The organism is Pseudoflavitalea sp. G-6-1-2 (assembly GCF_012927185.1).
GTDB lineage: Bacteria > Bacteroidota > Bacteroidia > Chitinophagales > Chitinophagaceae > Pseudobacter.
In genome coordinates, this window is sequence record NZ_JABBGB010000001.1 from 1 (window position 1) to 57,671 (window position 57,671).

The window sequence follows — 57,671 nt, forward strand, 5'->3', positions numbered from 1 at the left end:
ACCGCCGCGTGTGTTGGCATTATTGTAGATATCCATGATGCCTTGCCCGCTTTTTTTCCCAAAGATCTCCAGATCTCCGATGGTCTGTTCGTCTGTTCTCAATAAGTTCATAGCATGTATGTTTACCAGATTTTTATTTTCTTTTTCTTCTGATCAGTAAGATGATTGCTGTCAGCAGCAGTACGCCGGGCAGGATCCATATGAACAACAACTTTTGTACATAAGCTCCTCTTTCGGAAACTGTCAGCAAAATATCCACCGGAGCTGTCATTGATAGTTCTACAGGAAAATGATTGTATGTAAGCCAGCTGTCTGCACCGCCGGCAAGAGTAAAGGGCGGCTCCGATCTCAGATTGCTGATACAGTCTGCACTTCCGAAAAGAATGATCCGCTGTTCTTTTTTATTGATATTTCTGGTTAGCTGTACCGACGTGGCAAATGTATCCCTCAACATATCACCAGCCAGAACATTGAAAGCGGGCAAGGTTGAATCAACGATCAGTTCACCTCCTTTCAGCCAGGTTCCGGGAGGGGTTGCGTAGAACAGGGGTTTTACAGTGAATTTTGTTTCATGCATTGTCTCAATGGCAGCAACCGTGGGCATTCCGACAAATCCTGCGCCATTGAATAAGTAAGAAAGTTTTTCAACAAATGGCGTAGTGCGGCATATCACTTTCTCCGGAGTTTCATCATATGTGGGTTGTACCAGTTGCCCCGGCATCAGCTGAACGCCCAGTTGATGCAGCAGCGGATTGAGTACAGATTGCTTGCCTGGCTTGCCGAGGATCATCATGTTACCGCCATTGTCTATGTAGCTTTTTATTTTCGCCTGTACGCCGGTGCTGAAATCTATTATCGGATCTGCCAGCACCAATGTTGCCATATCGCCGGGAATTTCCTGCGTGTTCAGGTTCAGGGTGTCTATATCGAAACCCATATTCTGTATGGAGAATCTGTTGCTTTTATCTGTATGTTTCGAATATCCCCGGTCGCCAATCTTTCGGATATCACGTTCGAGTTCTCCTGTGAGGAAGTAAATTTTCGAGATCTTATCAGGCTCCAGCAACCGCTTGAATACAGAAGCCATATTGTCTTCGCTAGGCCAGCAATGCGGATCATTCATGGTACGGGCTACTTCTGTTCGTCCATTATATTTAAGTAACATCACCATCCGGTAATTTTCTTTTTTCAGGTCGGCTATCTTCCGCATTTCCTCCGGAGTTTTGAATTGGCTGATGTCCCAATCTTTTCGTTCTGCAGCTTTAAGAGCAATCTGTTGTATGGTTTTACCAGGATAGATCTTCAACCAGGCACTGTCTGATGTTTGCGGATCAATATCATAGAAATATTCATACCTGAATTTTATGTCTGGTTTGAAGCGCAGGTACCTGTCCCAGAACTGGGTCAGATAGCTTGGGTTGCGCATCTCCGGCAGGCCCAGCGTGGTGGTGGAAGATGAACTCAGCAGGTTTACATACAGAGTTACTTCTAAACTACTGTCTCCGATTGCAGATAGCATCTTCTGCAATTCCGGAGGAATTGTATTGCCTTTGGTATAGGTTGTATCCCAGTACTTCATCAGCACAGGTCTGGATGTCAGATATCCGGTCAGCAATGCTGCTGTCATAACAAGTACGTAACGGCCGGTTCTGATATACCAGGGCCGGGATTCCCTGCCCGACTGCAGTTTGATGATGGTAAAGCTCACGAAGATGAATGCTATCACCAGGAAGTAAAAAATATCACGGCTAACGATCAGGCCGGAGATCATTTTCTGTGTGCGGTTTTGCAGCGACAAAAACCAGGTAATGTCTCTGATGAAATCGTACTGCTGCCAGAGCATCCCGATTCTGTCCAGCAGAAAAATGATCATGAAAGTGCTGATGGCCGAGATCACCGGATGTATTGAAATGCTCGACATAAACAGCCCGATGGCGGAGTAAGCACATGCCAGCAAATAAAATCCAATCAGGCCTGATATGAACAAGCCATAGTCTTCCCTGTGAATATCCATCACCCCTACGATCATCACAATGCCAACGATAGACACCAGCATCAGCAGATACAACATGATGCCGAGGTATTTTCCCAAAACTATCTGACGGATTCCGGTAGGGGAAGAATACAGCAATTTGATAGTACCTGCATTTTTTTCACGGCTGATCAATCCCATAGAGAGCAATGGGATGAAGAGGTAGAGGTAGGATACGGCCGTTTTATATACTCCACCGAACAGCTTGCCGGTAACAGTATACGGCAACCATGTCCAGTTTGGATTGCTGTTCTTTATCATCACCTCCTGCACATTGGCCATATCATGCAGCGTATTGAAATAATCCAATGCGATCAGTACCCAAAACGCCAGCAGAACAACCCAGGCAATGGGGGAGTAAAACAGGTAACGCAATTCATTTTTAGCTATTCTGATGATTAATCGCATCTGCGCTGAATTTTATTTGATACAGTTATTTTTATCTTCTTTTCCGCCTTATCAGTATGATGATCCCGAATAAGATCAGCAATGATGGAACGATCCATACATAGATCAGTCGTTCCAGTTTTACCCAGGATGGCGTCATATTAAGCCAGTTGTCTTCAGGAAATGGGAATATGGTGTAAGTGGGATAGCGGTTGTAATTCAGCCAGCTGAATATGCCACGAACCTGCTCGTATCTGACACCTATCCGTAAGGGGCTAACAAAATCTGCATCACCTGCAATAACGATGCGTTGCTCTTTTCCATTCTTTTGCCGGGTGAGCTGCATGGCTGTGGTATATGAATTAGCGCTCTGATCTCCTTCCTGTTCATTGAATACAGGTGGTACCGAATCAAGTACGAGCTTTCCCATCTTTTGCCAGCTTTTCCAGGGCATTGTCTGAAATAACGGAGTTGCTGTAAAGCCACTGTCTGTTTTAAATGAAAGCCCTGTTACTCCATACAATTTTGAAGTAGCGGTGTCGGAAGGAAGCCTGTTGTTATTAAACATAATGAACCGCCTTGTTGAAACAAGATTGTATTCATCACCAAAGTAAGACACAGCGGGAGTTTCATAAGTGGGGACAACATCGGGGGTTTCATGGAAAGAAGGATGAACCAGCTGCCCCGGCATCATGTTCACTCCTACTTTCTGCAACAGCGGGTTCAGCACATATTGTTTACCGGGCTCACCCAGGATGAACATATTCCCTCCGGCATCGATGTAGCTGTTCAGTTTGCTCAATACTTCAGCACTCAGGTCGCGTTTGGGATCGGCCAGTACGAGCGTGGTAATATCTGGTGGTATATTCTGAGTTGCCAGGTTGAGAATATCGATATCAAAACCTAAGGGATACAGGCTGCCCAACCAGCCATATTCGCGTTCACCTGATTTGGTGATATCACGTTCCAGCTCACCGGTAATAAATCCTATGCGGGGCATTTTTTCACCTGCAAGGCGTTTGAAAGCTGCGTTAAATGCAGGTTCACTGGTTGTCTCAAGACCTTCAAAGTGGGAGCGACCGGTTTCTCCAGGAAAGAAGTTGATAAAAACAGAGCGGTCTTTCCAGGAGATTTTGATGCCTCTTTGATAACCCAGTTTTGCAGGATCGATCATTTTTCTGATCTCTTCCGGGCCTATAAAAATCGAAGAATCAATTTTCATGGTCTTTGATACAAGACCCGCAATTTGTTTCAGGGATTTTCCGGGAAAGGTTCTGTACAGCGAACTGTCGCCCGGAGGCACTGCATAATAATACACGTGTTTGATTTGAATGTCTGATTTAAACCTGCGGTAAGGTTCCCACATGCTTAAATAATTGTTGCTGTTTGCCGGGAGGCCAACAAAAGCATTGCGCTCATTTGGAGCCGGAGTAAGCAGGTTTGTATAGAGCGTTATTTCCATCGGCGCTCCATCAAATAATTTCAGGTTCTGTTGTGTTACCGGATGAAGGGAATTGATTTTACCTGCTGTTACATCCAGATAACCTATCGCATTTTGACGGGATGAAAGGTAACCGATAGCAAGACATCCAACAAAAACAGACAGAAATCTCCCTGTCTTCACATACCATGGAATCTGTTGTATTTTTCCTTTCAGTACAAATAATGTGAAGGAAACAAACATCATTATGATCAATGCGAAATAAATGATGTCTTTGGTGGTGATGAGGCCTTTCAGCATTCGGCCTGTGCGGCTTTTCAAACTGAGAAACCAGGTAAGGTCCCTTACAAAATCATACTGTTGCCAAAGCGTGTTAATGCTGTTCAGAATAATCAGGATGGTGAAACTGATCACTGCGGCCACAATCGGATACCGGGTAAGACTGGAGGCAAAAAACCCAATGGCCGCATATGCTGAAAGCAGCAGAAAAACACCTAAGCCAGCAGATAACAACAAGGGGTAATCAACGGATTTAATATCAAAAGCAGCTGTAATCATAAACGCCGCCAGAATCAGCATAAACAGCAGATTGAAAACTGTTATACCCAGAAATTTACCTGCAACCAGCTGACGCATGCGCAATGGGGATGAGTACAGCAATCTATGCGTGCCTCCATTGAATTCACGGCTGATGGTGTTCATCGTAAGCAGCGGAATGAACAGATAGAGGTATTGCAGCACCTCTGTAAGCATGCTTTTGTCGGGATTTGTGATGAACCCGGCTGTGAATGTTGCCGGACTGAATAAGGGGAAAGTAGGGTTCGCCAGTCCCGCGCGATATAATCGCGGGCCAATAACAGCCAGAGGCATTGTGTAGAAAAGCGCACACATCCACCAGAATACAATCAGTGTAAACCATGCCACCGGTGTATAGAAAAGATTCCTTAATTCATTCTTTGCTATGGTAAGTATCCGTTTCATTCTTTGATCAGTTATTAGTTTTGATGCAACTCATTAGCACTATCCTCCTGTATTCGACAATTGTTTGAATACTTCGTCAAGCATACCTTTTTCAAGATTGATCTCTTTGAGGCGCCATCCGCCCGCTACACTGGCAGCCACCAGTCTGTCTGTAATTTCTTCTTCACTTCCTTCAAAAAAGATCCTGGCCTGTTTGTCTGAAAGGAAATTCACTTCGGTAACACCGGAGACTTTCATAATGTCCGCAGTTGCAGGTGGATTATCCATTCGCATGAGTACGGCGTTTGATTGGGCGTAATTATTGAAGGCGTCCATAGAATCGGAGAAGACAATTCTGCCTCCTTCGATCATGATCACTTCTCTGCAAAGGAGGTTCACCTCAGAAAGTACATGCGATGAAAAGAGAACCGTGTGTTCTTCTGCGATTTCCCTGATGAGTTTTCTGGCTTCTATCATTTGATTGGGATCCAGTCCATTGGTGGGTTCATCCATCACCACCAGTTTAGGTTTATGGAGAATGGCTTGTGCAATGCCCACCCGCTGCCGGTATCCTCCTGAAAGATTATTGATCAAGCGGGAACTGAAATGCGTGATGCCACAACGTTCTTTTACCTCTGCTACGGCCGCTTTTATTGTTGACTTATCCATTAATCTCAGTTCTGCACAATAAAACAGGTATTCATCAATCGTAAGATCGGTGTACAGCGGAGGAGTCTGGGGTAAAAAGCCAATCTGTTTCTTTGCTTCCATCGGATGCTTTCTTACATCGATATCATTGATGAAAACATTGCCTTCCGTCTGGTTCAATGTGCCGCAGATAATATTCATGGTAGTACTCTTGCCGGCGCCATTTGAACCCAGCAATCCGATAATGCCCGCTTCTGCAATTTCAATATTGATATCGCGGATAGCCCAGTTGCTGCTGTATTTGTGAGATAGGTTTTCGGTTTTAAGTATCATGCTTCTTGTTGTAAATATTGAATAATGCAATCCCTATCCGACAGGTGATGCCCATCAGTTATGATTAAATGCAAACTGTTATTGAAATTGTATCAGGGTCAGCTTCCGGTTGCTGGCGCTACATCAGTTATGCTGATTATTGTAAAAAGCGCTGACCTGTCTGTGTTATGCTGAGTGAATTTGTTCATGCCCTGCAGCATCTTATTAATTTCGGCTGCATTATATATATCCTCCAAACCACTTTTGGTATTACCTGTGCCAAAACAAAAAATGTTAATCCCAATAAATAGTAAGAGCATACCAACGGCATTCCACTGTTCTTTAAAAAAACGCTGCGCCCTGGTGAGATGTACTTTAACGGTATTGTGGGAGATGTTCAGTTTGCTGGCAATTTCATCCCTGCTCAAACCAGCTTCACGGCTAAGCCAGAACACTTTTTGCTGCATTTTAGGGAGGCGGGTGAAAATATCTTTCAGCTGGTGCTGTTGTTCTTTTCTGAACAACGGATTCTCCGCAGTGAAGTGATCAGTGTAACCGGATGTACTGAATTTATTCAGGAGCTTTCTTTTTCTGTTTTCTCTTTTCTGGTGTTTGTATGCAGCATGTACTGCTACCCGGTAGAGCCATCCGCCGGGGTTTTCATCAGTGATCGTTTCCCGTTTAGTCCACAATTTCAGAAAGGTATCTTGCAAAATATCGGCTGCGCTATGCCTGCATCCGGTGATGGCAACAATATCGGAGAACAGGTAGGGAGCGTATGTTACAATCAGGTGATTGAACAATCGCTCATCGCCCTGGTGATTTGATTGTAATGGAAAATACGGGGAGATCATTTTCAACCTTTTAATTGTACGGTCAGGATTTTCAGGGACATTAGTCAGCAATATTGAAACCGACGTTCTTTAACATCTTCTGCACCATCCTGTATTTTTTAATAATCAGAGGATATGCAGCAAAGTCTGTTTCAAAATGAGCCGTAGGGTTATTGTTATAAAAAAACACAGCTTCTATGTATGACAGGAAATCGGCCTGTCTCAGAGGAGTCCAGCCTACGGCCAGCCCTGATGTAAAACGGATGGGCAGAAAGCTGAAGTCTTCCAGTTTACGGGTACCATCTGGAGACAGAAGTTTTAGCATGTTGAGATAAATTTGGGGATCTAAAGAAGTGCTTCGGGTAACCTTGTCAAATTCGTTTGCCAATCCCTTATCATAAGCAGGCTTCAGCATCTTATACGCCATTATTCCCAGGGCATCTGCTATGTATTCTCTTTGAGTGGAATCAGACATTTCCGCGGGGTTTACATTGATTAGCATGAGTGAATTAAATCCTGGAAAGGGTTTATTATTTCTCGCATAAGTTATCTCTCCGAAACTTCTTAGCCTTGAACTACTTACTATAAAAATGCTTGCTAAAGGATATGGATATACGTTAGTGAGCTGCGGCAACAGTTTATCTTTCAGGAAGGGCAACATGGGTAGCAACATTTCTTTATTGGGCAACAATGTCCATGATAAGCCTGCATACGCACCCGTAAGAGAATATCTTATGGCCAGGGTTTGGTAAGCGTATTGAGGAACACCATCGAGAACACTTACCTGTTCGCGGGAGATTGTATCGTTGTAAAACAGCGGTATGCCTGTATTTTCATAGAACTGGAATATAGCGTGATCAACAGGATCGGAAGGATTGTCTTTTATTGTCAGTTCATAGTCTTTGCTGCGTGGCTGAAACACCGCTTCTTTTTTACAGGCGACCATACTTGTTGCCAGCACCAGCAAAAAGTAAAATCCATGGATGGTTTTTGGAGCCTTCATATAATTCTCTCTTTCAGATTTTACAATTCAGTTTTCTTTTCTTATGGTGTGGTTCAATGCTGCAATGCCCGTTTAGGTCGGAGAGCATTTGAGATTACACCGCGACCAAGCTCGATTTCTCTGCGTGGTATGGGCATTACATAGGCAGTGGGTTCCTCTGCATAGGGTTTTAGCTCATAATAGCCTTCTACATAACGCCCTGAAAGATCCCAGGCATAAGAGAGATGTCGGGTAACCTTACCGTAGGGGTATTTGCTGTTCACCCCATAACGTCTCAGATCGAACCAGCGATGGAATTCAAAACAAAGTTCCCTGCGGCGTTCGTTTCTGATAAACTCAACCAATGGTGCGCCATTCAGATCAATAACAGTAAGATCTTCGGGTTTAAACCTGTTTTTACGCAGCTCCTGTACAGCAGCAACAGCTTCCTCATTACGACCCAGAATGGCCAGTGCTTCTGCTTTATTCAGGTAGAGTTCCGGCAGGCGAATGGTAGACAGATCAGCCAAAGTGGAGCTGCCTTTTTCGCCCGACTTTCTGGCCAGAAAATCGCCATCGTCTGTTGTAATGAAGAACGCCAGGCGGCGCAGGTCTTTATTGGAATAAATATTCAGTAGTTCCTCCGAAGCTCTGTAATTGTTGTTCAGGGCAGGATTAATGGAAATATCCTTCATCAGATCGTTCATATTGAACTCGGTGCCGGAAACCGGAATGGCTTGAATCACTTCTGAAGAGGTGAGTGAAATAAATGGAGTACCTGCAGTCCAGGTATTCATATCTGCCAGACTGTATCTCTTTTCGATTACTTTATTGGCATACGTGATGGCTTTTTCATAATCTTCCCGATACAAATACAATCTGCTCAGGAGTGTCTGTGCTGTTGCCTGATTAGCTCTTATTACAGATGATTCATTAAATCCATTCAGTTCTTTTTCGGCTTCCAGCAGGTCGGTTTCCATCTGGTTGAATACCTGTTGAACGCTGGCTCTTGCAAATGGAGCAGCTTCTATTTCGGAGGAAAGTTTCAATGGGATTCCGAAATCGGTTGCAGCTGTAGCGACACTATAGGGTTTACCGTAAATATCTGCCAATAAAAAATAGTAATAAGCTCTTAAAAAATGTGCCTCTCCGGAGATACGCAGTAGTCTGTCGGCAGCAACATTCTTCTCTTTCAAAAGAGGGATATTCAACAGCACGGTATTGAGTGCGGCAATATTTTTATACAGTGCTCCGTAATCATTTGCATAACTCGCATCCAGCATATTCTGCGAATCCATATCCGGATCCTGCTGCCAGAAATGAATGCCAAATCGCGGAAACGATTTTTCACCCCCATAAGGAACTCCGGGATGATATTCTGCATCATCATCCATAAATGCATACTTAACCCAAATGGGGCCGCCCTGGTATCCTTCGCCAACCAGCACTTCTTCGAGATCATCTGCTGTTTGAAGAAATGTTTTGTTCTGAGAATATGCTGCCAGAAATTTTTTGCAGGATGTGCCTGCAAAAAGAAACGCAGCAATGATGATGGCAACAACTGTTTTCATACCTATATGATTGTTAGAAACTCACGTTAATGGAAAATGAATACACAGGCCGGATACTCAGGTTAATATCAGGGCTTGTGCCTGATTGTGTGGGGTCCTGTCCACGCAGATCCTTATTGGCCCAGGTGAATAAGTTAGACCCGGATAAGCTGAGCGTTGCAGCTTTGAGGTGCATAAGCCGACATAGTTCAGGCGTGCAGGAGTATCTCAGATTAGCTGATTGCAATTTGATGTAATCTCCGCTTACCACTCTAACATCTGCATTATCATACATCTGATAATAATCACTGCCAATATCCCAACCTGGCACTCTGAGAAAAACAGGATTCCCATCTCCTGAAATTAGTCCGGAATATAGCCCAGGTATTTTGGTTTGCAGTTCATCACCCGGATAGCGCCAGCGATCTACAAATTCTTTACGGAGATTGGTTTGGGAAGAAGGCCGGTAACTGCCATAGTTACCCGAAGCAATCTGCAGCAGTCTTATTTTGTTACCAATACTGTACGTGATGTTTACACCTAGCGACCAGCTGCCGTATGCAACATAATTCGAAATCCCCCCTTGCAATACAGGCTCACGTTTTCCGGCTATTACCATCACATTACTCACTATTTCTTCGGGACTCAACTTGCTGTATTTTGCCGCCAGTGCATCTGCATTTTCGAGCTCAGCACCATAAAAGACCGGTTGCCCTTCCTTATTCAGTCCTTTAAATCTGTAAGCATAAAAAGTATTGATTGCCTTTCCGTTCAATATCACATTACCAGACAGGTAATCATTATAAGAGACCTGGTTTTGAATTCCGGGTAAAGCTCTGTTGTTGTTTTTGCTGATTGCATTATCGATCAACCTGTTTACAATCTGACCAAGCTGAGGATCGATTCGCCAGATGAATCTCTTATTCTTGCCTCCGATATTTTGATTGATTGGGATAAAGTTGAATTGCAGTTCGATTCCCTTGTTTTCGATATCTCCTCCGTTTATCGCATAGTTTTCGAGCCCATTTACTGAAGACACATCTTTCTGTATGAAAACGTTAGTGGTTCTTTTGTAGAAGACTCCAATAGATCCGCTGAGCTTTGATTTAAAGAGCGTGAACTCCAATGCAGCATTGTACGCGTCTGTTTTTTCCCATTGAAGATTGGGATTGGGATAATTTGAAATGGAGGAAATAAATGTTTGATGCAGGCTGCTGTATGGTCCTTTTTCAATAATAGTATAAGGAGTCTGGCCCGGCAGCATAGTTCCCTGCGTACCATATGAAACACGCAAAGCCGCCTGATCCATCCATTTTAATCCCATAATGTCCCTGTCGATGTTCCATCTTGCTGAAAGGCCCCAGGTTGGCAGAAATCGTTCGTTGCTGCGACTGCCAAATGCATTGGAGAAATCGTTGCGTGTATTTACACTGAATACATAGCGGTCGTCGTAAATATAACTGGCTGTAAGGTATGCAGAAGCGAGATTGGTCAGCCCTTCTGTAACAGCAGGCCTTATGCTGGCGACATGCAGTGCATGGGTAGGATAAACTGCCGGATCGATATAGGCAAAAGTATACCCTCTTGCAGGATAATAGCCTGTATTGTATTGCGTAAAACTGCTGTTCTTCATGGAAGACAACTCAGCTCCAAACGTTGCGTTGATCAGGTGTTTGTTAGCAGCATCAGCAAATCGGCTGTAGTTTGCCTGTCCGCGCATTGTGTAATTGCTTACGCGGTCAGTTCGCCTGTCGAGCACACCTCCAAAAGGAATGGTGAGTGTTACCGGCACCGGATCATCCACTCTGCCATTCAATCTATCGATCGCATCTGTATTTTCTTCGAACCATTTGCGTTGTTCTGTGTTCGACATTCCGTAGGAAAGCGTTGCTTCGAGTTGCAGCCCTTTTATCAATTCATAATTAAGGTTGGTGGTTGCCATATAACTGCTTCCATTGAGTTCATCGCCGGAATGGTCCATTTCGTTTATGATGTTGAAGGTGCTTCTGCGGGTAGTTTTAATATTATTGCTGACGGGGAAATAATGCAGACTTCCGTCTTCGTTGTAAATGGGAATAGCGCGGCTGGTTGAATACGCAAAGTTCAAAACACCCACACTTGATGGCGTATAACGGCGGTCGTTCTTATTAGCCAGTATGCTGAACTGTGCTTTCAGTTTTCTGGTATTCAAATCAAACTTTATCTGGGCAGTATAACGTTTATTGTATTCGCCTTTGATCACTCCCCTTTCATTGGTATATCCAACAGATGCGTAATAACGACTGAGCTGATTACCTCCGGAAACACCGATGGAATTGTTGGATGATATCACATCCTGCATTACTGCTCCCAACCAATCGGTATTCATCTGTTCTGCCCGGCTAACCCTGTTTTTATAGGTATCGTAATCAATGACTCCGCCATAATAATCAATAATTGCTCTCTCATAAGCTTCCAGAATACCTCTTACCGGGATCTGCCTGTTAAACATCTCTTTGGAAACATCAACCCGTTCCTGTGAAGTCATCATGTTCACATCCTTATCCGAGTATCGTGGACGGCGCGTATAAGAAATGCTGCTGTTGTAATTGATGGTTGGGGGGCCGGGAGTTCCTCTTTTAGTAGTAACTACAATCACTCCGTTGGCCGCTCTTACTCCGTATAATGCGGTGGCAGCTGCATCTTTCAATACGTCGATACTTTCGATATCGTTTGGATTTAAACCGGAGATAGCATTGCCCACAAGATTTACAAAATCGAGGTCATTGATCTGGTTGGCAGAAACAGGTACGGGATCAACCTGAACTATACCATCCACCACCCAAAGTGGTTCCCGCGTACCCATTATGGTGGACGTACCGCGGATGCGCAGTTTCGGAGCAGCACCTGCCTGTCCGGAATTCTGCATCATAATCAGGCCAGGCACTCGCCCTTCCAGCATTTTATCTACTGTGGTGAGACCGGGCTGCATAATGGAATCCATTTTCAAACGGGTAACAGAACCTGTGAGATATTTTTGTTGAATTCTCTGATATCCAGTAGAAATAGTTACTTCACTCATTGTATTCTGAACGAGGTCCATCGTCAGATCTATATTATTTCGTCCTTTTACTGGAACAAGCTCCTGTTTGAAACTGATATGTGTAAATGCAAGTACATCCTTCGGATCAGCTTCGATCTGATACTTACCGTTCTGGTCTGTTTGCACTGCAGTATTCTTTTTTTCTGCACGAACTGTTACACCAATAACAGGCATGCGGTTGCGATCCATTACCAGTCCGGTAACGCTGAAATCCTTGTCTGAAACTGCATTTCCGGGATTGCTGTTGTTCTTTGATTCTTTCTTCTTAATGATGATGGTTCCGTCGTAAATGGTAAATGTGAGATCAGTTCCCTTTAAGCACAATTCGAGTGCCTGCGACAGGGGCATGTTCTTTACATCAAGTGTAACATTTTTAGTGCCTGCCAGCATTTTTTCGGTGATCATGATATTCAGTCTGGTTTGCGACTGTATCGACTTGAAGATTGCATCCAATGGTTGATTCTTCACCGAGAGTGAGACCGTAGGTTCATTTTCCTGCGCCTGGCTGCGCATAAATACCCCACCTAGAAATAGCAGTAAGATTGGCATTAGTTTTCTCATACTAGCAATTAGTTAAAGCATTACTTTAAAAGGATAGGTAGCAGCATGTAAGCAATGCATGCAGCTGGTAGGATGGTTTTGGTTATCTGATTATTCTGCGGATCTGATAATCAGTTTTCTGCCTTCGAAGGCAAAATTTATGTTATTGATCTGTAAAGCGCCCAGCACCGATTGCAGGCTGCTGCTACGCTTTAAGATGATAAGGAGTTTTTCATCAGGAATGGTTCCTTCATATACCACATCAAGGTTATACCACCTCGCAAATTCGCGGAGAATGATGGGCAGTTCTACTTTATCGAAATAAAAGTAGCCGTTCTTCCATGCGATCGTTTCTTCTGTATTGATAGATCTCTTTACTACAAGTTCTTCGTTCAGCTTCATCTGAGATTGCTGATTTACTGATAGCAGTACAGCACTTTTTTTATTGCTTACCCTTACCGAACCTTCCAGCAGCGTGGTTTTCACCAGTGGCTCATTGTCGTAAGCATTCACGTTAAAGCTTGTACCCAATACATCGATCAGCATTTCACCCACTTTAACACGAAAAGGTTTCTTTGCATCTTTTGCCACTTCGAAATAAGCTTCGCCTGTTACAGATACTATGCGTTCCTTATCGGTAAAAGCCACCGGATATTTTATAGAAGAAGAAGCATTCAGCCAAACCCTGCTACCATCCGGCAATGTTAGTTTATATTGACTGCCAGTGGATGTGGCCATTTCATTCAGCAGGTTGTTTTTCATGGCTGTACCTGCTTCATATTTTATCTGACCATCTTCCAGTTTTACAATTTTGGATTCACCATCTTTTGCGATAACCCCAACACCTGCGCTATCGAGTTGAACAACTGAACCATCGGATAGTGTAAGCCTTGCCTTATCGTAGGCAGGAGCTAACTCATTTTGATCAGCAACAATGGCCGGCTTTACCCGTGATTGGTTGATCCTGTAAACATATGCTCCCACTGCAATCAGCAGTATTGCAGCAGCGGCGTATCTGATCCATTTTCTTCTGAAGACCACTATGCGTCCTTCACGTAGATCAACGTCCACAGCCACATTGATTGGAATATTGGCATTGCGCAATGCCTGATCTACTTTCTGCCTGTTTTCCAACAACGATCTTACTTCCTTCTGCCATAGCTCAGCACGATGGAACTCTTCATATATGGCGTTATTCTCAGACGCAGCATTGCGCCACTCATCCAGCCGCTTTCTTTCAGTCTCATCCAGTTCATTGGAGATGGACCTGAAAAGCAGTTGACTAATAGAATTGATATCGTCGGAACCAGACATATCCTAATTACGGGAGTATGAAGAAATTGTTACCGGATTTTTCGGACAATTTTTTAATCGAAGTAATGCGGGGAGATTGCTGCCAGCAGAAGGGCAAACTCCAGACCAGACAATTTTTTCCGTAGCATGTCAAGCGCCTGAGACTTTTTGGTACGAACTGTTGAATCTTTCAGGTTCAAACGCTCTCCGATCTGTTCATTGTTTAGTCCTTCCACATAGGCAAGCCTGAAAACATCCCTGAGATAATCCGGGAGTTTATCGATCTCCTCAAGGATCAGTGCATATACGCGTGCCCTGATCAATTCCTGTTGGTAGTTATCTGTAGTTTGGTGGTCTTCCAGCTGTTTTAGCTGCTCGTAATGCTTATCCTCCGTTTTCTGAAGGCGCAGGTGATCAATGGATAAATTTCTGGTGGTTAATAGTAATGAATTACGCAGATGTTGTAAAGATTCGAATTGTTTGGGCTGATTCCACAGCCGGATAAATACTTCGGCAGTTATATCGGCGGCTCCTTCCTCTCCTACATATTTTTTGGCCTGGAGTATTACAGCAGGATAAAGCTGCTGATAAACGCTGCAGTATGCCTCGCTTTCACCAGCATTCAGACGCCTTATGAGTTCCTCTTGGTTATTGAATGGACCTCCATTCACCGGATTAGTAATTTAAGGTTAGCACCGATACATATATCAGAGTCAAAAACAAATGTAGCTTGAGGCGAATATACGCAAGTTGACTGTAAATGGGTGTAGCATAAGGCAGGCACCTTTCCCGGAGAGTGCATATATCAACCACGGCCTCTGGTCGGATGCGGGAGGAAGCACAAAGGGAGTAAGTATACAGTAAGTAGCAGGTATGGTCCGGATCAACGTGGAGGTAACGTGGACTTGATCTGGAAGTGTGCTGGAATTGAGGTGAACGTCTTTTCGGAGGTGTTTGGAAGGACTGTTTTGCTGTAGCATGATGCATACAGCAGTTGTTGGAGTAAAATGGATGGTGAGTGCAATGACATTTCGAAGAGATTTGGAGTAGAATTGATCAAAAAACGATGGTTGAGATAATAAGGGTATGCGGAGGCTTGCTCCGGAGTGAGAAATTGAATTGGTTCGCCCTAAAATGCTTCGCTTAATTTTTCAACGAAGTGCTGAAAGAAAGGAATATGCTATTCTCTTTGTTCTTTCAGACGAGTATCGCGAGATAATTGGTCGCGTATTGAATCAGGCAACTGTTGCATGCTTTCTTCACTATCAGATTGCCGCGAATATTGTGCCAGTACTGCGTTTGAGGCCGGTTGATTTACCTGTAGTTTTTGCTGCTGTTGCCGACGTTGTTTGTAACGAAGTTGCCTGCGCTGTTTTTTGCTGAGGGTATCTAAAGGTGGTACTTCTACCTTGATGATCTCAGTACAATGGAATCGTTTATCGTACAAAGGATATTTACCCATATAAGGATTGGCCTGCAACACTACCATCAGTGTGCCTTTGCCGGGAACATTCGCATTGCATACCAAAGGAGTTTCCAGTGGCTTATCCTCGTGCTTTGCTGTAAATTCATGAGTGAACGCATGCTCCCTGAGATTATTGACTTTGCCTGTTGCCAGATCAATCCTCATGGCAATGAGTTTGATCTCCATATGCGTAACACGTAAAAGCCTGGGAGGTATGATGTATCTGATGCGGAGGATATTGTCAGTATCCAAAATATGGGAGGATACGAAATTTGCTATGCGGGTTTGCTGATTGAAACGAAAACCACGTAATCCTTCTACGCCCTCTTCGATGAGTTTTTTGTTCAGGCGGTTTACATGGCTGCCGTCTTTCTTTCCTTTCAGGTATGGCGCTAAAGCCTGCCGGATGAGCTTGCCGGTATGACTCGCATCTCCGAATGCCCTCGCTGCATTGCGCGTAGATTCTGTTTGTGCTACATGCTCAGGCATACTGCGCAGACAATGTTTGCCGTTTCGTTTGTAGCTGATGAGATCACCGAACCTGCCAGTGAACTTTACTTTCCCTGTGAGTATAGGCATAAAACATAGGTTTGACTTGAATTTACGGTTTATGCTATCAATGCTCTTCAGAACAGGTTAGCAGTTATTTAAGCCTCACCGGAACGGTATTGGAGATTATTCATCAGCTTCCATGGTGCGGTAATAGGTTTGTTCAAAGAGCTTCTGAGGAGAAATGGAAGTTTTCTAAATTTGACCTGTCTCAATTATACCTTGCCAAAGTCCAGATCACACCCCGCTTTAATACAACCGGAATAGTAGCTTTGTGTACTGCCTCAATCTATGACAATCTAAAAAAAAAGTTATGCAAAATCAGGATTTCACCACAACCATTCTGGTAGATCAATCACCCGAAGAAGCATTTGCAGCCATCAACAAAGTCAGCAGCTGGTGGAATGAGGATATCACCGGAAGCACAGATACCCTCGGAAGTACGTTCAAGTACCGCTATCGTGATGTTCATGCCACTACCCTGAGAATAGATGAACTCGTTCCCGGAAAAAAAGTGGTATGGCATGTAGTGGAAAACTACTTCAATTTCACTGAAGACAAAACAGAATGGACAGGCGACACCATCATATTCGAGATATCCACCAAAGGCAATCAAACTGAGGTTCGTTTCAGTCAGAATGGACTTACCCCCCTCAGTGAATGCTACAATGTTTGCCGCGAGGCCTGGTCTCATTTCATCAACGAGAGCCTGTTTGCACTCATTACTACCGGCAAGGGTGATCCTGTTGCCAAAGATGATTCAAATGAGAACTTCAATGAGGAGCTCCGTGAGAAACACGGCATAAACTAATCGGAGAAATTCAGTGGGCCTTATCCTTGTGGGTTGGTCAGGAATTACGATACCGTTTTTTGCATTTTTTCAGTAAATTGGAAAACTGATTTATTGGAACAGCGCAAGGATCAGTTAACTACTTCCTGATACAACCTTTTTCTATTATGCCCCATTCAATCGCCTGCTACAGACGCTTTTTCATATTCCTGCTTTTTGTGTTGTTCGCGTTTCAATCTTATTCTCAGAAGGATAAGATCGATACCTGGCTCGAACAACAAATGCAGCAGCAAAAGATCGTTGGCCTCACAATCGGCATAGTTAAGAACGGCAAACTGTATAAAACAAAGAGCTATGGCATGGCCAATCTCGAACAGAATTTGCCTGCCGGTAATGAAACGGTATACAAGCTTGCATCGGTAAGCAAACAGATGGTGGCTGCAGGAACCATGCTGCTGATACAGGAAGGAAAACTGAGACTTACCGACCCCATGACCCGATACTTTAAAGATGCACCGGAAGCCTGGAACGGAATCACTATCAGGCACCTGCTCAATCATACATCCGGATTGCAGAGAGAGTCGCCCGCATTCGATGGAAATACGATCCAGTCGGATTCTGTACTGATCAGAGCAGCCTACAAAGACACGATGCTCTTTGCTACAGGAAGCAAATGGGTGTATTGCAATCTGGGATATTTCATGCTCGCAGACATCATCAGACAGCTGAGCGGTAAATCGTTCACCAGCTATATGCAGCAGCTGGTTTTCGACAAATACGGATTGACTTCAACACAACCAACCTCCACCCGTAAAATTGTTCCTCACAGAGCCGGCGGTTATGAGCGCCGCGGAGGCGATACCATTCTGAATGCAGAAGAGATCACTGCCTTCAGGCCAAGTGGCGCGTTTATCTCCAATATCGGCGATATGTTGAAATGGGAAATGATGATGCAACAGTCGCAGTTGCTGACGAAACAGAACTGGCAAAAACTATGGAGCGATACTGTCTTCACCGGCGCCAAAAGACCCGATGGCACAAAAGTATATTATGGTTATGGCTGGAATGTATCGAAGTATCAGAACAGAAACGTGGTGTTCCATGCTGGCAGCCTGCCCGGTTTCCGATCTGCATTCTACCGGTTTCCTGATGAGAATACAGCCATCATCATTCTTACTAATTCGGAACCTGTGAATATAAACCCACTGGCGTTAGGAGTTGCAGATATTTTGTTTGAAAAATGAACAGGACTGATCTTCTCAATAATTCTTAAACTTCAGGTCTTTTATCTGAAGCCTGCTTTTGATTGTTGATTCGTTTGGATAATCCTTTATAACAATAATCAGATTGTAAAACACCAACAGGATCCCATTATTTAAATGTGCAGCGAGATAAACTACACAGAAGAAACCGATTACCGCCAAAGTCCATACCGACATGGCTTTATTGTATTGCAGGTATTCCTTGAATTTGAGATCAGGAGAAGTTTCAGCTGCCATGGCCTCCAATCTTTTTTTGTTGGACCTGGCGCTCAGGATCATTAACAGCATCGGTAAAACCAATAAAACAACTATGAACACTGTGCCGGGAACATTTATAAGCTGAGGGAGATGTGCTTTAATGTCGATCATATGTGTGGCAAAGACGATCGCCGCTGCAATGAGAAATAACCAGGTGAACTGTTTTCTAAGTGGCTTCAGGTCAAACACAGGCGCATCAGGACTCATAAAATGATTTTATGTTTGCGGGCTGATGTATCTCTAAGTAACAAAATAATATTCAATATTGCCAGCATAAAATAAAAACGGAGGGCAGATCAACAATTGATCTGCCCTCCATTTGAGCGTTTGATCGCTTTGCAGCAATCGTTATTCATTCATTTTCAGAATCCTTTCTTTGTTTCTGCTCCGGCTGTGCTCTTAGACGCATTCTTCACATATTTTTCCAGCCATGCATTTTGCTCATACAGCATATGCAGCAGGTTTTCCTTTCCGCGATAACCGTGTGCTTCGTAAGGCAGGCTTACAAAACGAACTGTTCCTCCGTGTCCTTTAACGGCATTGAACAAACGCTCGCTCTGAATGGGGAAGGTACCGGGATTGTCGTCCATTTCGCCATGAATGAGCAGCAACGGGGTTTTGATCTTATCGGCATAACTGAACGGGCTCATGGTATTGTACAGATCAGGCGCCTGCCAGTAAGTACGTTCTTCGTTCTGAAAACCAAACGGGGTAAGGGTTCTGTTGTAGGCGCCACTGCGCGCGATACCGGCTCTGAAGAGATTGGTATGCGCCAGCAGGTTAGCCGTCATAAATGCGCCGTAGCTATGTCCACCTACCGCTACGCGGTTTCTGTCTCCCACTCCCATTTCTGCCAGTTTGTTGATGGCAGCTTCTGCATTCATTTGCAATTGATCAACAAAATTATCGTTGGGCTTTTTGGAGGTATCGGTAGCAACAATGGGCATTTCAGCATTATCGAGTACCGCATAACCTTGTGTAACGAAGAACAGCGGTCCACCCGGACTGATCATGGTGAATTTATCTTTTGAACCGCGCACCTGTGCTGCATCTGCAGCAGAGTTGAATTCGCGGGGATACGCCCACATGAAAACAGGCAGCGGGCCATCTTTCGCAGCATCGTAGTTTTTGGGAAGATAGAGATCGCCCGTAAGTGTTACTCCATCTTTGCGGGTGTAGGAGATCTTTTGTTTGCTCACTCCCTGCAATTGCGGATATGGATTGCCGAAATGAGTAACAGGCTGATCGGCTATGCGCAGGATCAGATTTTTGATAAAGTAGTTTGGTGCATCTTTCTGCGATTCGCGGCGGGTGAGCAGCACCAGCTTGTCTGCATCGATAACATCTGTGATGGCTTCGAAACTTCCTTCCTGACAGCGCCAGATGATCTCGCTCTGTTTTGTTGCCAGATCGAATTTTGCAAGAAAAGGGAGATCGCCTTTGGGTGAACTGCCGGTGGTATTGTTCAGCAGCAGCTTGCTGCCATTGTCTACCAGTTTGATCACATTACGGCCATACTTATTCTTTTCCGTAACCGGAGAACCGGGGAATCCATAAGCATCTGTAGTATTTCTTTCGTACAGCAATTCGAGTTGTCCACTGGTGGGATTGAAGCGGCTGAGGCGCTGACTCTGCTTGCTGGCGAAGCGTTCCGACACCAGCGCGATATTCGCATTGCCCCAGGTGATACCGCCAAACCTCCAGCTTGTTTTGAAAAGTTCTTTAGGTTGGCCGGTGAATGGAGCGCTGAGCGAGTAAACGATATCATGAAAATCGGATTTGCTTTTGTAGATACCGCTATCGAGTGGGGCAGCCCAAACAAGCGTGGCCGCTTCATCGTCCCGCCATTCAAAACCGCGGGGAGCATTGAGGATATTATCGTATCCTGAAGGAGAAAGTTCATACGAAGGCAATTCTGCTACCAGTTTTACCAGCTTGCCGGAAAGATCGGTGATGCTGATATTGGAATTGAATCCATCCGAAGGAACCAGATAAGAAAATGGTTTGCGGATAGTTCTGGTGAGCAGGTAATTTTTATCGGGAGAAACTTCGAATGAAAGATAGATGGCAGGTGCGCCCAGTTTGATTTCTGTTCCGTTCACATTCTTTACCAGTTGCGATGTGCCATAGAACTCAAACAGTTTTTCATCGTAAGGCGATTTGATCATATCCTGATAAGTGCGGCTGGGCGCTACTTTGCCGAGATTCTGCTGAATGGCAGGGCCTGATGGCAGCAAGGATCTTACCGGTGCAGCAGATGCAGGTTGGAGAATTGTTTTGTACAAAAGAGTATTATCGTTCAGCCAAACAAAGTCATCGCTCAGCAGCGCATTCAATGGTTGCCTGTTCACTTTGGTGGCCTTGCGTGTGGCTACATCGATCACATACAGATCAACGGCTTTGCCGGTTACATTCACAAAGGCGATCTTCTTTTCATCAGGGCTCCAGCGTGCTCCGGTAGCCAGCATTTTGGCGGGCAATCCGGTAACAGGAAATTCTTTTCCTGCCTTGATATCTTTCAGAATAAAATTGTTGATGAAACTCTGACGGCTAGGTGCAAAATTGTTGGGGTTGATTCTTTCGCCGGCAATTTTCAGTTCGGGTTGTGCAATCTCTTCAACTGAAGGAAGACTATTTCTCTCCATGAGCAGCATGAGACTTGCATTGTTATTGAGACTAACTGCAGGGGTAGGTTTGGCCAGCAGCAACTCAGCCATTGCGGGAGGAGGTGTTTTGTATCCGCCATCCTGAGCAAAACTGCCGTGCATAATTGCCAGGCCGATGATCAAAAGTAGTTTTCGCATGAATAGTACAATTTTAGATATATGGTTGGTTGGACGGCAAATGCAGGCAGAACCTGTGCCGTAGCTAAAGATAGAAAGAAACATATAACAGGCAGTAATACTTATGTAGAGAAAAACTCCGGTCTTGTAGCAAAAAACGAAGCCCGGAGAATAAGCTCCGGGCCGCGTGATATTATGAACGAATTGCCTGAATCTTTGGCTGATCAATCTCTTGGCCTGATCATCACTTTACCCCCCTCTATTCCACGAAACTCAAAATTATCGATGAAATAAGTGTACGTACCCTCTTCGGTCTTGCGCACGAGTTTGTTGGGCTTTTCTTCCCGATAGCTTTCTACCACTTTATCATATGGACCTCCGGGCTTCCGAGATTCAGTAACAGTAAATGGCAAGGTCCATTTTGAGGAAGCGTAACAACGATCGAAGATCAGCTTTCCATCATCTCTTCTTTTGCAGGAATAATAGATCTTGCCATCCCGCTGCTCAAGTGTATACAACTCACGTCTGGTAAGGTTTTCAGGTCGATAGAGATTAGGATTGATGGTATATTCTTCTATCAGAAAAAACAGTTCATCGATCATTTTATATACCCGAACCGATTTTCCGGTGAATGCAATTACAGTATCCATGTTGTAATCGAGCGCTACCTCACCTGCTTTTACAGGAACATTCAGGTCGTACTCTACCTGATATCGATGCGCAAGAAATCCTACTTCTTCCCATCTTGCGTAGTCGTAGTTATCGATATAATAAAACAGGTTATCCTGTTTTTCGTTCTCAGTACGCTCCGTTGTCTGATGCGCACTGTTCACTTCAGAAAGTTGCCCCGCATTATTGAATCCATATGTGTAAGTGCGGCTGCGCTCATTATCCGGAGTAACAATCACACTGGATACATTGCTGTGCGAAATAAACTGAACAGGCAGATAGTAATCATTGAAAATATGCTGCAACAGAAACTGATCCATGCGGCTCAGTAAGCCGGGTGCGATGGGATTCACTTTACCCGGACGAAGCAGATCTTCAACCCTTAGCGAATCTTCGCGGAACTGCGCCATCCTCGCCTCTCCGTAAGCCGCTTTTACAGGCGGGTCCATGGGCATTGAAACAGGTTGATTGACTTCCGCATTCGGAATTCTTTTGAAAGCCAGCCAATATGCTTCTTTCCCATTTTGTTTCACCGGATTGATAAGAGTAAAAGTATGCCAGATGTCCCCAAAATTGGAGCCTGATGCATTAGCTTTTTGCTTCCCTAACCAGGCATATCTTTTTTGCAGATAGTTGGCGCCTGCAACAGATTTCACCAGTTCAACACTATCTGTAAGGCGGTAACTGGCGGCCGATTCTGCCAGGAGTTTTTTGATGAGATCAGCAGAACCAGTTTTGAGGATCACTTCTTCCAATTGCGAGTAATGATACACCACCAGGATTTTATCTCCTTTTGAATTGGTAGTTGCTACTGTATCTACTTCGCCTTTTCCAAAACCTTTCTGATCTTTTTTGAAACCTCTGAGCTGAAGGTATTCGTAAGGGTTTACTTTGGGAGCAAGCAGGTATTCGAAGTCTTTTACACGAAGGGTTGCTGCAACGGGCTGCGCTGTTTTCTGTGCCAGAACCGGCAGGGAAAAACAAAGCAGTATAAATTGTACACTTAAATATCGTTTCATAAAGTAGGAGACTAATGGTACTGATTATCTTCTGATTAATGTATTTGGAATTGCTACGCAATTTTATTGCTGGATTTGGAGGTTAGGTGTCGCAGCTTACATCGTCCCAATCCTGATCCATATAGCGGATCAGCCAGTTCAGTGCATATTGCCTTTCGTACACCACGCCGGGTTGTACCGTTGTGATTTCTTCACCTTTTATTCTTGCATCTACGCAGGCCCAGTTGAGACGATAATAGAGATCGTTTGCATTCAGGATCTCCGCTTTAGGTCTTGTGTCGGTTACAGATGCTATAAAATCATTCAGGTTATCAAAGTCTCTTGTAGGATAATTGCCTACGGGAACAAGTTTCAGCTGACACAGGTCGTTTGGGAAAGGCAGCTCATCAACTTTATTGATGGCCCAGAGAAGCGTCCAGATATCTTCGCATTTCCAGGTTTCATACATTTTCTTCTCTTCCGTGGGATTGGCTAAGAACTCTCTTTCGGCGGGTGTTACAAACTCCCAGAGATTGTCGCGCTGCAGATAGCTGGCAGCGGCTTCTCCGGTGATTGAATTGAAAGCAACGAGATTGGTGATTGTGAGTACGCATACGCGCTGTGCAATTTCCTTCGGAGTTCTTAAAGTTGTGTCTGCTTCCGATTCTATGCAGGGCAGATGTGTATTTACTTTGATACCTGCAGCCTTGATCAGTTCTATGTTTTGAGCTTTACGATCCTGCTGATCCTGTGTTAAGTTCGATTGGCTTGCATCGAAGTAAGCAGACTTGATGCTTACCTGCAGCGTATCGACCTGACTGTTCCCTTCCTGATCGAGAATCAGCTTCAGATCGCTGTTGAGAAAATGCTGTGCTTTTGCCTGACTGATGGATGTGCGTGGTTGCGCAAAAACAACGGCATCGAATTCCGATGCAAGTTTTTTGATCAGGCCATCGATGCCTTTAGCATTTCCTTTCTGAGAAAGGGAGAACTCACTGTTGAGGGTTGCTATTTTCTGGAGAAAGAGATTTTTCAGATTGTCGTTCGCACAGGGCAGTTTGGTTACAAAACCATACAGTCCTCTGAGGTTATTGGTAATGGCGCTGTTATCCCCCGGTTCAAATTTCCAGGAAGGGTTCTCCTTCTGTCGGTATTGTATTCTGATATGGGAAGATGGAGAGAAAAGTCCTCCTTTGATATCGAGCTCCAGCACATCGGATTCTCCCTCTTTGCCTGTATTAATTTTGGCATTGGGGAAAATGCCTTCTGCAATATTTACAATCTTATCGAAGCCGAAATCGTGCGAATAAAAAGTGCAAATCATGAATAAAAATTTGTTTTCCTGTTATAGCAACAGGCAATTACTATGCATTGCTATAATCGGTAAATATAGTTTTTATTTATTTGTAGTTGCCGGCTGCAAAGCTAGTGGGAACCCATTATTTGAGACTCCCTGTTTTCAGGTAATAACAGAAGCAGCATCTGGCTTAACGGACCGATATAAGAGGAGGGGAAATTGAGGAAGCACAGCAGAGGGGAAATTATTGATATTAAAAAAGGGCCGTGAAAATTCACGGCCCTCCGTCATTTATTCTTCGTAAACATCTACCTGTATTCCATATTCAACCACGGTTCCGTTCTCCATGGTAACCTTACATATTACATCGCACATGCCAGGGCGTGAAAAAGTAATATCAATGGCAGTATCCCATCCAGGCCAGATAGTAGCGCCTGTATTTCCCAAAGTATACCATTCATAAGAAACGGCTCCGGGTATTTCATTCATCCAGAAACCATAGGAATCGCCATTGGCATAGATGGTGGTGCCACTTGCCGGGCCATACACCTGAGAAAAACCGGCAGACAAAGTGAATGTGAGCAGCAGTGCAAGGATTAATTTCTTCATAGTACAATCGTTTAATTAGTTAATGATAAATACTTGTACACTTAAATCTACCCTGAATTTTTTGGTGAAAATTCATGCTTATTGGCTTTGCATTGAACCATTTTGTGCCGGGCATTAAATTAGTTTAACAGCGGTTCTTAAACTAGTTTATCGTTGGGAGGCCCTTAATGCTACTAGTTTTGTGATATCAAAAAAGAGTAATTATGAAAATCACACCAATAGCAATCACCCCCGATCCCTATAAACCTTTTCATCTTGCGCAGGGTCATCGCGCAGGCAATATGTTGTTCATTTCGGGTCAAACGGCAGTTGATGATGCAGGCAGTCTTGCAGGAATCGGCGACTTCGATATACAGGCCGAAAAAGCATTCGAGAACCTTGAGAAGGTATTAAAAGCCGGAGGATCGAGTTTGAAGAATGTAGTGAAAGTAACCATCCTGCTGAGGGATATGAAAAACTTTGAGAAGATCGTAGCATTGAGGAAGAAGTATTTCACCGCTCCTTACCCTGCGGATACTATCATGGAGGTTTCTTCTCTGTTTTCACCGGATGCACTCATCGAGATCGAAGCAATTGCGGTGGAAGATGCAGTGGCAGAATGGGCTGTTTAATCATTTCCCTTTCTTCGCATTCTTTCCTCTGATCTGACTTAAAAACACAGGAGAAATACCCAGCCAGGATGCAATATGCTTCTGAGGCAGCCGCTGTTCGATGGAAGGATATTTTTTCAGTAATGCCTCATATCGTTCAGCGCCGGACAGGGCAAGATTATCGAGGATCCGTTGATCCTGGGCCATCACCGCCCTTTCGTTGATGAGTCTCCAGAATTTTTCAAAAGCCGGAACCTGGGTCAGTAAAAGATCCAGGTTTTTCTTTTCGATCTGAATGAGCACGGATGGTTCGAGCGCTACAATATTTCTGGAAGCCGGAGTCTGCATTACAAAACTGGTAAGATCGGTGATCCACCAGTCTTCCATGGCAAAATGGAGTGTATGATCGTTCCCCTGATCATCTACATAAAAACTCCTGAGAAATCCCTCGCAAACAAAGTTTTCATATTTGCATACATCGCCTTCCTGCAGCAGGTATTGTTTGGGAAGCAGCCGGCGTATACTCAGGAGAGACAGAAAGAGTTGTTGTTCTTCCTGGGTTAAATCAATTCTGCGGAGAATATGAGTGATAATCTGTGAGAAAAATTTTTCCTGATCGGGCACCGGCATCGACTTTTTGCAAATATAATCAACGGACGAAGTTAAAAACTGTGGTGTCTGGGTATTGAACTTTCATATATTAAAAACCATCAATTTCTAAAGAAATTATTAGTAAAAAGTTATCGTGTTTTTTTGAAGCATGAGAAAACGTTAAATCTGCACCAACAGCCGTTTCCGGGGCATGAACTTCCTTAATAGAAGGCTGAATATTAATTAAATGCTAAAAAAAAGGTTTTCCAGATGCAGCTTTCTTACATACATTTAATGTCTCTACAATCAATTTGAGCCAAAACTCAAACATCTAAAAAAACGTCTCATGAGAAAATTGCTTTTACTCCTACTGGGGGTACTGCTACTATCGTCGCAGCTATTCGCCCAATCCAAGACCGTAACAGGTAAGATTACAGATCACAATGGCAACCCGGTTCCTAACGCCAGCGTCATTGTGAAAGCAACACAGATCGGAACTACCAGCGGCGCTGATGGTTCATTCACACTCGAAGTTCCCGCAAATTCACGCACACTTGTAATCAGTTCACTCGGCATGGTTACGCAAGAAATTTCCATTGGCAACAAAACATCCTTTACTATTTCCATGAAGGCAGGTGAAACAAATCTGCAGGAAGTAGTGGTAGTTGCTTATGGTACACAGAAGAAAGCCTCACTTACAGGTGTGGTGGCAACTGTAAAAGCACAAGACATCGAGAACAAACCTTTCACTTCGATCGATAAGGCACTGCAAGGGCAGGTAGCCGGTCTGCAATCAGTTTCTGCTTCTGGTCAGCCTGGTGCTGCTCAGGCAATTCTGATCCGTGGTGTGAGCTCTATCAATGCAGCTACCGGACCACTCTGGGTTATCGACGGTGTTCCTGTAAACACGGGTGATGTATCTCGTCTGCAAACCACTTCCAACCTGTTGAGCACACTCAACCCGAACGATGTGGAAAGCATCTCTGTTCTGAAAGATGCGGCTTCACAATCGATCTATGGTAGCCGTGCTGCCAACGGTGTAATTGTGGTTACAACTAAAAGAGGTAAAGCGGGTAAAACCAAACTCCGTTTCGATACGGAACTTGGTTACAGCGATGTTGCTTACAAAAACGACCGCTACACTCCGCTCAAAGCTGGTGACTTCTTCACCCTCGCTGAAGAAGGTATGAAAAACCAGAACCGTACTCCAACATTCATCACCAATACGCTCACTGCATGGGGTAAAGGCAATGGTGTCGATTTCGACTGGCTCGATGCTGTATCCCGCAAAGGAAGTCAGCAACAATATAACCTGAGCATGGAAGGTGGTAACGAAAAAACTACTTTCTATCTTTCTGGTGGTCATTTTGTACAGGAAGGAACTACTATCAACTCTAAAATGCAGCGTACCAGCGGCAACTTCCGCATTCAGCACAAACCAATTGAAAAACTCACTGTTGGTTTCAACCTGAACGGCGGTTATGTAAAACAAAGAGCTCCGCTGAATGGTGGTGCATTCGGTAACCCTGTATTGAGCGGTTACTTTATCGCCCCTTCACAAACTCCGTACAATCCTGATGGTACTTACAAACTGCAATCACTGCTTGGTGGTGTGCACAATACACTCGCTCTTACTGAACTCGACAAACGTTTCCTGCGTGAAACCAGCTTGCGCGGAAGCTTAACCGGCGAATACAAGATCCTCGACAACCTGAAATTCAGAACTGCTTATGGTGCTGATTTCAATATGCTTGAAGAAGATCAGTACAACAACCCGCTCCATGGTGACGGTCAAGCGTCTGGTGGTCGCGCTTACGCTTATTATACCCGTTACTACAACTGGGTTTGGACCAACACCCTCGACTGGACACAGAACCTGACCCGCAATGGAGATCTGGTATTGAACGCACAGGCGGGTTATGAGTCTCAGAAATCAAGCGCTTATCTGTCATCTCTCCAGTCTCAGGTATTCCCTGTGAACCTGGGTATCACTATGCCAGCAGTAGGAGCATCTCCTATCACTGCCAGCGCAAACATCTCTGAGTATACTTTCATTTCTCAGTTTGCTTCTGCCAACTTTAATCTGCACGACAAATACATCCTGGCTGGTAGCTACCGTCGTGACGGTTCTTCCCGCTTCTCACCAGACAATAAATATGGTAATTTCTGGTCAGTGAGTGCTTCATGGAATATCGACAAAGAAGCATTCATGGAGAATGTAGAATTTATCGATCAGTTGAAACTCCGCACCTCTTACGGTGTTAACGGTAATGCAGGTATCGGCAACTACGACTGGCAGCCTTTGTATGGTTATGGTTCTACTTATAACCAACAGCCAGGCAGCTCTCCTTCCAACGTAGGTGACTCTGGTCTTACATGGGAGCTGAACAAACCATTCAACATCGGTTTGGATGTGTCTGTTCTGAAAAACAGACTCAGCATCAGCGCAGACTGGTACGTTCGTAAATCAGAGAACCTGTTGCTCGATGTACCTCTTTCACGTACTTCTGGTTTTTCTTCTACTACCCGCAACCTGGGTGCAATGGAGAACAAGGGTATAGAACTGACAGTGAATGCAATTCCTGTTCAGACCAAAGACTTCACCTGGACAATCGACTTCAACTTCGCACATAACGCCAACAAGATCACTCAACTGCCTGGTGGCAATGATATCGCCGATGGTAACTTTGTTATCAGACAAGGCGAATCTTACAGAAGCTTCTTTCTGCGTCAATATGCCGGTGTAGATCCAGCAACAGGTAGCCCACAATGGTATACTGATGCATCCAAAGCAACCAAAGTAAACTCATACCCCGGTGGTAATGCCCGCGTAGTATTGGGAAGCGCACTTCCTAAGTATTTCGGTTCATTCACCAACTCAATCAACTTTAAAGGTTTCTCTCTCGAAGCACAGCTGTATTACAACTTCGGCAACTACCTGTATGATACATGGGGAAGCTTCCTGGTAACAGGTTCTAACCCTAACCTCGGAAAAGTCAAGAGAGCACTGGATCGCTGGCAGAAACCCAACGACCAAACAGATATTCCTAAATATCTGTACGCGGACGGTACCAACTTCGCTGCAGCGCATTCTTTCTGGATGAAAAAAGGCGACTTTATCAGACTCCGCAACATTCAGCTGGGATATACTATTCCGAAAACAGTGATTTCAAGACTGAAAATGTCCAACGCCTTCTTCTATATTCGTGGCACTAACCTCTGGACATGGACTAAAGATGATGATATGCCATTTGACCCAGAACAAGGAACAAACAGTTCAACCAACCTGAACGTGTTCATTCCAAAAACGATGACTGTTGGTCTTAACATCACTTTCTAACTCTCTAACTTTAATTATTATGAAAAGACATAGGATATATAAAGGATTGCTGGCGCTTACTATTGCAGCTTCCTTGACATCGTGTAAGAAAGATTTCATTGAGCTGAATCCACCCACCTCAGTTGATCCTGCAGTGGCACTGAGATCTGAAGCTGACGCCAGAAACGCCATGTCAGGCGCTTATGCCGGTTTGCGCGGAGTAGGCTTCTATGGAAGAGCGCTGATGATCTACGGCGACCTGCTGGGCGACAACATCTATCAGCACGTAAACAACTCCAACAGGTATACTGCCTTCAATAACCTGAACTATACAGTGGCCAATGCAGACATCTTGTCTACATGGACACAGGGTTACAATGTGATCCTGCGTGCCAACAACATCATCAACTGCGCACTCCCTTCCAGCCCAACAATGGACCAGATCAGGGGTGAAGCACTGGCTGTTCGTGCATTGTCTTATTTTTCTCTCGTGAGATATTATGCACGCCCGTATACAGACAACCCTGCTAATCCAGGCGTTCCACTCGTAGTGAAATACGACGCGTTCGCAAAACCAGGCCGCGCCACTGTTGAGGAAGTGTACACTCAGATCGTTACCGACCTGAATACTGCATTCACGCTTATGACAGCTCCCAATACCAATTCACCTGCTTCTGCCAAAAACTCTTCGCAGTTTACCAAATACGGAGCAAAAGCACTGTTGGCTAAAGTGTATCTTACAATGGGTAAGATGCCCGAAGCATTGGTTGCAGCAAAAGATGTGATCGATAACAGTGGTTACAAAACCCTGAGCGCATCCGACATCGTAGGTTACTGGTCTAACAGCTCATTCAGAACCGACCTGACTGAAACACTGTTTGAAGTATCTGCCGATGCTGTAAGCAACAACTCTTTCGATGGGCTTTCTTACATCTACAGCCAGAACGGCAACTATGGCGATTTCGTAGTAAACGACGCCTTCTATGCCATCTTCAGTGCCAACGATGCCAGACGTCAGCTGATGCCTGTTGTTGCAAGGCCTAAACCAAATGGCGTTGCTGTTCCTACAGTTGACAAATTCCCTGTAATTCAGGGCGACGTAAGCGATACAAAAGTGCTTCGCATGAGCGAAATGTATCTCATCGCTGCTGAAGCTTCAGTAGGTGTCGACGATATTCAGGCACAGACTTACGTAAACTATATCACCAGCCGCAGAAATGCAGATCCCATTCTTTCTACCGGTGCCGCTCTTCTCGAAGACATCCTCACTGAAAGAAGAAAGGAACTTGCTTTCGAAGGTGATCGCTTCATGGATCTGCAACGTCTGAAACGCAATATCGATCGTGGAGCCAACTTCCCAACATCAGTTAGGAACATCCCTTACAGCAACTTCAGAAGACTGTTCCCAATTCCACAAACAGAGCTGGATGCGAATCCAACACTGCGTCCTCAGCAAAATCCTGATTGGAACTAATCTGATCAATGATTAATATTAAAAAAGCAGCCCCATTTTTTGCGGCTGCTTTTTTATTAACGTAAATTAACTGTATGAAAAAAATAAAACTCCTTTCCTCTGCCCTGCTGCTGGCAGTAACCCTTTCAGCCCAAGCTCAGGATATGGTACTTCACGATCCCGCAACTAACCGGATGTTCAACTCCGAGAAATACACCGAAGTAAAAGGAACACCATTTTTTATTGATAAATGGATTGAAGGATCTGTGTCGATCGACAAAGGCACTTACCCCCGCCTGCTCATCAAATACGATGTGCACGAGAATCAATTGCTTTTCTCCAGCCACGACATGAGCTATCAGTTTGCTGATCCGGTATACAGCTTTGTATTGAAGCCCACCCCTTCAGACTCATCTTCCTTTATGTATTTCATCAAAGGCATCAGTGGCAATGCACTGAAAGAAGATCAGTTTGTACAGGTGCTCGCCAAAGGCAAACTCAGTCTTTACCGCTCCGACATAAAACAGGTATCAGACCTCAATGAGATCAATAAAGGAGTAGTAAAAAACTTCTCTACCGTAACCAGATATTATGCGAAAAAAGAAGGCGTAGCCAGCACATTGATCAAACTGAACAAACAGGAAGTGCTCGAACTGGTAAAAGATAAAGAAGCAGCCGTACAACAGTTTATCGACGCGAATAAGATCTCGCTGAAAAAAGAAGGAGATGTTGCGAAACTGATCCAACATTACAATACACTCCCGTAAGTTCCAACAACGAAACAGAGTTAACCTCATATTGAAAAGCCCGGCAATCTCTTGCCGGGCTTTTGTCTGTTTTGTATAAATTCTCCCCTCTTACATCGATTCCCTCTTTCATTTCTTCCAATAATTCTCTAAATTATGTGCTGACCTAACCGAATCATCCCAAAACTACCTGCCTATGCAACTACTGGCATCACCAGACACTCACTGGAGCAGTTCTAAAAAGATTGCCTTCCGGCTTTGCTTTTTGTATTTCGCTTTGTACATTTTTTTTACTCCCAACAACGACCTGCCGGTTATAGATCTGTTTTATGAACAATTGAATAAACTGCTGGACAGATTCATACCATGGTTCGCAAAAAATGTGTTCGGATACAAAGGTGAAATGCCGATGGGACCTTCAGGAAGCGGAGACACTACTTACGATTACATGCTCTGGTTTTTCACCATCATACTCACCATAGCGGGAACCATCATCTGGACTATTTTCGACCGGCACAGAAAAAGTTACAACACTTTATACTACTGGATCAGAGTGATAGTTCGTTATTATCTTTTTTATACAATGGTGATCTATGGCAGTTACAAAGTGATCAAACTGCAATTCCCCTACCCATCGTTACTTAGACTGGTGCAGCCTTACGGAGATTCATCACCAATGGGCCTCGCCTGGACCTACATGGGATACTCCGATACTTACAACTACTTCACAGGATTTGCAGAATTGCTCGGAGGAGTTTTGCTGCTTACAAGAAGAACCACCACCCTCGGTGCAATAGTTTGCCTCGGCGTAATGTCGAATGTATTTATGATCAATATGGGGTATGATGTTCCTGTAAAACTGCTTTCTTTCAACACCATACTCATGAGCATCTTTCTGATATGGAAGGATGGGAAGAAACTCGCAGCATTCTTCTTTCAGAACAAGCCAACCACCTCATCGGATGTCGGTGCTCCCTACACCAGCAGGAAAGCCAGAATAATACTCGCAACCATCAAATGGCTGATCGTTGCATTTGTACTCATCTCCACCTTCTATGGTGCGTTCACCGCTCAGTCGATGTATGGAGCCAAAGCGCCTAAGCCCCCATTGTATGGAATCTATTACACCGAAGATTTCACCAGAAACAACGAAACCGTTGTTCCTCTTACAACCGATACCACCCGCTGGAAAAGACTGATCATTCCAAGTGCTAAATATGCAACAGCACAGCTCCTGAACGACTCCATCAAAAGGTTCATGATCAATATCGATACCGTTGCAAAAACAGTGGAATTCACTCCTCCATCGGATACATTGGCGAAAAGCCGATTCAGCTACAAAGCAGACCCACCCTATCTTACAATGAGTGGTGTAGTGAAGAATGACACCATCCGCATCAGGCTGAAGCGGTTCGACGAGAAGCAGTTTCTGCTGATGAAACGCGGTTTCCACTGGGTGAACGAATTCCCTTACAACAGATAACTAACACCGATGCATGCATAAAAAAACCGGAGCTCATATGAGCTCCGGTTTTCTGTATTCCGATGTTGCAAACTATTGTTTGATCAAAGGATTCGATTGAATCTCTGTCAGAGGAATCGGGTAGAAAGCCTTTTCAGCAGAAAAGCTTCTTCCTGCCGCCTGCATGTTTTGCTCAAGCAGGCCCCATCTTCTGAGGTCATAGAAACGACTTCCTTCGAGTGTAAATTCCATAACACGCTCATGTCTGATCTGATCGAAGATCTCAGTTTTGGTAGTCAGATTCAACGCTGTCATACCTCTGTTTGTGCGGAGGTTATTGATCTGAGTATTCGCATCTCCGTATTTGGCCTGATTATTCAGAACTTCAGCGTACATCAGCATTACATCGGCATAACGCATGAGCGGCATATTGATACCCAGTGAACGACCGAGGTTAGCGATATCTGCAGGAATCCATTTTCTGAAAGATGCAATACCCGAACCGTCACCAAAGATATCATTATAGGTATACCCATATGCGCGTTTTGCAACGGGATCTTTAAAATAAGGATCTTCGAAAACCATAGTGCCGTAAGCGCGTGGATCGCGGTTTCCGGGAGTTCCTTCCTTAGTCATTTCAGTGATCAGACGTGGAGTAGCATATATCTCGCCGTAACCATTCATTTCTGAAGCAGCTATCCAGTCGGCCAGGAATGAACGGAAATATGCACCACCAGATGCATCAGCAGTTTGCTGCAGTTCAAAAATAGACTCTTTGCTATTCTTGATAGTTCCGTTGAACATGCCCATGAAGTTTGCTTCAAGCTGGTATTCGTTGGAGGTGATTACGTTGTTGAGCGCAATGCGGGCCTGCTCATAGTAAGCAGGTGCATTGGCGGCTTCATCACCCGCACGATGCAGGTATACTTTACCGATATAAGATTCTGCGGTGCCTTTGGTGATCCTTCCCAGTTCAGTGCCGGGACGTGCAGAACGCAATGGAAGATCAGCTAAAGCAGCCTTCAGATCGTTGAGGATAAAATCGTACGCTTCTGCCCTGCTCGAAAGCGCTTTGGGAAGATCCGTTCCTGATGTAGGGTATTTGTCGCGAATGATAATCCTTTCAAAGTTCTGCAACAGACGGAAATGATAGTAAGCTCTGAGAAATTTTGCTTCGGCTGTAATCATTTTCCTTGCAGCTTCGTCGATGGTTTCGGGCTTCATAGCTGCCACCCCTTCGATTACCTGATTGGCAAAATTGATACCTCTGTACTGACAGGTCCAGATATGACCGATTGCAGGGTTACCGCTGGTGAATGTAAAATAATAATGATCGGTCCACCAGGGATAATTGCTCGCATCCGCTCCCGGAACCACGAAATCCTCTCTGTAGAACTCGCGTACAGAGCGGGCTTCCACATACTGATCCCAACCTACAAAATCTTCGATCTGAGAATAGGCAGATGCCAGTCCGGAAAGTGCCCTTTCTTTATTGGTGTAAAAATTATCGGTAGTAAGCTGGTCTGGCGATAACTGCTCCAGCAGGCTCTTCTTGCAAGATGTCAGCCCCAGAACTACCAGGCCGGCCACCATGATGCTATTTGTGAATTTGTTCATTGTAAATCTTTTTTCTGGGAAGTAAAACATGAATGTAGCGTGACTTAGAAAGTAAGCTGCACTCCAACAATCATTCTTTTGTTTTGAGGATACATACTTCTGATAGTTCCGTTGCTGAAAATATCAAAGGCAGCAGCTTCCGGGTCGAGACCTGTGTATCCGGTAAAGGTCAGCAGGTTTTGTCCGCTTACATACAGTCTCAGGCGCTCGATCTTTGCCTTGTTCAGCAAGTTGTGTGGAAGCGTGTAACCAACCTGGATTGTTTTCAATCTCAGATAAGAACCGTCTTCCAGAAAGCGGGTAGATTCTCTGTTGTTTCCGTTCGGATCTCCCCATACTGCACGTGGCATATCGGTATTCTTGTTAGTGGGTGTCCATGCTCTCAGCGTTGAGAACATAAAGTTCCTCGGAGCATCCATCCCTTCGAGTTCGAAACGTGCGCCATTATAGAGTTTGTTACCTGCTACACCCTGGAAGAAGATAGTAAGATCGAAGTTTTTGTAGGCGGCATCGACATTGAAACCAAATTCATATTTAGGGAATGCAGTGCCGGAGTAGGTTTTATCCAATTCATCGATCACACCATCACCATTCATGTCGAGGAAACGAATATCACCGCCTTTTGCTTTTGGTTGAAGACGCTGACCATCCTTATTCAGATAACCTGCTGCTTCTTCATCAGATTGGAAAATTCCATTGGCCTGATAAAGAAAGAATGCACCGATTTCTTTACCTACTACTGTTTGGTTAGGGAAGTGTTCGGTTCCGAACTTCAATCCAGCTCCATAAATTGCCTGATCTTTATTGGCTAACTCAAGTACTTCATTGGAGATAGTGGCAAATGAACCGGAAAGGTTAACTCTCCAGTCTTTGCTGCGTAGCAATGCATAGGAGAGCTCCAGTTCCAAGCCTTTATTCGCAACTCTTGCTACGTTCAAAGTAGGATTGTTCACTCCCGCAGATGGAGGTACTACAACTTCTGCAAGCAGTCCGTCTGTAGTTTTATTAAAGTAGTTGATGCTACCAGACAGTTTGTTCTGGAACAAAGTAAAGTCAACACCGAAGTTGGTAGTTTTTGATGTTTCCCATCTCAGGTCTTTATTTCTCAGATCCCAGGCAGCATAACCTTGCCATGGTGTTGCACCTGAACCCTGAACGTATCCGCCGGCCCATGTATTGGATGCATACACCAATGCCTGATGCTCATAATTGGAAAGGCCCCCTTCACTTCCGAGCTCACCATAGCTGGCTCTCAGTTTCAGCACATCGATCCAGGTGAGGTTCTCCATGAATTGCTCTTTGTTGATATTCCAACCAACAGACACTGAAGGGAAGTTTCCGAAGCGATAGTTCTCTCCGAATTTGGAAGAGCCGTCTCTTCTTATAGCAAGCTGTAACAGGTATTTATTGTCGTAAGCATAGTTGATACGGCTGAAAGAAGACAAACGAACATATTTGTTTTTTGTACCGCTTCCACTGAATATACCCCCCACTCCGGCTCTGATTGTATTGAAGTTAGGATCAGGGAAACCGGCAGGAACTTCTTTTTCTTTGATCACTCCGTTTTCTACAGTACGTACAATGGTTTTTCCATCAACGGAAACGCCGAGTGATTCATTTGTTTTTTGCTGAGCAGAATAACCAGCCAGTACCGATACAGCATGCTTTCCTTTTTTATAGTCGTAGCTCAACAGGTGCTCAATGAGCTGCTCTTTATAATTTGAGCGGGCCTGAGAAAGGTACGGGAAAGAAATTGCAGGATCATTGGCATTGTACCGGCTATCCGGGCGATGTGTAAAGCTGTACTCGTTGGAGTTTACATAGTTCAGGTTAACCGTATAACTCAGTTGTTTGGTGAACTGCAGTTTGATCTTCAGGATGTCCGACAAATACTGCGTGGTATTGTAAGCGTCGAGAAAATGATCTGCACCCATTGCATTCTGAAATCTTGGCAGTCCTTTCATTGTAAGTGCATAACCATACTTTTCAGCAGGATCGTACACAGGTAACAGTGGCGACTGGAAATAGGCGTCCATCAGGTTGAACTTGATGCCTTCATTTCTCAGTTGTGAGTAGATCAGGTTGTTCTCTACTGTAAGGATGCCCTTCTTGAATTCATTGCCGAGACGCACCGATTTTTTGCTGAATTTGGAACCGATAAAAGTACCTACTTCTTCGGTAAGATCACCACCCAATACGTAGGTGAGGTATTCACCACCGCCTCTCATGGTTACGTTGTGATTTTGCGCAGAACCTGTGCGTGAGATAAGATCCTGCCAGTTTGTATTAAATCCGGTAGCTGTATTCACGTATTCAGGAACCACTGTCTGTGGAGGAGCAGTAGCATACATTTGTTTATGCACTTTCTGGTATCCGTCTGCGTTCAGCAGATCGTATGTTTTGGTAGGTTTCACTGAGCTGTAATAAGAATTGATCTCGATCACAGGAGCGCCTTTCTTTCCCTTTTTAGTGGTAATGATGATCACACCATTGGCACTTTGAGAACCGTAAATTGAAGCAGCAGCACCATCTTTCAGCACTTCCATTGAAGCAATGTCGTTGCTGTTGAGATAGTAGCCATTACCCGGCACTCCATCGATGATGTATAAAGGCTGGTGGTCTCCAAAGGTAGACACACCACGCAATCTCACATCCGCACCCTGCCCGGGATTACCACCTGGCGTAGATACAGATAAGCCCGCAACCTTACCCTGCAAAGCATTGATAGGGTTATTGGCAGCTATTTTCTGAATGTCTTCCCCTTTCACTGAAGTTACAGCGCTGGATACATTCGATCTTTTCTGCGTTCCATAACCGATTACAACCACTTCATCGAGACCTTTGATCTCTTTTTCGAGTTGCACGTCTACAGTTGTTTTTCCATCTATCAAAACCTCGATGGTTTTGAATCCGATGGTGGAGATGATCAGCACATCCGCGGCTGCAGCGCTGATCTTGTAATTTCCGTTGTTATCAGTAAGAACAGATTTTCCGCTGCTCTTTACCTGAACACTTGCATTCGCAACCGGAAGCTTTGCAGCATCGGTTACTTGTCCTTTTACTTCATTTGTTGATTGCCGGGCAAATCCGGATGCCGTTATACCAAGCAGCATCAGGCCCATCATCAGGAACCTGAACAACTGCTGGTGCAGCATTTTAAGAGAATGGGGTTTCTTTGAAATCATAATTGAAAATTAAAAATGTTGCTATTGCGAAAGATTTACAGATTATTCTTTTCCGAGATCCACCAGGAATGAGAAGCGCAAGGTGTTTGAAAGCGGACTTCTTGCAGTGCCTGATCCTGAAGGAATGATATAAGAGAAATTAAATCCAACAGCATTGAGCTTTATGCCCGCACCCGTTGTAAAATATTGTCTGTCGCCTTTCTGGGCAGACTCATGAAAATATCCTGCACGCAGTGCAAACTGATTGTTGTACCAGTATTCTGCTCCGAGTGAATATGTCACCTCTTTCAATTCTTCTTTGAAACCTCCCGGCGCGTCGTTGAACGATTTGAAAGCAGCATCGATAGGGCTTTGTCCAGACTGGTATTTGCCTTCTTCCGTAATGCTGGGCACCATCAGTTTGTTGAAGTCTACTGCAAAAGTGATTTTGTTGTTCTCATCGGCTGCATGCGTGTATGCCGCACCAATGCCCAGATTGGCAGGAAGGAAAAGTTTATCTCCTTCACTGGCATAAGAAATTTTTGTTCCGATATTGCTGAGCACTACACCGAAGTCGAAAGCGCCGCCTTCCAGATTATTCTTTTGTTGCAATGCTTTGTGATAAGAGAAAGAGAGATCTCCACCTACTGCATGCGCAGGCTTGTATAATTTTCCCTGTCCTTCTGCAGACTGTGCATTTCCGAGATTCGAATAGATGTAACGCATGGCAGCACCCATCGACCAGTTGTCGGAAAGCTTGCGCGCGTAACCCGCATCCAGTGCCAGTTCGCGGGCTCTTACACTTCCCATTTCATTTCCTGCTGCTGTTCTGAACTGCATCGATCCGAGAGAGAAATAACGGAGTGATCCGCCGATGGCCTGTTTATCATCGAGCTTATGATACGCTGCAACATTGGCCAGATACATATCTCCGATGATATCTCTCAGCCATGGAGTATAACTGGCAGACACCTGTGTTTTTTGTTCGGCAAATGGAATCTTAGACATATTCCAGAATACGGCATTTGCATCAGGAGCAATGGCAATGCCCGTTTCTCCCATGCCACCACTTCTGGCATCGGGTGAGATCCTCAGAAAGGGAACGCCTGTGGGAGGAATGTTCCTCCGGCCATCTGCGTTTACAGAAGGTTCTGTTTGTGCAGCAGAAAAATAAGGGCTTGCAGTAATCGCCAGAACCATTCCGATTACGCCGGCCATTTGTTTTTTCAACATCTGAATATCTTTTGGAGAGTTTTTAAATTGATTGATCCGATGTCACATTTCCGCCGGCTGCCGGAACAGAGCGCTCCGGCAACCTGGTGGGAAATGCTTTACCTGTTAATACTTGAGAAATCTTTGAGACTCTTTCATTGCGCCGTTGCTGATGCGCAGGAGATACACACCCGGAGTGAGTGAACCCACAGGCCATGAATGCGTTTCGGCTTTCAGGCTGGTGCTGTTCACACTCTTTCTCATCAGCACTCTTCCGTTCATATCGATGATCTCCATATTTACTGCACCGGGAACACGGTTAAGGAATGTTACTTTCAGATCCGTGAATACAGGATTGGGAGTGATCATCAGACCAAACGCATCTCCTTTGCCCAATGGCAGTTTTGTTTCCGGTTTTGGCTCCGGATCAGGGTTACCAGGATTGGTGTTATCTGTTTTGCCTTTGAAACAAACGTTCTCGATGGCATAATAGTAATGATGTGCATTTCTGCGGAATCTCACGTAGATCTCTTTGCCATTGTATTTGCTGAGATCGATAGTGCGCTTTGTCCACTGTCCGAATTTTGATTTGTTGGTACTCAGTGTAACTGCGTCAGTAAACGGACCTGCAGCGTTCTCACTTACCTGAATGGTAGTGGCATTGTCGTCCGGACGATCAACCGGCCATGATGGATCCCATGCGAGGTTATCAGAAAAATAAAGCACTACTTCTTTCAATCCTTTCAGAGAGATCTTGGGAGTGGTGATGGAAACTTCATCCACAGCCTGCGTGGTGCTGTTGAAGTTCTCGCCCATGAACAGGAAGAGGGATTCATCAGCAGATTTAATGGTGGTAGCAGTTCCGTCAACATCAACAGTTTGGGATTTGCTGAGTTTCACTGCTGCGCTGTTGCCTGCAGGGATCGCAGTGCTCCAGCCCGCTGGTGAAGCGCCTTCTGAGAATTTGTTGAAATCTTCAGAACCGGTTTTACAATCTGCTTCGTTACCGGGATTGGGGTTAGGATTGCTTCCGCCATCCTCTCCTTTGATACAGATATCTTCCACTGCATAATAATAGTGGTGCGCAGATCTGGAGATGCGGATGTAAATGTCCTTGCCATCGAATGCCTTGATGCTGATGCTGCGGGCATTCCATTTTGCAAACTGCGATTTGTTGGTGGTGAGCTTAGCTACTTCAGTCCATGTACCGGTGAGGCTTTCACTTACAGATACTGTTGTGGCTTCATCATCCGGACGGGGATCAGGCCATGTTGGGTCCCAGCCAAAGTTATCAGAGAAAGTAAGCGTTGCATTTTTTACATTCTTCAAAGAGTATTTGGAAGAAGTGAGATCCAGCTTATCTGCTCCATTGATTTCATCATTGAAGTTTTCGCCGAGGAACAGGTAGTTGCTGTTATCTGCAGATTTGATAGTTGCTTTCAATCCATCGATATCGACGTTCTCACTGGTGGAGATTTTCACAGTGGCTTTGTTGCCGGCCGGAGCAGCGAGTGTCCATCCTGCGGGTTGGCCGCCTGCTGTCATTTTGTTGAAATTCTCGCCTGCCTTACAATCGGCGCCCATGCTGGGTTCCGGATCGGGGTTAGGATTGGTGCCACCACCGTCTTTGATACAGATATCGTCTACAGAATAATAATAGTGGTGTTCTTTTCTTACAATTCTCAGGTAAACGTCTTTGCCATCGTATGCTCTGATGTCAACAGTTCTGGCATTCCATTTTCCGAATTGAGATTTGTTGGTGGCAAGCGTTGCAATGGTTGCCCATCCGCTTGTTCCGTTTTCGCTGATCTGAACCAGGGTAGCATTATCATCGGGGCGTGCAGCCGGCCATGAAGCGTCCCATGCGAGGTTATCGGTAAAACTGAGTGATGCCTTGGTGATATTTTTCAGAGAGATCTTTCCTGAAGTGATGGTGAGCTCATCCCAGTTATTGAGTTCATGGTTGAAGTTCTCACCCATGAACATGAACTGTGTGTTGTCAGTTGCTTTCACAATGCCAGCTCTTCCATCGAGGTTCACGTTTTCGCTGGTGCTCACTTTGAAGTTGGCTTTGCTGCCAAGAGGAATTCCGGCAGTCCAACCGACAGGTGCATTACCTGCAGTCATTTTGTTGAAATTCTCACCAGCCTTGCAACCCTCGCCCATGCTGGGATCCGGGTTACCTGGATTGGTGGTGCTTCCCTCTTTGATACAGATATCGTCCACCGCATAATAATAGTGGTGTTCATTTCTTACAATTCTGAAGTAAATGTCTTTGCCATCATATGCTTTGATATCAACAGTTCTGGCATTCCATTTTCCGAATTGTGATTTGGCAGTGCTGAGCGTGGCAACTGTTGTCCATCCTGTAGTGCCGTTTTCACTGATCTGAATCAGTGTTGCTTTATCCTCAGGGCGCGCAGCAGGCCATGAAGCATCCCATGCCAGGTTATCAACGAAGTTGAGCGCTGCTTTGGTAACATTCTTCAGAGAAAGTTTACCGGAAGTGATGGTGAGCTCATCCCAGTTATTAGCGTCGTCGTTGAAGTTCTCACCCATGAAGAGGAACTGCGTGTTGTCGGTTGCTTTCAATGTAGCGGCTCTTCCATCGAGATTAACCTCTTCGCTGGTGCTCACTTTGAAATTCGCTTTGCTTCCTACCGGAATTCCGGCGGTCCAGCCGATCGGCTGACTACCTGCAGTCATTTTATTGAAGTTCTCACCTGCCTTACAATCAGCGCCCATGCTGGGTTCTGGCTCAGGATCAGGATTGTTGCTTCCGTCCCATTCCTTGATGCAGAGATCTTCCAGTGCATAGAAGAAATGGTGGTTGTTGCGCTGTATTCTGATGTACACGTCTTTACCTGCGAACTGAGACATTTTCAGTTTGCGTGTATTCCATTTGCCCATATTGGCTTTGTCGGTAGCAAGTTTTCCAACAACAACCCATGGACCTGAAAGTGATTCAGATGCAAGGATGATAGTTGCTTCATCCACCGGACGTGCAGAAGGCCATGATCTGTCCCATGCAAGGTTATCAGAGAAATAGATACCAGGGTTGGTCAGTGCCGCCAATGAGTATTTGGCTGTGGTGATATTGATCTCATCAGCTTTGTTCTGTTCTGTATTGAAGTTCTCACTGAGGTAGAAATAGGTAGTGTTGTCTGCGGATTTGATAGTAGCATATGGTCCGTCGAGATCAACATATTCATCTTTTGAAACTTTGGCTACAGCGAAGTTTCCTGATGGAATTGCTGCGGTCCACGATCCGGGCAGGTTTCCAACTGGTGTGGTGTTGAAATCATCACCGCCTTTGCAGTTGGTTTCTTCTTTCTGTGCAACAATCAGGTTTCTGGTGATGGTTGTTTCTCCGTTCTCATTCTTTACTTTGAGTGTGATGATATAGTCACCTTCTTTCTCAAATTCTGCAGAAACGGTACGGGCTGTGGATGTCACCGGAGTGCCGGAACCATTGTCGATGGTCCATTCCCATGAAGTGGGGAAGCCTACAGAACGGTCTTCGAATGTAACGGAGGTTTTGATGCCAGCTGTTACTTTCTCTGCGCTCATGTAGAACAATCCCTGTGGAGTACAGGTATTGTCGTATGCTGAGCGAACACCAGTTGCAACGAGATTTTCCAGCGACCAGATAGATTTACGTGCAACGTGGCCGGTAGCCGCAGTCATACGATCGATCTGACCTTTGGTGAACATTTTGTAACAGGTGGTATTGTAGTCCATGAAGTTTTCGCCATTGATCTTGCCACCGCAAAGTGATACGGAGCAACCGCCTCCGGCTTTGTTGGTGGGAGGCGTATCGTCTACTTCATCACCGATACCTGCGCAGTTGTAACCATCGAAAGTATGTTTGAGATTAAGCCAGTGGCCGAGTTCATGAGAGAAGGTAGAGTTGAAGCTCCTGTTGTTTCTGGAGATACCGCCCATACCAAGGAACCATCCGTTGAATACAACTCTGGATACGTTACGGTCGTTCATTCCTTTGTCGGGATACCATGCAACACCAGAGTTATTGGGATCGGGAGCATTGTAATCGGTTACATCGGAGGTCCATCCTGTTGGCAAAGCACCGGCAGTGGTGCTCTCAAAAGTTTCCTGGTAAGCAAAAGTGGAAGAACCTGTAGTACGAACACCGAAATTGTCGATCCCGTAGTAATAGTGGTGCATGTTGCGGAGGATCCTGATATAAATTTGTTTGCCTGCAAAAGCTGACAAACTATATGTCCGACGGATCCATTTATTCATGTCTGCCTTGTTGGTAGACGCTGTGGCAATCTTAGTCCATGGGCCGGTAGCTGATTCAGAAGCATACACTGAGGTGCCCAGATCATCGGGGCGGGCAGTGGGATAAGCATAATCCCAGCTCAGGTTATCAGAGAAAACCAGCTCAGGATTTGCAACGGTGCGCAGATCAATTTTAGGGCTGATGGCATTGAGGCCAACAGACCCGTTATTGAAATAGTTTTCCTTTACATAGAGGAACATAGTGCTGTTCTCTCCAAAAATGTCTTTCTTGTATTCGGGGTCTGTAACCTTATTTGTTACACCAAAACTTACAACGGGTTTAGGGGCATTACCTTTATACAGGTAGTTCATTACATATACATTGCAGTATTTGTAATTATCCCATGCATATTTTCTTACTTCGGTTTCAGCCTCGGCAGAAGCGTCACCAAAACCTATGGCTTGAGGGTGGAAGGTGGCACCAGATGTTGGGTTGCCCTGGGGATCCAGTTTGGCCAGTACGAATTTTACTCTCAGTTTGCTGGCAATAGGTTTGAAGGTTGGGTCAATGCTGTTGATGAGATTGGTGTTCGTCATGTTGAAATCTTCATTGGCAATATCCAATGCAGACTGCAATTGTGACATAGGCACCAATTGTTGAGCTTCCTGTGCAGACTCTCCGTAGAACACGTGAAATACTACCGGAATAACATACAATTGCTGGCTGCAAGGATCCGGGTTTTGTCCTTGTTCACCGTGAAGCATTCCGGAAACCGCCTGGGTCTTCAGCTGTTTGATGCTTTTTTCAAATGCCTCCATCTGGAGTTTGGCTTCGGGGTATTTTTTGTATTGCGCCTCCATCGCCTGTTCGGTTCCACATTTGATCACTTGAGCTGAAACGTCATTTTCACTCATTCCTACACCATGTGCAAACAGAATGAGAATAAAGACGACTTTGATAAACCTCGTTATCATAAGCAGTTTTTTGGTAAAAAAAATTAATAGGTGTTCAAGCTACATCCACTTAAAATGAAAACCTCATTCAGAACCTCTATACAGCCTCCCCATCCACCTATACAACACCCCTATGCGCTTTTGTATGTTCTGACTTTAAACCTGTTACGAATGATAATAATTTCTTAATTCAAGACCGTTGGGGGACATACTTTTCGCAATAACCAGCGCAATTGAGCGTTGCGCATCAATTTTCTATTTATCATGAAGACGATAAACAACAAAACAATTCATGCATTACTGTAATGCAAATGCGAAAAAAGAAAGTAATAACATAATCAATATCGTTAGTATTTATATTGACTATTCAATTGACAGCAACCAATACGTACCAGGTACACTTATTCGTCTGTTGCGAAAAAAAACTTCCAGTCGGCTGAAATGCAGTCTGGAAGCAATGTGTACAACATATGCATATCTACATTACAAGCAATGAAAGGGAATGCTCTTTGCAGAGAATTCCCTTCAAAAGAATAAGGCACTAAATCGATATGCATGAACCACAAGGTGGTTCTCTGGCAGAATATTTTTGTTGATGAATTATCAGAATGCAGCTACAAAGCCATCCATGTAGGAAGCTCTGTTCTGCAACCATGTTCTCAGTTTTTGTACATCACTTTTGAAATTGCCGCTTCCCTTTTTCCATACTTCGTAGTCTTTTTTCTGTGATTGCTCAATCAGAATAGCGTATTCGTCAAGATATGCTAGCAGTGAAGCAAACTTCTCGGACTTGAAACGGTTCCATTCAGTTTTGTACAAAGATTTGATGGCAGGATCGAGCATGAATCTGCTGAAGAAACGTGTTCCTTCCAATGCCTTGGAGCCAGTCCAGAAAAGGTTTTTGGTATAACTGGTGAAGTACTGATATTTTCCTTCGTAATCGAAAGCCCAGTCGAAATCCCAGATGGGGCCGAGGTTATACTTTCCACCTTTATGCTGATGCAGGTACACACTTTTCGGATGATTCAGTTCTTCATTCTGACAAAGATTGTACACGATGAAGAATCGCACCAGTGAATTTGCATCGATATAATTCAGGTAATTGTTGTTGGGAAATGCATTTTCGTACACTGCATTTTCAAACTCAGTAAAGTTATTCTTGATGGCCTGAAACTGGGCATCTCTTTCAGTTGCTGCCATATCGGCAAGTTCAGGATACTGAATCATCACCGGAAGACTGTACTTAGAAGAATAGAATTTGTAAGGCTCATCGAAGTATGAATCGAGTTCGAGCAATACGCCTCCATCTTTTACATCGATTCTGTTCTTCTCTACCTCTTTGTGTTCCGTGAACATATAGTTGCCTGCATACTTTCCATTGATAGTAACATCAACCGGAATGATATTGTAGGTGTAAGGCATATCGAGCAGCTTACCGGTTTTCATGGCAATGGCATTCAGCATAAGCGTATAGTCCATATAGTTTGCCAGCAGTATCCAGTCTTTTTCTGCTGATAATCCGAGCAGTTCAGCAGCTTTATCGAGTTTGAGACGATAAGGTTTCTTCGGAAACTCATCCCAGGTAGTATTGCCACGACCTTTGATTTTGGTAGTTCCTTCGTAGTCTTTGTAAACGCCCATTCCATTGATCACCAGTTTTGCATTCCGGTAAACATCTTTTGAATTGATGGGATCGCTGTTTTCCGTATCGATGTACAGATGTGGAATTACAGTTACTTTTTCCTTTTCTTTAATTGTAGAAACAATGGTGTAAGTGATCTGTGTTCCATCCGCAGCAGTAACTGTGTAGAGCAACCGCTTAGTGAAATCCTGATTGGAAGCTCCGCTTTTCTGCGCAGTTCCGTTTACAGTAACGGTGCCTCCGGAGATAGTGAAACTGGGTATCAGACTTTGGATCTGCGTACCAAATGGAAATTCGAGTGTGAAAGTTGCGTCAGTTTGCTTAGCTGTAATGTCAGATTTCAGGAAGCTCTGGTTCAATGCCGCTTCCAGCTTGAAACTGAGTAATTCTTTTGAAGAGTCTGCCTTAGTGCTTTTTTTACATCCGGCTGAAAATAGTGCAAGCGCAATCGTAATGGGTAATAAATAAAACGTTCTCATTTCAATTAATTGGTGTACTCAAGAACCTGAAAGGCTTTAGGAGAAAATATGGTACCCGTTAACCCATATTTTACCCGAAATTCAAGGCCATTCGGTATAATTTTTGTTAATTTACAGCTATAACCAAGACTAAATACCTATAACTGCTGGCCATGAAGATTCTTCAATTCACCATTCCTGTTCCCATCAATCAGACCATCATTGTGCAGAAAGATCTGCTGCCTTATTTCTATCCTCACCTCCATCGTCATCACGAAATTCAGCTGACATGGGTACGCAAGGGCGAAGGAACATTGGTTGCAGACAACAATATGCACAGTTTTACTTCTAACGAAATCTTTTGGCTGGGCGCTAATCAGCCCCATCTTTTCAAGAGCGATCCCTCGTATTTTGCTCCGAAAAGCAAGAAAACGATCTCCGCTCTGACAATTTTCTTCAATCCTAACGGTCAGCTGGCATCTTTCTTCGATCTGCCTGAAACCAGGAACATCAAGAAATTCATTCAGCAACATTCATCAGGTTTCAAAGTTCCGCAGCAGCATGTTGCAGAGATCTCGAACCTGATACTTCAGTTGAAGGATGGCAGCGGAGTGGAGCAGATGATCAGCTTTCTCGATATTTTCAAAAAGCTGCTCAGCTACAAGAAACTATCACCACTCTCTACTTTATCTCAACCGCAGGACTACAGCGAGAATGAAGGGATCAGAATTGCTACCATTTACAACTACATCATGCAGCATTATGATAAACCCATCACGCTCGAAGATATCGCCAAACAGGCCCATATGACGCCGCAGGCTTTCTGTCGCTATTTCAAAAAACATACGCGCCTCACTTTTGTAAATTTCCTCAACGAGGTTCGCATCAATGAGGCTTGCAAAAAACTAACTGAAGGTTCTTACGACAGTATTACCACCGTTGCTTACAATTGCGGCTTCAACAGCATCACCAACTTCAACAGAGTATTCAAACGCGTTACTTCACAATCACCTTCAGAATATGTAGACAGCTTTTTTCAGAATGTCGAATCCTGAACAGTTGCTGCTATTCATTTACTTTCCGAATCTTTCAACAGCAAATGCTGCGATATCGACACTGGTCTTCTTTTCGTCGATCAGTTCGCCCACCAGTTTTCCGGTTGCAGGTCCCAGGCTTAGTCCCAGCATGGAGTGACCTGTAGCCACTACAGCATTGCTGAACTTGCTTACACGTCCGATATAGGGCAGTCCATCAGCAGAACAGGGTCTGTATCCATACCAGATCTTGTCGGTTGCCGGCATGGCAATATCAAACTCAGGCAAGAATCTTTTCACTGCCTGCAGAATTCCTTCAACACGCTGGTAGCGTGGCGGTGTTTTGGTAGACACCACTTCCATGGTTCCTCCAAAACGGATCTTGTTTCCCTGCATCGGTGTAGCCGCAGCACGACCTTCGGCAAATATTGCCGGATGATTCAGATGATATTTCGAATTCTCTAACGTAACCGAATAACCGCGACCTGGCATCAGTGGAATTTTCACATCCAGCAACGCAGCTACTTCCCGGCTCCATGAGCCTGTAGCGATCACCACTTCATCTGCAGCATAGGCATTGCTGCCTGTGATCACTTTTTTGATGGCATTGCCCTGCTTTTCAAATCTGATCACTTCTTCGCCTCCGATCATTTGCACGCCTTGCTGTTTCAGATGAGCGAGCAATTGTTTCATCAGCTTATTGGGATCGAGGTGCGCATCACATTTGAAATAGATGGCACCGAGTGCATTGATCTTCGTATGTGGTTCGAGACTTTGCAGTTGTTGCGCATCGAGCAGATCCACATCAAGTCCGAGCGCTTTTCCCTGCTCTACCGTATGATGCGAGTGCTCCTGCACTTTCTCTGTCTGAAATATTTCGAGTACTCCTTTATGCTCGTAGGAGAAATCAAAGCCGGGCGATGCAGCCCAGTTTTCGTATTCTTTCTGACTGAACAAAGCAATGTCGCGCAATGGGATGGCCGATTGTTCAACATGCTTCGCATTGGCACTCCTGATGAATTTCAGTCCCCAATCGATAAGCGCGCCGTTCAGGCCAGGCTTCACATAGAACGGGCTTCTGCTGTTGAGCATCCACTTCAGTCCCTGCCACACTATTCCCGGTGTTGCCAGTGGAATGAAATGGCTGGGGCATACATATCCTGCATTGCCGTAAGAACAGTTGTCGGTAAAGTTCCCTTTATCGATAACGGTTACTTTATGTCCGGCCTGTTGCAGATAATAAGCTGAGCTCAATCCTATAATGCCTCCACCTATGACAACTACATTTTTCACTCCCTGTAATTATTTATGCTTGATAAATCAGATCACCTGAAATCCGTGTGCATACGGATCATCGTCATCGATTTTGACATTGTTGTATCCATACACAATTGCCCAACCTTCGATGCTTGGCACGATGGATGGTTTTCCTGCAACTGTTGTTTCTTCTTCGATGCGGCCGATGAACTGCGAACCGATGATGCTTTCATGAACGAACTCATCCCCTTTCTTCAGTTTTCCTTTTGCATACCATTGCGCCATGCGCGCGGATGTTCCGGTTCCGCATGGAGAGCGGTCGATGGCCTTATCTCCGTAGAACACAGCATTTCTTGCAGATGCAGCAGGAGAAATGGTTTTGCCGGTCCAGAGCAGATGGCTCAGTCCCCTGATATGTTCGTTCTCCGGATGCACGAACGAATACTTCTCATTCATTCTCTCCCGCACTACCCTGCTCCAGGAGATCAGCTGATCGGCTTTGTAATTTTCTAGTCCGGAAAAATTCTTCTGCGGATCTACAATCGCGTAGAAGTTGCCACCGTAAGCCACATCAACAGTGATGGTGCCGAGATCAGGACATTCGATCTCCAGATTCTCTGCAGCCAGAAATGATTTCACATTCGTGAGCCTTACAGATTTCACTTTCTTTCCTTCCTGTTTGTATTCGATCAGAACAAGTCCGGCCGGTGTTTCGAGTCTGAGTTTGCCCGGTATTTTTGGAATGATCAATCCTTCTTCGATAGCGATGGTAACTGTACCGATAGTGCCATGCCCGCACATAGGCAGGCAGCCACTTGTTTCGATGAAGAGCACACCAACATCGTTCTGTTCATCAACAGGCGGATAGAGAATGCTGCCGCTCATCATATCATGACCACGGGGCTCAAACATAAGCCCCTTGCGGATCCAGTCGTATTCTTTCAGAAAATGCAAACGCTTTTCCATCATGTTGGCTCCTTTCAGAAAAGGGCCACCACCAGCCACTACCCTCACGGGGTTTCCACAGGTATGTGCGTCGATGCAGAAAAATGTTTTTGATGCCACGGTAATCAGTTGTTTGGTTTAGATCAGTTTGCGGGCACTATGCTCACATTGTCTCTGGTATATTCACCGTTCAGTTTTCTCATGATATTTCCGGTGTTGATGTCTTTCAGTTCTGCTGGAAGAAATTCCTGCGGACAATCCTGAAAGCAAACCGGTCTTGCGAAACGTTTGATGGCATCCGCACCAACAGAGGTGCTACGCGCATCGGATGTGGATGGGAATGGGCCGCCATGCACCATTGCATGACAAACTTCCACGCCGGTTGGAACACCGTTGAACAACAACCTTCCTACTTTGGCCTGGAGGAGACTGATGCATGATGAGAAGTTCTCAAGATCCTTTTTCAATCCCATCACCGTTCCGGTAAGCTGACCATGAAGTGCATCGATGGCCATCGAAAGTTCTGCTTCGTCTTTGCAGATCACGATCAGTGAAGATGGACCAAACACTTCTGCCTGCAATGCTTCGTTCTGAACAAAACTGTCGGCATCTGTTTGCAGCAATGCAGCAGACCCTTTGTAATCAGCAGCAGCATTCTCTGTTGCAGCCAGCAGTTGTACACCGGGCTGATTTTCCAGAGATTGTTTGCTGTTGTAATAGTTTTCACAAACCGATCTGTTCAGCATGGTTGTTGCCGGTGTTTGCGAGATCAGCTCACTGAGCATTCCGATAAAACTTGCTGTGGTTGGCCTTTCCAGCAGAAATATCAGTCCGGGATTGGTACAGAACTGACCTGTTCCCAGCGTGATGCTCGCGGCTAATTGTGCAGCAATGGCAGCGCTTTCCTGCTCAAGCTTATGAGGCAAAATCAATACAGGATTAACGCTGCTCATTTCTGCATACACGGGTATAGGGGTTAAACGTGCATTCGTAGCTGTACGGTATATGGCCATTCCGGCCCTGTAACTTCCGGTGAAGCCGATGGCTTTAACAGCCTCCTGCTTTACCAGATGCTGAATGGTTTCGATGTCGCTGGTAACTACGTAAGAGAACACACCTTCGGGCATTCCGGTTTTCTGTGCAGCTTTTTTGATGGCTGATGCCATCAGTTCGTTAGTGCCCAGATGACTTTCGTGCGCTTTCACTATCACAGGATTCCCTGCGGCCAGTGCAGAAGCAGTATCTCCACCTGCAGTTGAAAATGCAAAAGGAAAGTTGCTTGCTCCAAACACCAGTACGGGCCCTACAGGCACCAGCATTTTTCTGAGATCGGAACGTGGCAATGGTTTGCGTTGCGGCAGCGCTGTATCGATCACGGCCTCTACCCATGAACCTTCGCGAAGCAGATCAGCAAAGAGTTTCAGCTGCCCAACTGTGCGGCCCCGTTCTCCGGTAAGCCTCGCTTCGGGCAGTCCGGATTCGAGCATGGCACGTTGAATGAGGTCGTCACCCAATGCCATGATCTCTTCTCCGATCGCTTCAAGAAATGCTGCTCTTTCAGCGGTTGTTGTGTTGCTGTACTGAAGAAAAGCAGCTTTTGCTTCTCTAACACAGCTTTCTATTTCCGTAATCGTTGACACAGGATATTCACCTGTGAGATATTCTTTCGTAACTGTGCTGAATGCTTTCAGTTTCATGGTACTTTCTATGCTTTCCGTAACGCCTTCCATCATTTGCATCAGGCATTCACCAGTGATTGTGTTGGTATATAGTCGGGCAATGTGGGACGTGTTGCAATGGCTTTAGCGATTGTAGCCAGTACGCGCTCCCTCTCTGCTCCTTCGAGTGGCAGACGTGGCGCTCTTACATTCTCTGTGCAAAGGCCTGTTTGTACTGCCGCGAGTTTAATGTATTGAACCAATTTCGGATGGATATCGAGCTCCAGCAATGGGAGGAACCATCTGTAGATAGCCAGTGCCTCTTCATATCTGTTGGCTTTCACCAGTTCGAAGATGGCTATTGTTTCTCTGGGAAATGCATCTACCAGTCCACCAACAAGCCCATCAACGCCGAGCATGGTTTCTTCCATGAAAAGGGTATCTACTCCGCAAAGCAATTTGAAACGATTGCCAAAACGGTTACGCATTCTGGTTACATTGGTTACGTCGCGTGTAGATTCTTTCACTGCCTGAATAGTTGGAACTTTTGCCAGTTCTTCAAACATATCAGGTGTTACTTCGATCTTGTAATCAACAGGATTATTGTACACCATGATCGGCAAGCTGGTGTTGGCCGCGATGGTTTTGAAGTATTGAACAGTTTCTCTGTCGTCTGCTTTGTAACGCATCGGAGGAAGGATCATGAGTCCGGATGCTCCATTCTTCTCTGCTTCCTGCGCAAGGCCTGCTGCCACTTTCGTGGTCTGCTCTGCAATGGTCAACACCACAGGTGCTTTCCCTTTCAGTATTTCAACAGCGAATTTCAACAGTTGATTTTTCTCACTGCTATCCAGTGTACTGCCTTCACCCAGTGAGCCGGCGAGGATAATTCCTTTACTTCCGGCTTCCATCTGAGCTTTTACATTTTTCTCGAACATCGGAAAATCGATTTCATCTCCGGCAGTAAAAGGAGTCAGCATTGCGGGGTACACCCCTTCCCAGTTAATTTTGCTCATATTTTGATCAATTGTATTGAGGTTGAGCAAATCTAATCTTACCCCTAAGAATCAAATACGAGTAAAGTGACAGATACTGTGCAGATTTTAACTAAAATGGAGCCCAATCCAAAAGATTGAGCAACAATCAGTTCAGTGAAGCTTCGGGAGCCATCCTCCCATATTTTATCCCGGCAGTTCTGCATTGCCTTTTCCGAGGGGTCAAATGCCGGAAAAATGCGGTGGCAACAGTGATTGAAGCAGTTCCAATTCTTTTTTGTAACCGATTCGTTTACTGTACGTTAGATTCTGAACTTTTTGATGTCGGCAGAACTTAAAATGTTAATTCGTAGCTCATTACCTCCGTTTGATCGGCAGCCACACATATTTGGTAGAAATCAGGTGAATTCTGGTTAATTTTACAGCTTACCAGATTTTGATTCAGCTAAAGTTGTTCGATAACAGATCATATTCAGAAACGGAGTTGCTTCTTCATATTTCGCAAGGTGATGAAACGGCATTCAGGCAATTGTATAACGATTACAGCAACAAACTGTACGCTTATGTTTATGCTCTCACGCGCAGGAAAGACCTTACTGAAGACCTGATTCAGAACATTTTTCTCAAACTCTGGCATCGCCGCACAACACTCACTTCCATCAACGACTTTTCCGCCTATCTTTTCAGGATGGCAAAAAATGATGTGATCACTGCTGTTCGCCAGGCAGCACTGGAACAGACCATACTGCAAAAAGGACTTCCCGCAGCGGCTCCGGAACAACTTCCCGACGATCAGTTGCAGGAAGCGCAACTCAGAGATGCCTGGGAAAAAGCCATTCAGCAACTCCCGCCACAGCAACAAAAGATCTATGTATTGCAGAAGCAGTACGGCTGGAAGATCAATGATATCGCCAAACACCTCAACCTTTCTTCCCTCACCGTAAAGCGCCACCTGAGCATCAGCAAGCAGGCCGTTCGTGAAAATATGGCTCAGCGCCTGCTTCCCAAAGAGCTGATGGTGATACTGTTTCTGGGCAGTATGAACGCACTGTAAAATTTTTCTGAAAATTTTCTTAATTCGATTGGTCCCTTTTTTTCGATACAGAGTCTTACTACGGTATGACCACAACCAGAATTGAATATTTGGTACAGCAGGCGTTGGCCGGCAAAGCCACGCCCGAAGAATGGGAAGAGTTTCAGCAGATAGTGATGCAGCAGCGCCAGACAGAAGAGCTGGAACATGCACTGGAAAAGAGCTGGCCGGGTTTTCAGGCTTCTGAGAACATTCCGGATCAGCAATTGAATGAAGTGTTTGCTTCACTGATGCAGAAAAGAGAAGAGCCACCCCCTGCTCGGGTGATCCACTGGAACAGATGGATCGGAGCAGCAGCATCCGTTCTGCTGATCATCAGTGTAACAGTTTATTATTTCAAGAGCAGCAAGCCTGCCACCCAAATAACACATCGTGCGTCTGACATAAAACCGGGACAGGATGGAGCCATCCTCACACTCGGAGACGGAAGCACCATTGTACTCGACAGCATGGGCAATGGAATAGTTTCCAAACAGAACGGAACCGATGTAGTGTTGCAAAACCGTGAGCTGGTGTATCAGTCACCGGTATCAATAGATCCTAACCTACCTATCACTTACAATACCTTAACCACTCCCAGAGGCAGACAATTCAGTGTTGTGCTGCCCGATGGCACCAAAGTCTGGCTGAATGCCGCGAGTTCACTGAATTTCCCGGCAGCATTCACCGGAGCAGAAAGGCTGGTAAAAATAACCGGTGAAGCCTACTTTGAAGTTGCCAAAGATCAGAGAACGCCTTTTGTAGTAAAGGCTAATGATGTAGATGTAAGAGTGCTGGGCACAACGTTCAACATCAACGCCTATGCTGATGAGACCGCAACAAACACCACATTGCTCGAAGGCCGCGTGCAGGTAACCCGCGGCGCTGATTCAAGATCCATGCATCCCGGTCAGCAGATGATTGCAGGTGCAAACGGATTATCTCTGAACAATTCAGTGAATACCGATCAGGTGATCGCCTGGAAAAACGGCCTCTTCAATTTCGAAGGCGTCGGCATTCAGGAACTGATGCGCCAGGTAGCGCGCTGGTATAACATTGAAGTAGTTTATCCGAAAGGAATTCCATCCATTGAATTTGTAGGGAAGATGAGCAGAAACGTTTCGCTTCCCGATCTGCTCGAAGGATTGAAAGGCGCAGGTGTAAACTTCAGCATTGAAAAAGACCGTAAGCTGATCGTACTGCCATAGAGCAGTTGCTATAATCATTCAACCACGAATAAAAATCCGGAAGTGGGTCGAAACACTTCCGGCAATAGTTCGGCTCCTATAGAATCTGGTTCGCAAAAACTTTCATTCTAAACACCAAACCAAATGCAATTTATGCAAAAAAACTGCTTTGCCCCCGGCGCAGAAAACCGGGGCCGGAGCTACTCGTCGCCCTCCCGCAACAGGGAAAAAAGCGGCATCAGGAAAACTCTGTTGATCATGAGGTTATCAGTTATTTTATTGACATGCGCGGTGATGAATGTTTATGCCACCGGCATTTCGCAAACCATTACCTACTCAGGTAAGAACACACCGTTGAAACAGGTATTCAACGTTATCGAAAAACAAACGGGCTTTGTTGTTTTCACCAGCCTCAATGTGCTGGCAGACACAAAGACTGTTTCTATCGACGCTAAGAATATGCCACTGCAGAACTTTCTGCAACAGATTCTCGAAGGGCAGCCGCTCAGTTTCAGAATCGTGGATAAAACTATCATGCTGTCGAGAAAAGAATTGCCCGCAGCAAAATCAAACCTTGCTTCGGGCATCGCAGAAACAGTGGTCAGCAACTTCCCGGTTACCGGCCGTGTGACCGATCCGGATGGACTTCCGTTAACCGGAGCCACCATCACCGTGAAAGGAAAAACTGCTACTGCAACAACGGATAAAGACGGTAAGTTCTCGCTGAACGTTGAAGTTGGACAGACCCTCATCGTTTCTTACATCGGTTTCAAAACCGTTGAAGTGAAAGTGGCTTCTGCATCCTCAACACTGGGCGATATCAAACTCGCCATCAACTCTACCAGTTACGAAGAAGTTACTGTAGTGAGCACAGGTTATCAGCAGATCGCCAGAAAGCAATCCACCGGCGCTGTTGCTGTGATCAAAGCAGATAAGATAAAACAGGCAGGTGTGATGGGCTTAGACCAGATGCTTGCCGGGCAAGTTGCAGGTGTGGTGGTTACTCCAACTGATGGAGCGCCAGGGTCTGCAGCCAAGATCCGCATCAGAGGTAACGCTTCGCTGAATGCAGTGCAGGATCCGCTTTGGGTAATCGACGGACTTCCCATCGAAGGCACCAATCTTCCCAACAACGTGAACGCGTCTAACCTCAACGATCTGTACAGCTCATCCATAGCAGGTTTCAACATCAACGATATCGAAACCATCACTGTACTGAAAGATGCAGCAGCCACTGCCATCTACGGTGCACGTGCAGCCAACGGCGTAATTGTTGTTACCACCAAAGCAGGCAAGAGGAATGAAAGGATGAGTGTTCAGTATTTCTCCAACCTCACCACTACCCTTCGTCCGGACTACGACAAACTCAACCTGATGAACTCAGCTGAGAAAGTTGGTCTCGAACTGGATCTCTACGCCAGCGACTTTACCTTCCGCAGCAATAAGGGAGAAGTATCGCGCATCCTCAATCGCTACAATATTTCAGGCTCAGATCTCAAAAGTCTTGGTTTCGAGGGCATCAACCCTGCCGCGAGAAATGAGATCAATGCACTGAAGAACATCAATACAGACTGGGGCAAACAACTGTACAGAAACAGCTTTGCACAGGAACACAATATCAGTGTATCGGGTGGAAGCGATAAAGCCACCTACTATTTCTCCGGAGGTTTCTACGACGAAAACGGCACCACTATTGGTACCAATGCAAAGCGTTACAACCTCACCCTCAAAACCGATTTCAACGTAAGCAGCAGGCTGCAGTTCAATGCCAGTGTGTTTGCGAATCAGCGTAAGCTCAGCTCATTCCTTACAGAAACAAACGGATTCACCAATCCGCTGTACTATGCAAGAAGCGCCAATCCTTATCTGAGACCAAGAGATGAAAACGGCGGATATATTTACGATCAGGATATCGAAGATGCTTCCAACAACGTGTTGAAGTATAATATCCTCGAAGAAAGAGCCAATACAAAGAACAACCTTACCACCACAGCTGCAAACATCAACCTCGGTGTAAAGTATGATGTGATGAAAGGCCTGCAATTCAGGTCACAACTGGGCTTGCAGAGAGAAATTGAAGACAAGGAACAGATCGGATTGGGCGAAACCTATTATGCCCGCAGCATCATCAAAGGTTCCGAAGTATTTGTTCCCGGCACAGGTCGTGTACCTATTCTTCCGGAAGGAGGCATCATTACCAACAGGCATGCATCCACCTTCCAGTACATTCTGAAATCGGTGCTGGAATACAATTTCAGCATCAAAGAAAACCATCGGTTCAATGTGCTTGCCGGTAACGAGCTGAGAAGGATCACTGTTGATCTCGATGGCAAAACCGGTTACGGATACGATCCGCAGACATTGATTTCACGTCCACCAAACTACAGACCCGGCAGACAGGAAGACATCGACAGATACTACAAAGACTTCAATGGTCAGAACAAAAATGCGTTTGCATCTTTCTTCAGTACTGCATCGTATACACTCAACGATAAGTACACATTAACCGGTAGCATCCGTTTCGATGGGTCTGATCTTTTCGGTGTAGATCCCAAATACAAATACCTTCCTCTCTGGTCGGTAGGTGGTCTCTGGAGAATCGGTGAAGAAGAATTCCTCCGCAACAGTTCTGTGATCGACATGGCCAATCTGCGTGTATCATATGGATTGCAGGGAAATATCGATAAGCAAACTTCTCCGTTCATTACCGGAAAATTCACCAGCAAAGGTTTCTTCCCTGGTCAACCCAATGAAAGTGGTATTGAAGTTACCAATCCTCCCAACGATAAACTGAGATGGGAGAAAACAGTGAACTTCAACGCAGGACTCGATCTCTCCTTCTTCAACGGACGACTGAGAACAACTGTAGATGCTTACTACCGCAAGGGTACGGACCTGATCTCCACAAGAGCACTGCCATCCGAAACAGGCTTCGACTACCTCAGTGTTAACTGGGGAGAGCTCACCAACAAAGGCGTGGAATTCAGTATCAGCGCCACTCCTGTGCGTAACAAGAATTTCAGCTGGACAACAGATTTCAATATCGCTTTCAACAGAGATCGCGTAATCAGAGATCAGATCAGAGCCAATGATGTAAATCCATCGAGAGAAGGACATTCAGTGAACTCCATCTTCGCCTACGATTATGCAGGCATGGATGAGAGCGGCATGATACTCGTTCGCGACAACTCAGGAAAGGTTGTAAAGTTCAACGACTTCCTTCAACTGAAAGACGAATATGCAGAAATAGGCATGCCCGGTTTCTTTGTGGTTTCACAACTTACAAACGAACAACGCCGTGGATTATGGAACTATGCAGGAAGCAAGGATCCC

At 45.0% G+C, this 57,671-nt stretch carries 36 protein-coding genes (1 of these 36 running past the window's edge); 11 read left to right on the plus strand and 25 right to left on the minus strand.

Annotation, left to right across the window (positions count from 1 at the left end):
* Positions 1–133 precede the first annotated feature (133 nt).
* From HHL16_RS00005 to HHL16_RS00050, 10 genes are all read right to left on the minus strand, one after another.
* Entirely contained in the window at positions 134–2,440 is a 2,307-nt protein-coding gene (locus HHL16_RS00005; RefSeq protein ID WP_169423095.1) for a Gldg family protein, read from the minus strand.
* A 31-nt stretch (positions 2,441–2,471) separates the two neighbouring features.
* Positions 2,472–4,841: a Gldg family protein gene (locus HHL16_RS00010; RefSeq protein WP_169423096.1), complete on the minus strand. Its 2,370-nt coding sequence runs from the start codon at positions 4,839–4,841 to the stop codon at positions 2,472–2,474.
* 39 nt (positions 4,842–4,880) lie between these two features.
* A complete protein-coding gene (locus HHL16_RS00015) occupies positions 4,881–5,801 on the minus strand; it encodes an ABC transporter ATP-binding protein (protein ID WP_169423097.1) in 921 nt (306 codons plus the stop codon).
* 98 nt (positions 5,802–5,899) lie between these two features.
* On the minus strand, positions 5,900–6,634 hold the full coding sequence (locus tag HHL16_RS00020; RefSeq protein WP_169423098.1) for a sigma-70 family RNA polymerase sigma factor: 735 nt from the start codon (positions 6,632–6,634) through the stop codon (positions 5,900–5,902).
* Between the two features lie 40 nt (positions 6,635–6,674).
* Positions 6,675–7,616 carry a hypothetical protein gene (locus HHL16_RS00025; protein WP_169423099.1) on the minus strand — a complete coding sequence of 314 codons (942 nt, stop codon included), beginning with the start codon at positions 7,614–7,616 and terminating at the stop codon, positions 6,675–6,677.
* 53 nt (positions 7,617–7,669) lie between these two features.
* On the minus strand, positions 7,670–9,166 hold the full coding sequence (locus HHL16_RS00030; protein WP_169423100.1) for a RagB/SusD family nutrient uptake outer membrane protein: 1,497 nt from the start codon (positions 9,164–9,166) through the stop codon (positions 7,670–7,672).
* A 13-nt stretch (positions 9,167–9,179) separates the two neighbouring features.
* Positions 9,180–12,788, minus strand: coding sequence for a SusC/RagA family TonB-linked outer membrane protein (locus HHL16_RS00035; protein ID WP_169423101.1), 3,609 nt, complete (start codon positions 12,786–12,788; stop codon positions 9,180–9,182).
* Between the two features lie 90 nt (positions 12,789–12,878).
* Positions 12,879–14,081, minus strand: coding sequence for a FecR family protein (locus HHL16_RS00040; protein WP_169423102.1), 1,203 nt, complete (start codon positions 14,079–14,081; stop codon positions 12,879–12,881).
* Positions 14,082–14,134: 53 nt separating this feature from the next.
* Complete coding sequence (locus tag HHL16_RS00045) at positions 14,135–14,731, minus strand: sigma-70 family RNA polymerase sigma factor (protein WP_169423103.1); 597 nt, start codon at positions 14,729–14,731, stop codon at positions 14,135–14,137.
* Positions 14,732–15,240: 509 nt separating this feature from the next.
* On the minus strand, positions 15,241–16,104 hold the full coding sequence (locus HHL16_RS00050) for a hypothetical protein (RefSeq protein ID WP_169423104.1): 864 nt from the start codon (positions 16,102–16,104) through the stop codon (positions 15,241–15,243).
* 283 nt (positions 16,105–16,387) lie between these two features.
* On the opposite strand from HHL16_RS00050, the gene HHL16_RS00055 reads away from it, so the two are divergent.
* Positions 16,388–16,885 (plus strand): SRPBCC domain-containing protein, encoded by a 498-nt coding sequence (locus HHL16_RS00055; RefSeq protein ID WP_169423105.1) that lies wholly within the window; start codon positions 16,388–16,390, stop codon positions 16,883–16,885.
* Positions 16,886–17,031: 146 nt separating this feature from the next.
* Positions 17,032–18,108 (plus strand): serine hydrolase domain-containing protein, encoded by a 1,077-nt coding sequence (locus HHL16_RS00060; RefSeq protein ID WP_169423106.1) that lies wholly within the window; start codon positions 17,032–17,034, stop codon positions 18,106–18,108.
* Positions 18,109–18,123: 15 nt separating this feature from the next.
* Here HHL16_RS00060 and HHL16_RS00065 read toward each other — a convergent pair whose 3' ends face one another.
* From HHL16_RS00065 to HHL16_RS00085, 5 genes are all read right to left on the minus strand, one after another.
* Positions 18,124–18,591: a hypothetical protein gene (locus tag HHL16_RS00065; protein ID WP_169423107.1), complete on the minus strand. Its 468-nt coding sequence runs from the start codon at positions 18,589–18,591 to the stop codon at positions 18,124–18,126.
* Between the two features lie 155 nt (positions 18,592–18,746).
* Complete coding sequence (locus HHL16_RS00070) at positions 18,747–21,188, minus strand: prolyl oligopeptidase family serine peptidase (RefSeq protein WP_169423108.1); 2,442 nt, start codon at positions 21,186–21,188, stop codon at positions 18,747–18,749.
* A 203-nt stretch (positions 21,189–21,391) separates the two neighbouring features.
* Positions 21,392–22,855 (minus strand): hypothetical protein, encoded by a 1,464-nt coding sequence (locus tag HHL16_RS00075; RefSeq protein WP_169423109.1) that lies wholly within the window; start codon positions 22,853–22,855, stop codon positions 21,392–21,394.
* A gap of 82 nt (positions 22,856–22,937) precedes the next feature.
* Positions 22,938–24,158: a DUF4272 domain-containing protein gene (locus HHL16_RS00080; RefSeq protein WP_169423110.1), complete on the minus strand. Its 1,221-nt coding sequence runs from the start codon at positions 24,156–24,158 to the stop codon at positions 22,938–22,940.
* Between the two features lie 264 nt (positions 24,159–24,422).
* Entirely contained in the window at positions 24,423–24,740 is a 318-nt protein-coding gene (locus tag HHL16_RS00085) for a hypothetical protein (protein WP_169423111.1), read from the minus strand.
* A 203-nt stretch (positions 24,741–24,943) separates the two neighbouring features.
* Between HHL16_RS00085 and HHL16_RS00090 the strand changes: the two genes are divergently transcribed.
* Positions 24,944–25,351, plus strand: a complete 408-nt coding sequence (locus HHL16_RS00090) for a RidA family protein (protein ID WP_169423112.1) — start codon at positions 24,944–24,946, stop codon at positions 25,349–25,351.
* Here the strand turns inward: HHL16_RS00090 and HHL16_RS00095 are convergent, their stop codons facing one another.
* Complete coding sequence (locus HHL16_RS00095; RefSeq protein WP_346766816.1) at positions 25,352–25,954, minus strand: Crp/Fnr family transcriptional regulator; 603 nt, start codon at positions 25,952–25,954, stop codon at positions 25,352–25,354.
* A gap of 313 nt (positions 25,955–26,267) precedes the next feature.
* Here HHL16_RS00095 and HHL16_RS00100 point away from each other — a divergent pair, with 313 nt between their 5' ends.
* From HHL16_RS00100 to HHL16_RS00115, 4 genes are all read left to right on the plus strand, one after another.
* Positions 26,268–29,261, plus strand: coding sequence for a TonB-dependent receptor (locus HHL16_RS00100; RefSeq protein WP_169423114.1), 2,994 nt, complete (start codon positions 26,268–26,270; stop codon positions 29,259–29,261).
* 19 nt (positions 29,262–29,280) lie between these two features.
* Positions 29,281–30,714 carry a RagB/SusD family nutrient uptake outer membrane protein gene (locus tag HHL16_RS00105; RefSeq protein ID WP_169423115.1) on the plus strand — a complete coding sequence of 478 codons (1,434 nt, stop codon included), beginning with the start codon at positions 29,281–29,283 and terminating at the stop codon, positions 30,712–30,714.
* Between the two features lie 74 nt (positions 30,715–30,788).
* Positions 30,789–31,460, plus strand: a complete 672-nt coding sequence (locus HHL16_RS00110) for a hypothetical protein (RefSeq protein WP_169423116.1) — start codon at positions 30,789–30,791, stop codon at positions 31,458–31,460.
* Between the two features lie 175 nt (positions 31,461–31,635).
* Positions 31,636–32,922 carry a hypothetical protein gene (locus tag HHL16_RS00115; protein WP_169423117.1) on the plus strand — a complete coding sequence of 429 codons (1,287 nt, stop codon included), beginning with the start codon at positions 31,636–31,638 and terminating at the stop codon, positions 32,920–32,922.
* A 72-nt stretch (positions 32,923–32,994) separates the two neighbouring features.
* On the opposite strand, the gene HHL16_RS00120 is transcribed toward HHL16_RS00115, so the two are convergent.
* The 5 genes from HHL16_RS00120 to HHL16_RS00140 all read right to left on the minus strand — a co-directional run bounded on the left by HHL16_RS00120 (position 32,995) and on the right by HHL16_RS00140 (position 46,211).
* The gene (locus HHL16_RS00120; RefSeq protein WP_169423118.1) at positions 32,995–34,518 is read right to left on the minus strand and encodes a RagB/SusD family nutrient uptake outer membrane protein; all 1,524 of its coding nucleotides are present in this window, start codon (positions 34,516–34,518) and stop codon (positions 32,995–32,997) included.
* A gap of 44 nt (positions 34,519–34,562) precedes the next feature.
* Complete coding sequence (locus HHL16_RS00125) at positions 34,563–37,703, minus strand: TonB-dependent receptor (RefSeq protein WP_169423119.1); 3,141 nt, start codon at positions 37,701–37,703, stop codon at positions 34,563–34,565.
* 42 nt (positions 37,704–37,745) lie between these two features.
* Positions 37,746–38,915 (minus strand): type IX secretion system outer membrane channel protein PorV, encoded by a 1,170-nt coding sequence (porV, locus tag HHL16_RS00130; RefSeq protein ID WP_169423120.1) that lies wholly within the window; start codon positions 38,913–38,915, stop codon positions 37,746–37,748.
* A 105-nt stretch (positions 38,916–39,020) separates the two neighbouring features.
* Positions 39,021–44,111: a M43 family zinc metalloprotease gene (locus HHL16_RS00135; protein WP_169423121.1), complete on the minus strand. Its 5,091-nt coding sequence runs from the start codon at positions 44,109–44,111 to the stop codon at positions 39,021–39,023.
* A gap of 582 nt (positions 44,112–44,693) precedes the next feature.
* Positions 44,694–46,211 (minus strand): CotH kinase family protein, encoded by a 1,518-nt coding sequence (locus HHL16_RS00140; protein ID WP_169423122.1) that lies wholly within the window; start codon positions 46,209–46,211, stop codon positions 44,694–44,696.
* A 152-nt stretch (positions 46,212–46,363) separates the two neighbouring features.
* Between HHL16_RS00140 and HHL16_RS00145 the strand changes: the two genes are divergently transcribed.
* Positions 46,364–47,245 (plus strand): AraC family transcriptional regulator, encoded by an 882-nt coding sequence (locus HHL16_RS00145; protein ID WP_169423123.1) that lies wholly within the window; start codon positions 46,364–46,366, stop codon positions 47,243–47,245.
* 18 nt (positions 47,246–47,263) lie between these two features.
* Here the strand turns inward: HHL16_RS00145 and HHL16_RS00150 are convergent, their stop codons facing one another.
* The 4 genes from HHL16_RS00150 to HHL16_RS00165 are packed head-to-tail and all read right to left on the minus strand — an operon-like array spanning position 47,264 to position 52,100.
* Positions 47,264–48,517 carry an FAD-dependent oxidoreductase gene (locus tag HHL16_RS00150; protein WP_169423124.1) on the minus strand — a complete coding sequence of 418 codons (1,254 nt, stop codon included), beginning with the start codon at positions 48,515–48,517 and terminating at the stop codon, positions 47,264–47,266.
* Between the two features lie 27 nt (positions 48,518–48,544).
* Complete coding sequence (locus HHL16_RS00155) at positions 48,545–49,546, minus strand: 4-hydroxyproline epimerase (protein WP_169423125.1); 1,002 nt, start codon at positions 49,544–49,546, stop codon at positions 48,545–48,547.
* A 23-nt stretch (positions 49,547–49,569) separates the two neighbouring features.
* The gene (locus HHL16_RS00160) at positions 49,570–51,165 is read right to left on the minus strand and encodes an aldehyde dehydrogenase (NADP(+)) (protein WP_169423126.1); all 1,596 of its coding nucleotides are present in this window, start codon (positions 51,163–51,165) and stop codon (positions 49,570–49,572) included.
* Positions 51,165–52,100: a dihydrodipicolinate synthase family protein gene (locus tag HHL16_RS00165; protein ID WP_169423127.1), complete on the minus strand. Its 936-nt coding sequence runs from the start codon at positions 52,098–52,100 to the stop codon at positions 51,165–51,167. Before HHL16_RS00165 ends, HHL16_RS00160 begins: the two co-directional genes overlap by 1 nt.
* Positions 52,101–52,515: 415 nt before the next feature.
* On the opposite strand from HHL16_RS00165, the gene HHL16_RS00170 reads away from it, so the two are divergent.
* The 3 genes from HHL16_RS00170 to HHL16_RS00180 all read left to right on the plus strand — a co-directional run.
* On the plus strand, positions 52,516–53,133 hold the full coding sequence (locus HHL16_RS00170; protein WP_169423128.1) for a sigma-70 family RNA polymerase sigma factor: 618 nt from the start codon (positions 52,516–52,518) through the stop codon (positions 53,131–53,133).
* 65 nt (positions 53,134–53,198) lie between these two features.
* A complete protein-coding gene (locus HHL16_RS00175; protein WP_169423129.1) occupies positions 53,199–54,359 on the plus strand; it encodes a FecR family protein in 1,161 nt (386 codons plus the stop codon).
* Between the two features lie 237 nt (positions 54,360–54,596).
* Positions 54,597–57,671 carry the 5' portion of a SusC/RagA family TonB-linked outer membrane protein gene (locus tag HHL16_RS00180; protein ID WP_169423130.1) on the plus strand. The gene runs 522 nt beyond the window's last position, so only the first 3,075 of its 3,597 coding nucleotides appear in the window; the start codon lies at positions 54,597–54,599; its stop codon lies off the right edge, out of view.

Excerpts from the sequence above, each read along its gene's own strand:
- HHL16_RS00090 (WP_169423112.1), top strand. The coding sequence starts at position 24,944 with ATGAAAATCACACCAATAGCAATCACCCCCGATCCCTATAAACCTTTT.
- HHL16_RS00010 (WP_169423096.1), bottom strand. The coding sequence starts at position 4,841 with ATGAAACGGATACTTACCATAGCAAAGAATGAATTAAGGAATCTTTTC.
- HHL16_RS00140 (WP_169423122.1), bottom strand. The coding sequence starts at position 46,211 with ATGAGAACGTTTTATTTATTACCCATTACGATTGCGCTTGCACTATTT.
- HHL16_RS00035 (WP_169423101.1), bottom strand. The coding sequence starts at position 12,788 with ATGAGAAAACTAATGCCAATCTTACTGCTATTTCTAGGTGGGGTATTT.
- HHL16_RS00015 (WP_169423097.1), bottom strand. The coding sequence starts at position 5,801 with ATGATACTTAAAACCGAAAACCTATCTCACAAATACAGCAGCAACTGG.
- HHL16_RS00085 (WP_169423111.1), bottom strand. The coding sequence starts at position 24,740 with ATGAAGAAATTAATCCTTGCACTGCTGCTCACATTCACTTTGTCTGCC.
- HHL16_RS00105 (WP_169423115.1), top strand. The coding sequence starts at position 29,281 with ATGAAAAGACATAGGATATATAAAGGATTGCTGGCGCTTACTATTGCA.
- HHL16_RS00070 (WP_169423108.1), bottom strand. The coding sequence starts at position 21,188 with ATGCGAAAACTACTTTTGATCATCGGCCTGGCAATTATGCACGGCAGT.
- HHL16_RS00165 (WP_169423127.1), bottom strand. The coding sequence starts at position 52,100 with ATGAGCAAAATTAACTGGGAAGGGGTGTACCCCGCAATGCTGACTCCT.
- HHL16_RS00110 (WP_169423116.1), top strand. The coding sequence starts at position 30,789 with ATGAAAAAAATAAAACTCCTTTCCTCTGCCCTGCTGCTGGCAGTAACC.
- HHL16_RS00120 (WP_169423118.1), bottom strand. The coding sequence starts at position 34,518 with ATGAACAAATTCACAAATAGCATCATGGTGGCCGGCCTGGTAGTTCTG.
- HHL16_RS00075 (WP_169423109.1), bottom strand. The coding sequence starts at position 22,855 with ATGAAACGATATTTAAGTGTACAATTTATACTGCTTTGTTTTTCCCTG.
- HHL16_RS00055 (WP_169423105.1), top strand. The coding sequence starts at position 16,388 with ATGCAAAATCAGGATTTCACCACAACCATTCTGGTAGATCAATCACCC.
- HHL16_RS00080 (WP_169423110.1), bottom strand. The coding sequence starts at position 24,158 with ATGATTTGCACTTTTTATTCGCACGATTTCGGCTTCGATAAGATTGTA.
- HHL16_RS00125 (WP_169423119.1), bottom strand. The coding sequence starts at position 37,703 with ATGATTTCAAAGAAACCCCATTCTCTTAAAATGCTGCACCAGCAGTTG.
- HHL16_RS00060 (WP_169423106.1), top strand. The coding sequence starts at position 17,032 with ATGCCCCATTCAATCGCCTGCTACAGACGCTTTTTCATATTCCTGCTT.
- HHL16_RS00005 (WP_169423095.1), bottom strand. The coding sequence starts at position 2,440 with ATGCGATTAATCATCAGAATAGCTAAAAATGAATTGCGTTACCTGTTT.
- HHL16_RS00040 (WP_169423102.1), bottom strand. The coding sequence starts at position 14,081 with ATGTCTGGTTCCGACGATATCAATTCTATTAGTCAACTGCTTTTCAGG.
- HHL16_RS00160 (WP_169423126.1), bottom strand. The coding sequence starts at position 51,165 with ATGCAAATGATGGAAGGCGTTACGGAAAGCATAGAAAGTACCATGAAA.
- porV (WP_169423120.1), bottom strand. The coding sequence starts at position 38,915 with ATGTTGAAAAAACAAATGGCCGGCGTAATCGGAATGGTTCTGGCGATT.
- HHL16_RS00065 (WP_169423107.1), bottom strand. The coding sequence starts at position 18,591 with ATGAGTCCTGATGCGCCTGTGTTTGACCTGAAGCCACTTAGAAAACAG.
- HHL16_RS00050 (WP_169423104.1), bottom strand. The coding sequence starts at position 16,104 with ATGCCTATACTCACAGGGAAAGTAAAGTTCACTGGCAGGTTCGGTGAT.
- HHL16_RS00145 (WP_169423123.1), top strand. The coding sequence starts at position 46,364 with ATGAAGATTCTTCAATTCACCATTCCTGTTCCCATCAATCAGACCATC.
- HHL16_RS00025 (WP_169423099.1), bottom strand. The coding sequence starts at position 7,616 with ATGAAGGCTCCAAAAACCATCCATGGATTTTACTTTTTGCTGGTGCTG.
- HHL16_RS00175 (WP_169423129.1), top strand. The coding sequence starts at position 53,199 with ATGACCACAACCAGAATTGAATATTTGGTACAGCAGGCGTTGGCCGGC.
- HHL16_RS00020 (WP_169423098.1), bottom strand. The coding sequence starts at position 6,634 with ATGATCTCCCCGTATTTTCCATTACAATCAAATCACCAGGGCGATGAG.
- HHL16_RS00115 (WP_169423117.1), top strand. The coding sequence starts at position 31,636 with ATGCAACTACTGGCATCACCAGACACTCACTGGAGCAGTTCTAAAAAG.
- HHL16_RS00100 (WP_169423114.1), top strand. The coding sequence starts at position 26,268 with ATGAGAAAATTGCTTTTACTCCTACTGGGGGTACTGCTACTATCGTCG.
- HHL16_RS00135 (WP_169423121.1), bottom strand. The coding sequence starts at position 44,111 with ATGATAACGAGGTTTATCAAAGTCGTCTTTATTCTCATTCTGTTTGCA.
- HHL16_RS00030 (WP_169423100.1), bottom strand. The coding sequence starts at position 9,166 with ATGAAAACAGTTGTTGCCATCATCATTGCTGCGTTTCTTTTTGCAGGC.